Raw genomic sequence first — 57671 nt, forward strand, 5'->3', positions numbered from 1 at the left:
ACACTTTCCTGCTTTGTAATGAAAAATGTTTGATACACCATTCGGGAAATCAATCCTATATCGATTCTCACCTAGATTTTTAATGTCCAGCATTCTTTGCTGGTTATCACAATAAACCCTGTCGATCTTTAAAGGTTCTGTAAAATATAGGCGTACCAGGTTATTATTTATTTCAGGTTCATCCAAAATGGTGCTTTTATCACCATTTTGCAGGATATATTTATTCACCTTTAATTTTAGAAGTTTTGAATCTTTTATATTATCGTTTATAGACCTTTTTAATTCGGAATAGACAAGTAAATCATCCTTATACCTATAACTTTCAGAAGCTTTAATCTTAAATTTTTTTATAATAGAAACTTCGACATTGCTGGTGACCTGGTAATCTGTAAAAGGTGAAGATTCAGATTTATAAATTTTCAGAACACCTATGTTCTTATCTTTTTTCAGAATATTAAATTTTAACTCGCTCGATTGAGCTGAAGTTACCTGGATCAAAGCAAGACTTAAGATGAATATCGTCAGCCATATTTTTGATATATTTAAAACCATGATTTTCCTATTTATGATGAAGGTGGGGAGGACATCTCACATCGATTATTAACCCAAATTTATAATGAGATGCACAGGGTCATATCCCGATTTTTAGAGATTTGTAAGATTCTGGACGTCCAGAAAAAAATCCGGACACTAACAGACGTCCCTGTATTCTGAAGGGGTCTGGGAAGTGAACCTTTTGAAAGCAGAGTAAAATGTGGATCTGGAATTGAATCCGCACTCGAGACCTATGGCGACGATGGTATACTTACAGAATTCCTTATCCTTAAGCAATTTTTTAGCCTGTTCTATCCTCAGGGAATTGATATAGTCTGAAAAGTTGTATTCGCTGTGATTATTAATGATCTTGGACAGATGAGTGCTGCTCATTTCAATTTCTTCAGCGAGATCCTCCAGGCCCAGGTTGGGGTCAAGGAAACGTTGTTTTTCGATTAAATACCGATCTACCTTTTCAAAATCTGCCTGGTGTTTTAAGGAAAGTTCATTTTTAGATTCTATGTTTGTTATAGATCTGCTTTTGTCAATTTGTATGGCTTTATTCGCTGAAATAGACTTTCTAATGGAGATGCGGTCATTAGCCTTATGATACCTGAAAAAGCCCTGATAACCAATCCAATAAATAACGCCGGAAAGTCCGAGCCTGAGAACCTGATAACCGGTGACATTTCCTGTAAAATTGAATAGACTTATGGCAATGATCCAGAGAAGGAACATACATATCCCCACCTTCCACATTCTCCGCAACCAGCTTATATCATCGAATTTCTGGATATAGGTATAAGAATGTTGTTTTGTAAATAAGAGCTGGTAACACTTAATAAAGATGAACAAACTAAAACCAGCGATAAATATCTCCTCCAGATTGGTATAGTGAAGGAGTATTTCATTAGCATCTCCAGGCCAGAACTGTTTAGATATTGCAATATTTATCATTCTTGAGGCCAGGAGGAAAAGGAATAGAAAAATGCTTAACCTTACGTAGATCCTGATTCTGTCTTCAATTCTAAGGTAATAGACAAGAAAGGCGTGAAAAAAAGGTAAAATGAGTAAATCCCAGGAAAAAAGAATATTCCTGAGGATGAAATTATCGGGTTGATGATCGCTAAAGAACCAGGCTTGTAAAATATTAAGAGATAGAGCCAGGACGGTAAGGTTCAAGTAAATGACGGCGGTGGTCACCTTTCTCCGGGAAATATGGATAGTAAAGATATTAAAAGCAATGCCCTGCAAGGCAGCTATAATTAAAATATAATTCAAGATCGAGGTAAGATCCATTTTGGCCGGTTGTACTACCTAATTTAGTGAAAATAAATATCAGGTAGATTCTCTATATTCAGTAGGAGTAGTGGAGGTAAATTTTTTAAATGCAGAATAAAAGGTAGATCTGGAATTAAACCCGCATTCTAAACCTATCGAAACAACTGTATACATGCAAAAATCATCATCCCTCAAAAGTTTTTTGGCCTGTTCAATCCTAAGTGAATTAATATAATCTGGAAAACCATGTCCGCTAAAGGAATTTACAATCCGGGAAAGATTACTCGGACTCAGATCCATTTCTTCTGCCAGTTTATCCAGGCTTAGCGAAGGATCCAGATAGCTTTGATTGTCGATTAGATATTTGTCAATTTTCAGGAATTCCTCATTCATTTTAGAATTCACTTCAGTTGATAATTCCTCTAAAGCCCTGCTTTTCTCATCATTTAATTTTAAAGCTGAATTTTCCTCAAGCGATCTTCGTATGGAGATACGGTCTTTCACTTTGTGATAACGGTAAAAACCCTGGTAACCAATCCAGTAAATAAGGATGGAAGTTCCCAGTCTAAGCGGATAATTGAGTATTTGATTTCCTGTAATATTATGTCCTATGATGGCTACGATCCAGAGTATGAAAACGAATCCGCCCAGCCTTAGGAAAATTCGGAGCCAGGAAATTTTATCGAATTTCAGTATGTAGGAGTAGAGTTCCTGGCCCTTAAAAACTATCTGTACACATTTAAAAAAAATATAAAGGCTGAACAAGGCGTTGAAAATTTCTTCAAATATGGTATAATTTGTAATCAGGCTAATATCCTGGTAGGGACCCCGGAAATAAACATAAGCTATGCATATAGATCTTATAAGGATCTCGGCAGTGAATATATTAAAAGCCAACCGCATAAAACTTTTTACGCGATCCTTAATTCTTAGATAGTTGATAAGGAAAGCGTGAAAGGTAGGGAGAATAAACAAATACCATGGAACCAATAAATGTTCGAAATAGAAGTTATTAGAGGAGAAACTAATTTCAATTAACCAGGCCTGTAGATTGTTAAGGGAAAGTGCCAGCACTGTAAGGTTAAGGTAAATTACTGCCCAGCCAGGCTTTTTACGACTAATATAAATCGTATAAATATTGAACACGAAGCCCTGAACCACCCCGGCGATTAGAATAAGGTTTATGATACGTATTATATCCATATCTTATGCGGTAATCAAGAATGGGGTGATGAAACGCCTAATAAAATCAGTTGGGGAGAATTCCTGTAAGAAGGTTATTTAAAATTAATAAAAAAGACAGCTTGTTAGGCTGTCTGTTATAAAATGATTTTCATAAATGAGCAATTAAACTTCTTTCACGACAAAAAAACCATCATTTCCCTGAGTTTGATATAATGAAATTTAAATTTTTTATTCACTCAACCCACGAATCTGATAAACTACTTTGATAAAGAATTCTTTCTACAGGTTAGATGAAGAGAAGATAATGGTTTTAAAAATTGCTTTATTTTCCTTTGAGCTTTATATCAATTGCAAAATCATTAAAATTCCAGACCGGTAAATTAAAGTTTCAAATTCCTTTAAACCATTCAGTCTGTTTTTGTAAACCTTCATAGAACGTGGTTTTAGGATCGTAGCCTAAAAGCTTTCTAGCCTTTTCTATGTTGGCACTAGTGCGTAGCTGATCTCCTGGACGTTTGGGTAGATGTTCAAATTTGATCTTCTTCCCGGTGATCTTTTCTATATTTTCAATTCCCTCCTGGGTAGTATGTTCATTTTCAGAACCAATATTAAAGATCTGGCCATTGCAAATATTTTCTTTCCCTATTACGCTAAGGATACCATCTACGATGTCTCCTACAAAGGTAAAACTTCTTATATGCGCGGTACTGCCCTCAAAAAGCGGGAATTTTTTATCGTTGATCGCACAATCAATAAGCTTGGTAAATAATTTATCGGGTCTTTCCCTGGGGCCGTAAACCGAGAATAACCTTAAAGAACATGCTTTTAAGAGATTTGAACGGGATTTGGATAATACCAGTTGTTCTGCGGCCAACTTGGTCACTCCGTAATCTGAAACCGGTTTGGTTTCATCGTCTTCAGCCAGGGTGGCGTATTTACCATATACAGAAGAAGTGCTTAAATTTACAAATAACTTTAAATCCTTCTGTTCTAAAGCAAAATTCAGAAGGTTATTTGTGGCGATGAAGTTATTTTGAAAATAAGATTCAAAAGTCGATTTTGAAGAGATACCCGGTTGCCCGGCAAAATGAAATATATAATGGATCTCATCCTGAATGATATTACCTAAACCTTCATCACACAGGTCGAACCTGATAACCTTTATACCTTTGGACTTTAAATCGCGGGCATTTTTCTCTTTCAGATCCTTGCTATAATAGTCTGAAAAATTATCAAGACCAATGACTTTAAAACCATGTTCAGAGATCTTTTCGGCAAAATGAGAACCAATAAAACCTGCTGCCCCGGTTACCAATACGTTCATAAATTCGATTATAGTTTAAAAGACAGGTAAAATAACCGAATAGTTCGCAGAAAACATAGTATTCCATAAAATTTCAATTGTTTATGGGTTTCAGGTTTGTATTAGCATCATTGCCAGTTTACTTTAAACTTCTATTTTTGGCTAAATTTCAGAAGAATGGATAATAGCCTGACCATCATAGTTCCAGTTTATAACGAGGAAGAGAATTTGCTTAGAGTAGAGGAGAAGCTGAATGAATATATCTTAAGTTGTCGCATTAATTGTAAAATATTAATGGTGAACGATGGTTCAAGCGATAATTCTGAAAAACTAATGGAAGATATCTGTAAAAGAAATTCTAATTTTAGTTTTATAAGCTTTGAGAAAAATTGTGGTTTGAGTGCAGCAATCAAAGCTGGCTTTGATCATTCCACTACTAATTTAACCGGCTATATAGATTCAGATCTGCAAACAGATCCTTTTGATTTTGACCTTTTGCTGGAAGAGATCGATACCTGCGACCTTGTAAATGGTTACCGGCATGAACGTAAAGATTCGGGAATAAAGAATTTATCTTCGTTGATTGCCAATACGGTAAGAAACTGGTTTACCCATGATGGTATGGATGATACAGGTTGCCCATTAAAGATTATCCGAACAGATTATGCAAAAAGGATCCCGATGTTTAAAGGATTACATCGTTTTCTTCCTGCAATGATATTATTGCAGGGAGGGCGGATAAAACAAGTACCTATAAGACATTATCCAAGGCTAGCCGGTACTGCAAAATTTGGTTTGAGGAACAGGTTGGTAAAACCACTAATGGATTGTTTTGGTTATTTATGGATGAAGAAGAACTATATCAACTATAGGGTCTATAAAAAGTCTTAAACACATTTCTAAATTCTGAACTATCGTTTTCTCATACAACCAATTAGGTTGGATAAGAATTAATAGCCTTTTATTGTTGAGGATTTTCTAATCACCCAGAAAGTATTAAAACAAAAAAGCCTTTCATAAAGAAAGGCTTTTCGTGATGGCACCAGGATTCGAACCTGGGACCGCCTGCTTAGAAGGCAGGTGCTCTATCCAGCTGAGCTATGCCACCGTTTTGCGGTTGCAAATATAAGCCACTTTATAGATTATGCAATGTTTTTTTATTGAAAAAATTCAAGGTTTTTAAAAAAAGAAAGACTTCCTAAGGGAAGTCTTTGATTCTTAATATACTAAGTTTTTTGTTGCTTAACTCTGTCTCACTAAATCTGTTTCCAGGCTTCTTGCCGTGATAAATAATTGATTAATTATACTAGCAGATGTTTCCTTGTTTTCAAAAACCTCGGTATATAAATTATTGAACCTGCGAATTAACTCAAGGGTTCTTAAAGGCAACTGAAAGAAATTACCGGAATCATGAATATTTTCGATCCAGTCTTTTACACTACAGATCTGCTTAAATTCATCTTCGGTATCAAGATTATAATCCTGGATTGTTAGCATAACTTCAATTTTATAGTTAGCTAAGCAGGGAAATAAAATAGATTGGGCAGATCAAATATAGAATGAATTTTGAGTTGCATGGAACTTCGGATCTTTTTTTCTTTGATATGCTATTTTTAATCGATGAAAGACCTAAATCGGGTTAAGTAAATAGTATTATTTTAGCCAAAACTTGCTGATGGAATATGATTTTATTGAATCTATTTGCGAGCATCTAATACATAATTCAAATATCAATACTCTTTAAGTATAATGAATAACTGGTTGGTTTATTCTTTGGGATTCATAGCCCAGTTACTTTTTTCAGGTCGAATGATCCTGCAGTGGTTTCTTTCAGAAAAAAGTAGGAGGATCATTACCCCCATCATGTTTTGGCATGTAAGTTTATTGGCTTCTTTCCTACTTTTCGTATATGGTTATTTAAGAGATGATTTTGCAATTATGATGGGGCAGACCCTCACTTATTTCATATATATCCGTAACCTTCAGCTACAGGGAGAATGGCAGAAATTTCCCAAATCCCTAAGAATATTTTTATGGATATTTCCGTTGCTAATAGTGGTTTATGGTTTTAATAACAATCAATATGATGCAGCGAGATTATTCAGAAATGAAGAAATCCCATTCTGGCTGCTGGTTTTGGGATCTATTGGACAGATAATTTTTACTTTAAGATTTTTATACCAATGGTTATATTCCGAAAGAAGGAAAACCTCTAGTCTGCCAATTGGTTTCTGGTTATTAAGCTTATTAGGGTCTGGGGTAATTATTGCCTATGCGATAATCAGGGAAGACCCGGTATTACTTGCGGGGCATGGCTTTGGAATGATCATGTATATTAGAAATATTTATATCCATAAAAATGAAATTAAAGGATAATTACCTTCTTTTGTTATTTCTGGTTTGTATTGCCATTTTTTTTGTAAACCTGGACGCATTGCCGGTGAATATTATGGAAGCCAGAAATTTCGCTACCGCGCGGGAAATGATCAATCTTGATCATTGGATATTTACCACACTTAATAATGAGCCCAGGTATGAGAAACCACCTTTGCCTACATGGCTAACGGCGTTTAGCATGTTTTTATTCGGGTTAAAAAGTTTATTTGCCTTACGCCTTCCCGCAGCCATTATGGGGACTCTAACAGTTATCTTTATTTATAAACTTGGTTTGAGAATCAGTTCACACCGGAAATTTGCATTTATAGCAGGATTAATTGGAGCAACTTCCTTTTATATACTTTTTTCTGGCAGGGACGGGCAGTGGGACATTCATACGCATGCCTGGATGATCATGGCTATTTACTGCATTTATAATATCCTGAACCAGACGGGTTCCTTGTATAAAAATGCCATACTTGCGGGTGTTTGTATAGGATGCTCCTTTCTTAGTAAAGGTCCTGTTTCCATGTATGCATTACTGCTTCCTTTTCTTATCGCGTATGGAGTGGTTTACAATTACAGCAATTTTTATAAATACTGGAAAGCTTTATTGATTGCACTTTTAATTGCAATAGTGCTTTCAGCTTCATGGAGCCTTTATGTATATTATTTTGATACCCAGGCTGTCGCTAAAATTACCGATAGGGAAACTGGAAGGTGGCTCGATTATAATGTTAGACCGTTCTACTATTACTGGAGTTTTGTAATACAAAGTGGTATCTGGACGATTCCTGCTTTTGTGGGATTATTGTACCCATATTTAAAAAACAGGGTTTTCAATAAATCCGGATATAAATTCACTTTATTCTGGACACTGGGAGCTCTTATCCTTTTATCTGTTATTCCGGAAAAAAAATCCAGATACCTGTTGCCGGTACTTATTCCTTTAGCTCTAAATACCGCTTTTTATATTGAATATCTTTTCAGGCGTTTTGATATGATCCCAATTAAAGAAAGATGGGTGGTAAATTTCAATTTCGGACTGATCGCCTTTATTGGTCTTTTTGTTCCGGTTGCCGGTTTATTTTATTTAAACGAGCAATTTGCATTAATATGGCCATGGTATATAATGGCCTCTTTTTGCCTGGCCGGTATTGCAGTCTTAATGCTTTATTATTTAAAACTGAAAAGAATTAAACCTGTTTTCTATCTGAGTGTTTGGTTTATAATCAGCATAATTTTCTTTGGTTTGCCGGTATTGAAAAAAATGGAATTGAATCCATCTTATAAAAGTATACTGGTAGTAGATTATTTTAGAGAAGATATAGATAAACCGGTATACGAATTCAGATCTTTTAGTCCGGAGATGGTTTGGGAATATGGCCAGCCCATCAAGGTGCTCTGGGATGGAAAAAAATACCTGAAGCCTGAAACAGATGAATTTCTATTACTAAATTTACCGGCAGATTTCGATACTATGCAAAAAGTGTTTTCAGATTATAGAATCGAAAAAATTGAGGAGATTAATATGAATCCCATAGGTACCACTCATCGTGACCGTCTTTATAGAGATTTATATTTATTAAATAAGAAATAATAACTTTTAAAAGATGATCATATATCCCATCAAATTCAAACCAATTTTACAGGAAAAAATCTGGGGAGGAAATAAACTCAGGGAAATACTTTCTAAAGAAACCGATAAAACAAATATTGGCGAGAGCTGGGAAATTTCTGGTGTTCAGGGAAATATTTCGGTCGTAGAAAATGGTGCAGAAAATGGTAAAACGCTGGTCGACCTTATTAAAGAGTATAAGGGACTATTGATGGGGAATAAAATTTATAGTGATTTCGGAAATGATTTTCCACTATTGATAAAATTCATAGATGCTAAAACAGATCTTTCTGTCCAGTTACATCCAGATGATGAACTTGCCGAAAAGCGCCATAATTCTTTTGGAAAGACCGAAATGTGGTACGTTATGCAGGCCGATAAAGGCTCTAAGTTAAATATTGGTTTCAAAAGGAATGTAAGCCAGGAAGAATATCTTGAATATCTGGAGAAGGGTAAGATCGTTGAATTACTGAATTTCGAAGAAGTACAAAAAGGGGATTCCGTTTTTATTAATACCGGTAAGGTTCACGCTATTGGAGGAGGTGTTTTGTTAGCTGAAATTCAGCAAACCTCAGATATTACCTATAGGATCTATGATTGGGACAGAGTGAATGAAAATGGACAGGGCAGGGAGCTACATACATCTCTTGCTCTGGATGCCATTGATTTTGAAAAGAAAGATGATTATCAACTCAATTATGAGAATAATACCAATTCTTCTGCAGAGATCGCTTCGTGTGAATACTTTACTACAAACTTTTTACCAGTCCAGGGAAGTCTGACCAAAGACTATTCCAGCCTGGATTCTTTCGTGATCTATATGTGTGTTGATGGCGGTGCTAAAATTTCTATTGGAAATTATTCTGAAACGATCGAAAAAGGCCAGACGCTTTTAATCCCGGCTGCGGCAGAATATGTTCAAATAGAGGCTATAAAAGCGGAATTACTCGAGGTTTATATAAAATAGGCTTTAATAGTTTAAAATAGAATCGATTTTATTCAATTCTTCTGTAGAGAATTCAATAATCTTTAAAGCATCAAGGTTGTCTTTAAGTTGAGAAACTTTGCTTACACCTACGAGAACCGAGGTAACCCGGGAATCCTTTAAAAGCCAGGCTACGGCCATTTGTGCCAGACTCTGGTCCCTGGAAATTGCTATTTCATTCAATTCCTTTATCTGTTGCACTACCTCATTTGTAATCTGGGTTCTGTCCAGATAACTTCCCTGCCTGGACGCCCTGGAACCTTCTGGAATTCCATGAAGGTATTTTGAAGTAAGTATACCTTGTTCCAAAGGAGAAAAAGCTATGCTTCCCACACCTGTTTCCTCAATTGTATCCAGTAAACCATTCTCTACCCAGCGGTCCATTAAATTATATCTTGGCTGATGAATAAGCAGAGGCGTTCCCAGTTCTTTGAGTATTTTGGCGGCTTTTGCCGTATCTTCTGCATTATATTGTGATATTCCTACATAAAGTGCCTTTCCCTGCCGCACAATATGATCTAAAGCTCCCATTGTCTCTTCTAAAGGTGTGTTTGGATCGGGACGATGATGATAAAATATATCCACATAATCTAATCCCATTCTTTTCAGGGATTGGTCAAGACTGGCAATGAGATATTTTCTTGATCCAAAATTACCGTAAGGCCCGGGCCACATATCCCAACCGGCTTTCGTAGAAATTATCAACTCATCCCGGTAATTTTTAAAATCCTGCTGAAAAATTTTGCCAAAATTTGTTTCAGCTGAACCATAGGGCGGTCCATAATTATTCGCTAGGTCAAAATGGGTGATCCCGTTATTGAATGCAGTTTGAAGAATTTCTCTGGCATTGTCAAAATCGTCATGATCTCCAAAATTGTGCCATAGACCTAAAGAAAGAAGTGGCAATAAAATGCCGCTTTTTCCACATCGGCGATACTGCATTAGATCATAACGATCTTCTTTTGCATGATATAATCCCATTGAATTCTAATTGAATCACGAATTTAAGGAAAACGCGACAGAGAAAATTATAAAAGAAGTGAGTTAATTCTTAATCAAAACGAGATTGGCCGTTGTACCGGTGGTATTGGCACCAAGGTTCAACCGAATTTCATCCCTGGTGGCAGAAATTACATCATAATTGTTGGTAAGCTCACCAAGTTTTCCTGCCGAACTGAAAAATATTTGAAAATCCACATCATTATAAGAGTCGAATTCATCTCCGGAATCATTATTAATTCTCCAGGTTCCGGCAACTTCCTCTGCTGCAGAAATGGCAAGTAGACTATTTTCATCCTCAAAATGAAAAACATAATCCACATAATTAGCAGTAATATCGGCACTGTTTAAGGTGTAATTGCTAATTTTCCACTCTCCTTGTTGTACAATTAAATTAAGTTCCCGGGCTTCAGCTTCAGAAAGTTCAATATCATCCCTGTCTGTATCGCAGGAAATGGATATGCAAAGCGATAAAAGAACAATTATAGTTTTCAATCTTCTCATAGGGTTGGAGATATGATTATTTCCTTAGGGGAACGTAAAGCTAAAAAACCTATTGTATTTAATTAAGGAAATTTTAAGAATTAACAGTATTGGGATGGCTGGAAAATAAATATTAAAAAAACGATTAAGGCTAGAATTTATAATGTACTAAAACAATATATCCCAAAAACCTTAACTCTATTTTAAAGGTATTGAGTTTTCTATTGACCTACCTTTGAACCAGGTACTAATAAATTTTATTTAAGGTCGCAGTTTTTAGGCTATGCTAAATTATCTTCTTATTACGAAAAATTAAACCTATTGTTATTCCTTCAAAATGCAACTAGTTACTATTTCTAAATCTGGCGAAAACTATCATATCAAGGCATTGCATCCTATAAAATTATTTGGTTCAGTCATATTTTCGAGGACCAGAAGTTATTATTTTTCCGAGGATGAAAATGATTGGTTCGTTTTATCTACCGATAAACGGGTTTCTTCGAAAAAGAAGAAGAAACTAAATAGATGGCTAAAAGATCATCAAAAATTCATTGAAAAGTTTTAAGCTTTTTTTTAGAAAAAATGTATATTTAGCATATAAATAGTTGAGTGTCAGTCTACACGAAACTATGATTCCCTACATTTTACTCCAGATCAAAATATTGAATTATTAAAAATTGATATTTATGGATTCTCAGACAAAAAGGGAAGATCAGGTGAAATTTGTGATTTTTGTCATTAGCATTCTTCTTATAATTTTCATAACGATACTGGATTAAAAATCTGGTTTTATTGGATTACATACCATCATTATCCGTTCAGATATTTCTCTATTCTATGGATAAAAAATTATATTTTCCAATTTAATCAATATTGCCCTCCGTGTGTATTGGCTAATATATTTGTTCCTACTCACAATAAAACTCCGTTCCAGCTTTTTAGCGCAAAGAGTTACCCAAAGCATATGTCATTTAGTTTAATTCCTTAAACCACTTATCACGAGGGCTGCAAAAGAATTGACATAATCTCCGTATTTAGCTAAAGTTACTATAAAGTTTTTCTAAAAATTTAGTCAGAAAATCAATTTCCTATAACTTTAATCTGATTAATTAACCAAAAAATCTTCAAATGAGTAATAAAAAGGAAAATTTTGCACGATTTGGTATGGCCGCTAAGGGAGCAGTTTATTGTTTGATTGGTGTTCTAACAGCTTTGGCAGCTTTCGGTCAGGGTGGGGAGCAAACAGGTGGTAAGGGCGCAATGCAATACCTCGCCCAGCAATCTTATGGCCAGATCTTATTAGCCATATTAGGTATAGGACTTTTAGGTTACGTCTTCTGGAGAATGTACCAGGTATTTGCTAATCCAAAGGGATTGGATGACGATGCCAAGGGTTACGGTAAAAGAATTGCATATTTTATTAGTGGTATAATCTATGGTGGATTTGCTTTTTATGCTTTCAAATTAGCCTTTGGCAGTAATTCTGGTAGCTCGGGATCCATGATGGGATCGTTAATGTCTGGTTCAAATGGCGATACTATTGCAATAATCATTGGGATTGGTATGGCCATCAAAGCTATTTATGATTTGTACAGGGCTTATTCCAATAAATTCCGTGAAGAAGTAGAGGAGGCAGGGATGGATGAAAAAGAGCAGAAACTATTGATAAATGCCGGTAAATTCGGGCATACCTCAAGGGGAGCAGTAATAGGACTTATGGCTTACTTAACCCTTCAATCTGGTTTAGCCAGTGGAAGTAAAGTTAGTACTCAAACCGATGCTTTCAGTTACATTCAAAATGAATTTGGATCTATTGTACTGGGAATTGTAGCAATTGGTTTTGTAGGATACGGGGTGTATATGTTTATCAAAGCTAAACACCCGGCTATTAGTGTCGCCAGCCTAAGGTAATTTTGAATTAATAAATTAATAAGCCCCTGAAATTTTCTTCAGGGGCTTTATTTATGGTCAGAATTATCACTGGGTATTAAAACGTCAAAATCGGTTTCGTTTAAGCCATCAATAATTCTTTTGAACTCTTCTTCAGTTTTATTGATTTTGATTTGTAGATCTGCCTGGTCACAATCCTTATTCTCAAGTAATTCCTGGCACTCCCGTAAAAGTTCAACTATTTTATTTGACTGAATATAATATACAGACATCGTGCTTTTATGTATGAGATCTGCAATTCCATCCGGTTTTTTTTGATCTGTGGCAATTCTGAAATCATTCAGATAATCTTTAAAGGATTCTGCTGTATTCAGCACAAATTTTCTCAAAAATTCCGGTTTGTTCAGGGTCATTTTCACAAAACGGGATAGGTCGAAAGATTTTTCACTAGAGGCTGTGTTATTGCAGGCTAGATCAGCTGAATCCTGCAATTCCTCTTCAGACCGAATCGTGATCGGCATGTTTGGGCGAGTCTTTATATAATGAGAAAGAACCTTATACAGATCGTCGGGACCAAACGGTTTGCTTATAAAATCATTAATGCCAACCCGGTCAAGTTGCGACTGTACATTTTCCCTGCTTGTAGCAGATAAGGCCAGGATGGCCGGTTGATCTTTTAGTTTAAGATTCCTGATTTCAAGCGCCGCATCGAAACCATTGAGAATAGGCATATTGAGATCCATAAGGATCACGTTATATTTTGTTGATTTAACTGCCTCTATAGCTTTCTTTCCATTCCTCGCTGTATCAAATTTTATTTGCCATTCCTTAAGGTATTCAGAAATGATAAAAATGTTTACAGGATTATCTTCTACCACCAGCACTCTAACTGAATCCAGGTCATCGCTATCTAAATGTTCAAATATTTGTCTGGCTTTAGCATTGGCAGAATCATAGACCTTATATTGAATTTGAAAACTAAATTCTGAACCTATCCCGGTTTGACTTTTAACACTAATCTTACTATCATGGAGCTCCAGAAGTTTCTGGCTTATACTTAAACCTAAACCGGTTCCTCCAATTTCCAGATTTGTATCATAGCTGGCCTGGGAAAATTCCTGAAAAATAGTGTCTAATTTATCTTTAGGAATTCCAATGCCTGTGTCGATGACCCGAAATTCAAGATCGATATAATTACTATCAATTTCCATTAAATGGACAACAAGTCTGATATAACCTTCACTGGTAAACTTAATGGCATTGCCAATGAGATTGGTAAGTACCTGATTCAATTTTATTGGATCACCGGTAACATAGTCTGGGATATCGCTGTCCAGTTCTGCAGAAAGCTCAACCCCTTTTTCCTTACATTTTAATTCAAAAGTATGAATCAGACTATCAATAAGAGTTTGTATGGAAAAGGACTTTTTCTCCAACTTCATTTGTTGCGCCTCGAGCTTACTAAGGTCTAACAGGTTATTAACAAGGCTTAAGAGATTCCCTGATGAAATTTTTAAGATTTCTGTGTATTCACGCTGCCTGGCATTAAGGGAAGTATTACTTAATAAATTTCCTATTCCTAATATGGCATTTAATGGAGTCCTGATCTCATGACTTATAGTAGCCAGAAAATCTGCCTTAGCCCTGGTAGCTTTTTCTGCTCTTTGTTTAGATTTTAGTAACTCCTGTTCATATTTCTTCCTGTCTGCAATATCAAATATGGTGGCCAGATATATATTGTTTTCTATCGTACTACCTTTAATTTCTTTAACATTGATGAGGGCTGGAAATGTAGTCCTGTCTTTCTTTCTGATCTCAAAATTGATCTCATTAGCGAAACCCTGAATTCTAATTAATGGGAAAAAGTGTGTTTCAAAAAAGATTTTTCCGCCAATTGTAAAAAGATCCTGAACTTTTACCACATCTATGATTTCTTCGCGTTTGTAACCAAGCCAGTTTAAAAGAGTAGCATTTAAGTTGTATATAATTCCCGTATTCGTGAATGATATATAACCGCAGGGAGCTTCATGGTACAACTCCTCTGCAGATTCATGTACTTTTAAATTGCTATTTTTTTCTATATTCTCCATTAATCAGCCTCCTCTAAATAAGTCTTGATCGCCTCTATGGTAGCCTCTGGAGCGCTCAGATTGGGACAATGCCCGGTGGCATTTATTATTCTAAAACTACTGTTCTCAGTATTATTGTAAACGTATTCACCTACTTCCAGGGGTGCGATAACATCTTGCTGGCACTGAATGATGAGCGTAGGAGTTTTCAATTTTTTTAAATCATCCCGGTTATCACCATAAAACGTTACCCTCGCAAAATGTTTTGCGATTTCAGGATTAGTGCGGCAAAAGCTGTTGGTTAGTTCCTCACCTAACTCTGGTTTCTCTTCATTTCCCATAATTACCGGTGCCATTTGCGATGCCCAGCCAAGGTAATTACTTTCAAGAGCTTCTATTAGTTGCTCAATATCTTCCTGCTCAAAACCGCCTTTATAGCCATTATTATTTATATAACATGGAGAGGGCCCAACCATAATGATATTGGAAAATATAGCGGGATTAGAGTTGGCCGCAAGTACCGCGATCATAGCACTAACCGAATGGCCTACTAGGATTACATCCTTTAAATCCAGGGCATGGCATATTTCAAGAATATCATCTGCATAGCCCTGTAAACTATCATATTTTTCTTTATTGTAATAAGACTCTTCAGAGTTACCTGCACCCACATGATCAAATAGAATCACCTTATAATCATCCAGAAACGCTGGAAAAACATATCTCCACATATTCTGATCGCAACCATATCCATGGGCGAAAATTATTGGTCGATTACCTTTACCTTTTACAGATACATTATTACGCTTAAGAACCTCCTGGTTGTTTGGTGTAGACATAGCAGATAGTTTAGTGTTCAAATTTACGGCTTTTCCTCCAGCTTCGATCTAACTGCTGTATTTACAAAGAGGATATAAGTCGGAAATATATATAAAAAGATTGGTTTGAAAATGATTTGGAAACCGTACTAGTCAAAAAGACTACTATTATATTTAATTGGGTTAATAATGAAGTTAATGAGGTAAAAAATCCTATTAATTAGAAGCGTTATGAACTTACACTTAAGAAGAATAAATCAATAATCTGAAGCGGGGAGAAATTACGAAGAACAGAGGATGACTATAGCTACTGTCGTTTATGATTTTCAGTATAGGACATTAAAAAAGCCTAACATGAAAAAATGTAAGGCTTTTGTAGGGTTGGCATGATTACCTCCTTTTGATCGGTGGTCCTGAGATAAGGATTGTTCCTCATTAAAATCCAATCGGCCGTTACCATCTGTCTATTTTGTTTGTGTCCCATCAGAATAAAACATCGATTTTCTCCAAAAAAAAATCCAACCACGTTGTCTGATTGGATTTTTATGGTCGGGGTGGCAGTCCCGAAGCATCGGGAGAACCTGCACATTTTTTTTAGAAATAAAAAACCTCAAATGAAATAATGCAAGGCTTTTGTAGGGTTGGCGTGATTACCTCCTTTTGGTCGGTGATCCTGAGTTTGGGGTTGTTTCTCAATAAAATCCAATCGGGCGTTGCCATCTGTCTATTTTGTTTGTGTCCCATCAGAATAAAACATCGATTTTCTCCAAAAAAAAATCCAACCACGTTGTGTGATTGGATTTATATGGTCGGGGTGGCAGGATTCGAACCTGCGGCCTCCTGCTCCCAAAGCAGGCGCGATAACCGGGCTACGCTACACCCCGAAAAAATTATTTTTAGCCATGTCCGATCCAAATTGCTTTTAAAAAGCAGCCGGGAAGCGGAGGGGATTTATCCTGATCTTTCTGGCTGAAAGAGAGAATAAAACCCACAGACTAAAAACTTTGCGGAGAGACCGGGATTCGAACCCGGGCATCCAAGAAGGATGACAGCTTAGCAGGCTGCTGCATTACCACTCTGCCACCTCTCCGTTTTTTAAGAACATCGCAAGTATTTTTGCGGTTGCAAATGTAACTTTTACTTACAAACCATCCAAGCCTTTTGGACCTTTTTTGCTATTCTTTTCGCAATAAAAACTGAATCTGTTTTCAATGAACTTAACCTCAGTAAAATAGATTACGCCTAATTTTAATCAAAAAATCGTTTTTAGCTAAGCCAAGATGGGATTAAATGATTTATTTACCAATCTATCCTGTTTTGTAATAATTAGTTTATTTTAACCTCGTGAATTATTTTGTAAAGATTTTTGACCGCCCTGGCATGGTTGCGAACAAATGGATTCTTCCTGTTCCAGACATACCCGGCGAGTACGGCACAGATCTGCTCACGCACCATAGGGTTTGGTTCTGGATGAAAAAATATATCCTGTAATTTACCAGAGTACCATTCTTTCACATAAGTAGAAAAAACATCAACACCCCGCTGTATATATTTCGCATAATTATTCTCCCAATCAATAGTTTCACCATTAATTTCCCTCCAGGCAAGCTTTGCTGCCAGTAAACCAGATTCTGTGGCAAAAGCCACCCCGCTTGAAAAGACCGGATCTAAAAATTCAGCAGAATTCCCGGTTAAGGCAAACCCTTTACCATACTTATACTTAACATTTTTAGATATATTTTTAATTTTTCCGGGAACAAATTTATGTGGATAGTCATCAAACCTGCCCTGGTAAAATTCGGTTTGCTTCAGCATTTCCAGGAAAGCCTGAGAATTATCAGTACTAAATTGATCAAACCATGAATCTGGGCCTACAAAGCCTAAGCTTGATATACCATTTGAAAAAGGAATATACCAAAACCAGGTTTCACGATTTATAATCTCGAAACTGATTTGTTCCCCCTCAAAACCTTTTGGCCTGGAAGTTTCTTTTATATGTGTGAAAATAGAAGAGTGATCATATATTTTTGGTGGAGCTTCAAGATCCAGATGTTTTGCCAGGACTCGCCCGTTTCCGCTTGAATCTATTATGAATTTACAGGATACTTCATTCTTTTTACCTTCAATATCTACTGTTTCTATTTTCCAAATTCCATCAATGTAAATTACCGACTCAACTTTAGTTTCGAAGCGAATTTCCACACCCCTGGCAGCCAGGTCATCTGTAAGAGATTTATCAAATTCAGCACGGGGTACCTGCCAGGTCCAATTCCATCCCTCACCGTATTTCTTGCTAAAATCAAAAGAAGCAATTTCATTCTGCTTTATAAATCTGGCGCCATACTTTTTCTGATAACCCTGAGATTTAAGAGTATTCAAAAAACCGGCTTCCTCAAAATTATCCATGCATCTTGGAATGAGGCTCTCGCCAATCGAAAACCTGGGAAACTTTTTGTTTTCGAGAATCAAAACAGAAGCATCTTGCTGCTGCAGATATCCTGCGGCAACACTACCGGAAGGACCGGCACCTATAATTACAATATCCCGATAATCCTTTTTCATTTGATGCATTTGAGGTTATCACAAACTTAAATAGAATGCCTGGATTGAACGGTAAACTGATTTAAAAAATTAAGTTTCATTATGTTTGGGCAGAACTATTCGCTAAGGATTGATTGAATAAAATAATTCAAATGTCATTTCTTATAATATTTCCAGTGGGAGCAAATTTGAGTTGGCTAATTGTATTGCTTAGTACCGGAATCAAAATGATATTTTCAAAACGGGCTGGAGGCATAGTTTTCTATTAATTATGCTACATTTGTCTATGCTTGCAAAGCATTTTCAAACCTATATTTACTAGCAGAAACGGTATATGCTGAATTTAGACAGTGCCCTTAATTTTGAAGATTTCTACCAAGTACTATTTAATAATGAGAAAGTGGTGCTGGGTGAAAAGTCTAAAAACCGACTTGAAAAAAGTTTCGAATTTCTAAAAGAATTCTCCCTCAATAAAATCATTTACGGTGTAAATACCGGTTTTGGCCCCATGGCCCAGTATAAGATAAATGATGAAGACAAGATTGAACTTCAATTAAACCTTATTAGAAGTCACGCTGCCGGTGCCGGAGAATTGATGAATTCAATCGATGTAAAAGCATTAATGCTGGCGCGATTAAATACTTTATGCCTGGGAAAATCTGGTATTCACAGATCTGTCGCAGATGTTTTAAGTTATATGATTAACAATGAAATAACTCCGGTTATTTATGAACACGGCGGTGTAGGTGCTTCCGGAGACCTTGTTCAGCTGGCTCATCTGGCATTGGTACTTATCGGCGAGGGTGAAGTATTATATAATGGGAAGAGAAGATCAACTCATTCTGTTTTCAAAGAAATAAATATAAAGCCTGCAGAGATAAAGATAAGAGAAGGTCTGGCGGTGATGAATGGTACATCGGCTATGACAGGTATTGGTATCGTAAATCTCATTTATTCAAAGAGATTATTAAACTGGTCGGTATTCTGTAGTTCTGTTATCAATGAAATAGTACAGGCTTATGATGATCATCTTTCTGAGGAATTGAACTCTTCCAAAATGCATCGTGGTCAACAGAAAATTGCCAGACAAATGCGTGCTCATCTATCAGATTCAGGACTTACCAGGGACAGGAATGATCATCTTTACAGCGACGGAGCAGATAAGAATACATTTTTTAAAGAAAAAGTACAGGAATATTATAGCTTAAGGTGTGTTCCACAGATACTGGGACCTGTTTCAGATACTGTAGATAATGCTTTAAAAATTTTGATCGAAGAGGTAAATTCTGCCAACGACAATCCTATTATAGATGTAGATACAGAACATGTGTATCATGGCGGAAATTTCCATGGTGATTATATTTCACTGGAAATGGATAAACTTCGTTTAGCTATCACCAAAACCTCTATGTTGGCTGAAAGGCAACTAAACTATTTATTGAATGCTAAACTGAATGAAATTCTTCCACCCTTTGTAAATCTTGGGAAACCCGGTTTGAACTTTGGAATGCAGGGCGCACAATTCACCGCTGTTTCAACTACTGCGGAAAATCAAATGCTCTCCAATTCCATGTATGTTCATAGTATTCCAAATAACAATGATAACCAGGATATTGTAAGCATGGGAGCTAATTCTGCCCATATGACGCGCAAAGTGATAAACAATACTTTTGAAATTCTGGCTACAGAATTAGCTACCATTATTCAAGCCTTGTATTGTTTTGATTTTGATGAAAAACTTTCGTCTGCCACTAAGGCCAGGCTAGACGATCTAAGGAAAATAATGCCGGCTATCGGGAAGGATCGTACTTTATATAAAGAGTTAAAGGAGCTCAAAGAATTCATAAGAAATAGAGAAGCTTACTAAGAATGAAATATGCTTTAATTACAGGAGGTTCACGAGGAATAGGGAAGGCAGTTTGCCTGAAACTTGCTGCAGACCTGAACTATAATATTTTACTTAACTATCATTCCAATACAGAAGCGGCAGAATTAACAAAGCAAGAGATAGAGAAATATGGCGTTCAGTGTGATTTGTTGAAATTTAATGTTTCAGATGATGCAGCTGTTCAATCGGCAATTGCCACATGGAAAGCCAGTCATCCAGAAGACAAAATTGAAATATTGGTGAATAATGCCGGTATTACTAAAGACGGACTTTTTATCTGGACGAATACGGAGGCCTGGGACACAGTCATGGATACTAGCGTTCGAGGTTTTTATAATGTTACCCAGGCAGTTTTAAAAGACATGCTGAGGAGCAGGTATGGCAGGATCATCAATATGGTCTCCCTTTCCGGATTAAAAGGAAATCCCGGTCAGGTGAACTACTCTGCAGCCAAGGGAGCAATGATCTCTGCTACCAAGGCCCTCGCACAGGAAATTGGTAAAAGAAAGGTTACCGTGAATGCTGTCGCACCGGGATTTATCAAGTCTGATATGACCATTGATTTTGACGAGGATGGACTTAAAAAGCACATCCCGGTTAACCGTTTTGGTGATGTCGATGAGGTTGCAGATCTCGTAAGTTTTTTAGCATCTGATAAGTCTTCCTATATCACCGGTGAGGTGATTAATATTAACGGTGGCTTATACTCTTAAAAGCATGGCGACCTGGAAAGGCAAATCACGGGGCACTCTGTTAGGTTTTAAAATCTATGTACAGATCATCAAAAAAACCGGGCTCTATACGGCTTATTTTGTTCTTCTTTTCGTTGCCCTTTATTTTATATTTTTTTCTTTTACTTCTACTAAAAGCACTTATTATCTTTTTAGAAAAAGACTGGGCTATTCCCGAATAAGCGCTGCTTTAAATGTCTACCGTAGTTATTTCACCTTCGGTAGGATACAGCTCGACAGGATCGCTATTACCAATGGATTGAAGCATAAATTCACCTTTGAATTCGACGGAGTTGAGCATATTGAAAATTTACTTCAGCAAAATAAAGGCGGGATATTATTGACCGCTCATATCGGGAATTTTAACCTGGCTAAACATTTTTTTGAAGAGCGACATTCTAAAGCTGTAGTAAACCTTGTAATCACCGATTTTGAGCACCGGCAGATCAAAAATTACCTGCAGTCTGTAGAAGGAAAATCAGAGGTAAAGATCATTGTATTAAAAGAAGATCTTAGCCATGTGTTTGAAATGAAGGAGGCATTATCTAAAAATGAAATGCTTGTTTTTGCGGCAGACAGATTTCTCGAACACTCCAAAACTTACCGGGCAGAATTTCTTGGGGAGGAAGTAAAATTTCCACAGGGACCATTCAAACTCGCGGCCAGAAATAAGATCCCGGTCTTGTTTGTACATTTGATGAGAGAGAAAAATTTTCATTATCATTTCTACGCAAGGCCATATAAACCGGTAGAATTTACTGCTCAGGAAGTATTAAAATATTATCTTGAGGACCTTGAAAATATGGTGAAAAAATATCCTCACCAATGGTATAATTATTACGATTACTGGAACGACTTTAGTTAATATGGCAGAAAACCTTCTCTATCACCCAATTACTTCTACAGAAAAGATAAGAAAGCTAATTCCTCAGAAAGAGCCTTTTGTTTTCGTGGATACCCTGTATGAATACACCGCATTGACAGGTGTAACGGGGTTTACGGTACCTCAAACTAATGTGCTTTTAGAGGATAACAAACTTGCGGAAAGTGGCATCATCGAGCATATGGCTCAAAGTATGTCGCTCCACCGGGGATATCAGGGTTCATTGAGTGGAAATAAACCGAAGACAGGTTATATAGGAATAATTAAAACCGTGGAGATTTTTGGATTGCCAAAAATTGGAGAAAAGCTTAAAACCTACGTGGAGATTCTCCATGAGATCATGAATGTTACCTCTGTATCTGCAAGAACCGAAAATGAAAGGGGAGAGATCATCGCAACTTCAGAAATGAAAACCGTTACGGTAGAATGAATTCCTTAAAACTATCTGTTTCTACCCCGCTTCGGGTTCGTTTCCATGAGTGCGATCCTTTGCAGATTGTATGGCATGGAAATTATTATAAGTATTTCGAGGAAGGAAGAGAGCACTTTTGTTCGCAACATGGTATTTCCTATTTAGAAGCAAAGAAGAACGGGTATGCAACTCCCATTGTAAAATCTAAATGCGAGCATAAACTACCTTTAAAGTATGGAGATGAAATCGTGGTCGAAACACGATATATTAATTCAGAAGCTGCCAAGCTTATTTTTTCATACAGGATATTTTGTTCTGATAAACTGATCTGTACTGGAGAAACAACCCAGGTGTTTATAGATGGAAATGCTGAATTAGTACTTTACAATCCGCCATTTTTCTTAGATTGGAAAAAGAAAATGGGATTGATCTGATGAACAGAAATTACCTACTAAATGACGCAATTATTTCACCTTTGGGTTTTACTACCTCAGAGAATCTTACATCCATACGAAACTCTGAAACAGCCCTGAAATTGCACCGTAATTCCAGGTATTTTAAAGAAGGGTATTATGCGGGGCTCATCGACCTTGATTGGATAAATTCCAAATTCAGCAGGATTGGTAATCCTGGAAAATATACAAAACTTGAAAAATTAATAATTCTGGCCATCAAACAGGTTATTGACCCTAGCCAGAATTTTTCTACCAGATCTTCGGGTTTGGTTTTATCTACAACCAAAGGAAATATTGATCTGCTCAATAATAATGACTTTAGTGCCGATAGGATATATCTCTGGAAAATGGCTCAGGTCATTGCCGATTTTTTTGAATTAAAGCAAAAGCCGGTTGTGGTTTCGAATGCCTGTATTTCAGGAGCATTAGCGATAAAGACCGCAAATGATTTTATCGAATCTGGAAGATTTAAAAATGCGGTAGTGGCTGGGGGCGACCTGGTTTCAGATTTTGTATTGTCAGGATTTCAATCTTTCCAGGCCATAAGTTCAAAACCTTGCCGTCCTTTTTCTAACGATAGAGAAGGAGTTAGCCTGGGAGAGGCAGCAGCGGCAATTTTTATAGACCAGGAACAATCTGCTGTTGGGGAAAGCGTGCATTATATTGATGCTGTAACTGCAAACGATGCCAATCATATTTCCGGGCCTAGCAGAACAGGAGAAGGATTGTATCAAAGTATTTCAAGGCTATTTAATAACTCCGGTGTTGATCCGTCCAAGGTCGATTATATCTCTGCCCACGGAACAGCTACAAACTTTAATGATGAAATGGAATCCATTTCCTTCAACCGGGCAGAATTAAATTATGTGCCTGTGAATAGTTTTAAAGGATATTACGGTCATACGCTGGGAGCTTCAGCATTGCTGGAAACAATCCTAACCAAAAAATGCTTACTTAATAATGAACTTTTAGCTTCTCATAATTTCACCGAATCTGGCGTATCTGTTAATTTAAACATCATAAGGGAACACAAAAGAAAAGAATTGCGTACGGCTCTAAAAACAGCATCCGGCTTTGGTGGTTGCAACCTCGCCATGCTATTACAAAAACAAAGTTTATGAGCGAGGTTCTGTATATTAAAAATTCAGTATTAATAAGAGACGCGAAGGTCTATCAAAATGGTCGGCTTTATTATGAGGATACCAAGTCACCCGATATTTCAATATTTCTGAAAAACCTTTATAAAAGCGAAAAAATAAGATATTCCAAATATTTTAAAATGGATGATCTCTCTAAACTTGGATTTATAGGTACAGAGATTTTATTTGGGGGTAACATTGAAAATAAAGAAACGGCACTTGTTTTTGGCAACGCCGCTTCCTGCCTGGAAACAGATCGATATTACTCTGAAACTATGGAAGAATTCCCGTCACCTTCACTTTTTGTCTACACCCTTCCAAATATCATGTTGGGAGAAATAAGCATCAGACATCAGTTAAGGTCTGAGAATATTTTCTTTATTTCAGAAAAATTTGATTCCTCCTTATTTTTAGAGTATTCTAAAAGCCTATTCAATCAGGGCAAGACAGATAATGTCCTTTGTGGTTGGGTAGACTTGCAGAATAATGATTATGATGTATTTTTGTGGGAAATTGCCCGTAGTGGCAAAACCTATCTTAACGAAGAGGAGCTTAAAAATATATACCTGCCTACACATGAGTGATCTGCACACCGAACTAAAACGTAGTATAATCGAACAACTCAACCTCGAGGATATGGAGGTAAACGAAATTGAGAATGACGAACAGCTTTTTGGAGATGGTCTTGGGCTTGATAGCATTGATGCTCTTGAACTAATCGTGCTACTGGAAAAGGATTATGGGATAAAGCTCACAGATCCTAACCAGGGCAAGCAGATTTTTAATTCTATTAATACTATGGCCGATTATATCGAAAAAAACCGTACCAGGTAAATTATGAAGGGTGTAGCCGTTACCGGAATGGGTATAATTTCTTCAATAGGCAGAAATCTGGACGACACCCTGTTTTCACTTCAGAATGCGAAAGATGGCATTTCGAAGCCTGAAATTCTTATAACCAGGCATAAGAATACTCCGGTTGGTGAAATTAAAATGACGAATTCAGATCTTTCTGAAATCTTAAACCTGCCTCCGGACAATAATTATACAAGGGCAGCACTTTTAGCAGTTTTCGCCATAAATGAATTATTAAGGAAATCGAATTTCATCCATTTTCCTGAAGATACGGCTTTGATCTCCGGCACCAGTATAGGCGGGATGGATAAAACCGAAGAACATTACTTCGACTTTCAGGAGAAAAAAGAAGTGCGAAAATATATTCAGGCGCAGCATCCGGGCTTTACTACTGAAAATGTAGCAGCTTATTTTGGCCTGGGCGGGAAAGTAACTACCCTTAGTACTGCATGTTCATCTTCTGCCAATGCTATAATGATGGGGGCCAGGTTGATTGCCTCGGGGAAATTGAAGAGAGTGATTGTTGGAGGTAGTGACTGCCTTACCAGATTCACTTTGAATGGTTTTCATTCCTTAAAAATCCTGTCCCAAACTAAAAACAGGCCTTTTGATGATGATCGTGACGGCTTGAATCTAGGGGAAGCTGCCGGATATCTACTTCTTGAAGCCGATGACTGTCTGAACGGAAAAAAAATTATGGGGAGGATATGCGGTTATGGGAATGCCAACGATGCATATCACCAGACTGCGTCCTCAGAAAATGGTGAAGGTGCTTACAGGGTTATTATGGCAGCCTTGAAGAAGGCAGATCTATCTCCTTCTGATATTAGTTATGTTAATGCGCATGGTACCGGGACAAATAATAATGACCTTTCAGAAAGCGTTGCCCTTACCAGAATTTTTGGTGATAATGTTCCGCCTTTCAGTTCTACCAAAGGTTTTACGGGTCATACCCTTGGAGCAGCAGGGGCTATAGAAGCAATTTTCAGTTTATTGAGCCTGCAGAATGATGAGATCTATCCTAACCTTAATTTCCAAAATCACATGCTGGAGACCGGTTTAAAGCCTGTACAGGTTTTGCGAAAACAAAAAGTAGATACTGTTCTATCTAATTCGTTTGGTTTCGGCGGAAACTGTACCTCCTTAATCTTCAGAAAAAATGACTAGGTTATTTGTGAACGGAATGGCCAGTATATCTCCACAACCGGAGAACATTTTCAATACCGGTCTGCCTGAAACTTTTAACGAGAATATATTACCGGCATTAGATCAGGATTATAAATCTATAATCAAACCAATGACGCTTAGAAGAATGTCACAGGGCGTAAAAATGGCCCTGTTTTGTTCAAAGCGGGCATTACTTGAAGCTGAAAGCGATAAACCTGATGCAATTCTGGTAGGGACAGGACAGGGGTGCATGCAGGATACCGAGAAATTCATGGAAAACATGCTGGTTTCTGAAGAAGGACTCTTGAGTCCAACTTCATTTATCCAGTCTACACATAATACGGTCGCAGGCCAGATCGCCCTGGATCTTAATTGTAATGGCCCCAATATGACCTTTACTCAGAATTCGGTTTCTTTTGAAAGCGCCTTGCTGGATGCTATGCTTCAAATCACTGATGAGGATTTCAATAATATTTTAGTTGGGGGAGTTGATGAGACTTCAAAAGAAATAACGGGTTTTCAGAAACTTGACGGGCAGATAAAAGAAGAGAAAATCAATAATCTTCATCTTTTTAGATCAAAAACCACCGGTACGATCATTTCAGAAGCTGCGGCATTTTTTATTTTGGGTAAACATAAAACTCCCAAATCTTACGCTGAAATGCTGGATGTAGAGATCTTTAATGCCATAGATATTTCAGACTTAAACTCCAGTGTACTTAGCTTTTTAAATAGAAATGGATTGACTGTTTCAGAAATTGATGCCGTCATACTGGGTAAAAATGGAGATTTGCGCTTTGATCTTTACTATGATAAAATCCAGAAAGGTTTATTTTCAGATATATGCCAGATAGGCTTTAAACATCTTGTTGGTGAGAATAATGCTGTGTCCTCTTATGCCTTCTGGCTGGCTTCAAAAATCCTGAAAGAGCAAACTGTTCCTGAAATTTTTAAACTGAATACTATAAATTGCACAAAACCCGGTTTTATATTGATCTATAATCAATATCTGGGTAGAAATCACGGATTAACTCTTTTACGAAGCATTTGAGTCATAGAACGATCAAAATTTTATTTTTTCTTGCGATCATAGTTGCGGGAATTCTATTCTATCTGGAGATTTGGCCAATCTGGCCTGTTCCGGTGATAGGAATGATGTACCTGTTGCTAATGCTGGTTCTTTCCTCGAACGTGGGCTTAAATTTCTTTGTGCAGGCCTATAATCAAAACCCTGATTTTCCAGTAAATGCAGTGGCCCTTAGTTTCGACGACGGCCCTGTGGAAAACACCATTAAAATTCTGGATATTCTGGATAAACATAATGCGAAAGCGGCTTTCTTCTGTATAGGTTCGAATATTGAAAAATATCCGGAAATATTTCAGGAGATCATAAATAGGGGTCATATTGTGGGTAACCATACATATTCTCATACAAGAAGAATGGGTTTTTTAAGCACGAAAAGAATTGTTGAAGAAATTGAAAAGTGCAATAAGATCGCTGAAAAAACTGCCGGCATTAAATTGAATCTCTTCAGACCGCCCTTTGGAATCATTAACCCGAAAACTGCAAAAGCTTTGAAAACTACCGGGCATAGGGTAGTAGGATGGAATGTAAGGCCATACGACGCGATTACAAAATCCCCTGAAAAGATCATCCATAGAATCACCAGAAATCTTAAAAAAGGTGACCTGATTCTTCTTCATGATAATATGCCTAAAACTTCAGATATACTGGAACAGTTATTGGTAATCTTAGAGCAACAAAATTTCAGAACCGTAAGGCCCGATATATTATTTGATATTCATGCGTATAATTAATTTTTTAATACTGCTTTGTGGCTTCAGTTTCTATGCCCAGACCAGTGACTTGAGTTCTTCAGAAAAACAGGCGTTTAAGGCAAATGTTATTGAAAAGTCCAATGATATAAAAAGCTTTTCCGCCGATTTTTCTCAGAAAAGGCATATGAAAATGATGGAGGGAAACCCCGAAAGTCGCGGGAAAGTCTATTACCAGTCCCCAAATACTCTCAAGTGGGAATACTTAAGCCCTTATCAGTATCAATTGCTTTTTAAGGAGTCAAAACTTTTCATTGTAGAAGAAGGACATTTATCTGAGGTGGATCTTGCTTCCAACAAGTTGTTTGATAAGATGGGCGAGATGGTCGCCGGCTCTATGAACGGGCAGATCTTGAAAGCTGAGAAGGATTTTGAAATTAATTATCATTATGCAGAAAATGGGGTTAGAGCTATTATTATCCCTCGGGATCCTAATCTAAAAAATATGTTTAGCGAGATTTGGATCAATTTTAATACAGATCACCTTATTCGCTCTGTGAAACTTATAGATCCCTCTGGGGATTTTACAGAAATAAGCATGAAGAATATTAAAATTAATCAACCTATTCCTCCCTCAGTTTTTCAAAACTAAAGTATCTTGGTCTTTCTAAATTTAACACATGATTTTAGAAGACTTTTATGAAGTTACCCATACTTCAGTATCCGGAGATTCTGCAATAACTAAACTGCAGATCAATAAAGATCATGAAATTTATAAAGGTCATTTCCCCGGAAGACCGGTTACACCTGGTGTGGTACTTATGCAATTGTTCAAGGAAGAAGCTGAAAGGATCTTTGCTAAAAAACTTCAATTGGTTAGGGCAGATAATGTGAAATTTACCGCTGTTTTTGATCCTACCGTCAACAGGGAATTAATTCTGGAATCAGATATAACTGAGGTAGGTGAATTTATAAAGCTGAAAGGTTCTGCCCGAAATAGTGATGGTACAGTATTAAAACTTAATTGCCTTTACAAGGCAGGATGATTATCGAGTCCTGGAATGATTTTCTTATAAAAGATCAGAGAGTGATAAAAGAACCTGTTTTTCAACAAAGATTTAAAGATCTGAATTGCTGTGTGATCGTGCCTACATATAATAATGCACATTCACTGGAAAACTTTTTGGCAGATCTAAAGCTTTATACTAACCAGATCATTATCATCAATGACGGCTCCACCGATGCTACCGGCCAAATTCTTGAAAAGCATCCTGAAATTCAGCAAAAAAAACATTCGGAAAATAAGGGAAAGGGGATCGCCCTGAAAACCGGTTTTAAATTGGCAGAAGACCTGGGTTATGATTATGCCATTACAATAGATTCAGACGGGCAGCATTATCCCGATGATCTTGATGTATTTCTTACAGAATTAGAAAAAAGAAAAGAAAGCGACCCGGAATTACTTTTAGTAGGAGACCGGAATATGGGCCGGGATGGAATTCCTGGTAAAAGCAGTAAGGGAAATAGATTTTCAAATTTCTGGTTTCTGGTGGTAACTGGTATAGAATTGCATGATACCCAGAGTGGCTACAGGCTTTACCCTGTAAAAATTGTTAATTCCCTAAAGCTTTTAACCTGGAAATTTGAATTTGAGATAGAGGTTCTGGTAAAAGCAGCCTGGAAAAAGGTAGAAGTGAGAAATATACCGGTAAAGGTACTTTATCAGGAAGATGAACGAGTTACTCACTTTAGACCATTCCAAGATATTGTTAGAATTGTATTGCTTTATATGTGGTTTGTTCTGGTAAGCTTTTTTTACATACATCCAAAGAATAAATATCAGGATTTCAAGAAAAAAGGCTTTAAGAAATTCTGGGAGGAGGATATAATTAAGAGCAATGAACCTCCCCATAAAAAAGCAGCAGCAATAGCCCTGGGAGTTTTTGTTGGAATTTCTCCATTTTGGGGAATTCATACCCTCCTGGTATTTACCCTGGCGGCGGTTTTAAATTTAAATAAGGTTATAGCCTTTTTATTTAGTAATATAAGCATACCACCTTTTATTCCCTTTATCATATACGCCAGTTATCAATTTGGTTCATTTCTTACTGGTAAAGGTTTTGACTGGAAGTTGAAACTTCAAAAGTTTGAATCTGGAGCCGACCTCTTTACAAGTTTAGGACAGTATGTCCTGGGCAGTTTTGCCCTAGCTATTGTCATGGCAGGATGTCTGTGGATTGTTTTTTATTTTTTATTTTCGGTCTTTAACCCAAAGCAGGTCGTGAAACCTTAATGCAGAATTTTTTCCATAATATTCATACTTACCTGAAAAACCATAAAATCGCAGGTCTTTTTTTGGTTTTGGCCTACACCATAATTGTTTCTTTTCTGGCCTGGAATATAGAATTGGAAGAAGATATAACCAAGCTTATTCCTGCTGGTGAGAAGCAACAGCTAATAAAACGGATTCTCGAAGAAACCGATTTCTCAGATAAAATTATAGTTAGTATTTCGGCGGGGCAGGAAATGCAATCCCCTGATCTTCTGGTTGCATATGCCAATGAATTTACTCAAATATTAGATCAGGATTTTTCAGATGTAATCCTGGAAGTAAAAGGTAAGGTGCCTGAGAAAGATATAAGGCAGGTTTATAATTTTGTATACAATAATCTGCCATTATTCCTGGAACAGGAAAATTATGATCTAATTACAAACAGACTCAAAGAGGATAGTATAAGTAGCCGGCTTGGTTCGGCCTACAGACAACTTATGTCACCCACAGGTTTCGTTACCAAGGATTATATTTTAAAGGATCCTTTGGGATTTGCCAATCTTGGTCTGGCCAGGCTTCAGGAATTACAGGTTGGTGATAACTTCAGTATTTATAAAAATTATCTCATTACCAGGGACCAGAAGAATATTATTTTATTCCTAGATCCGGCTTACCCGGCTTCTGAAACCGCTAAAAATGAGGTTTTTATTAATAACCTCGACAATACAATTGCCGCTCTGAATAAGAAATTTAGCGAAGTAGAAGGTAGTTATTTTGGTGGTGTGCTCTATTCCCTGGCGAATGCAAACAGGATCAAAAAGGATATTCGTTTGACCATGGGTATTGCACTAAGTCTGTTACTATTGCTGTTGATATTCTTTTACAGAAAAATATATGTTCCGCTGCTCTTATTTCTGCCAAGTCTGCTTTCCGGAATTACTGCCCTGGCAATTTTAAGCGTTATTAGGGGTAGCGTTTCAGCGATATCTTTAGGTATAGGTGCAATTTTACTTGGAGTAACCTTGGATTACGCTTTACATATCCTGACTCATTACAGGAATAACCGGAATGTGGAAGATTTGTTTCGGGATATTACAAAACCGGTGTTGATGAGTAGCGTTACCACTGCGATGGCTTTTCTATGTTTGATATTTGTGGGTAGTGAAGCACTTAATGAATTAGGAATATTTTCCGCATTGAGCGTTCTATTGTCCTCGGTCTTTGCACTTGTTATCATTCCATTAAGTTACAACCCACCCGAAAAAGGTGCTGAAAAGGAAACTTTTTTAGACAGAATAGCGGCTATAGATTATTCGAAAATTAAACCATTGCTATTTTTGATCCTGGCAGTTTTTATAATTTCTCTGTTTTATTTTGATAAGGTACAATTTAATAGTGACCTGGATAAAATAAATTATCAGCCTTTAGAAGTTAAGGAGCTGGAAAACAGGATAGAAGAACTGGCCGGCAGGGATGGCAAAAGCATTTATATGGTGGCCTATGGAAATTCTGTAGACGAAGCTTTGCAACAAAATAATAAATTATACCGGGATCTTCTTGATTATAAAGAGGAAGGAATCATAAATAATTTTAGCAGCATTGGTGGTGTGATCTCCTCAACATCTACACAAACCAATAAGATCGAAAACTGGGATTCTTTCTGGACAGCCCCCAAAAAGGACAGTTTACAGGCATCTTTGATCGATATTTCGTCCAAATATGGTTTTAGACCTGAAACTTTTAGCGAATTTTATAACCTCCTGGACAAAGATTTTGAAACGATTGGCCTTAATGACTATAAGAAGGCAGGTTCTTTTTATTTGAATGATTTCATTTCTGAAGGTGAAGGCTTTGCCACAGTTACCAGCACGGTAAATTTACCAGAAAGCAAGGCTGAAGAGTTTACCGGGAAGTTCGTAAATATACCGGGGGTATTCGCTTTAGACCGGAAAGCTTTGAATCAAAGCTTTTTAGGCAATCTTAAAGATGATTTCAATAAGTTGATCCTGACATCTATTCTCGCAGTATTTCTTGTATTGATAATTTCTTATCGTAGCCTGGAAATAAGTCTGTTTACCTTATTGCCAATCGCAGTTACCTGGATCTGTGCTCTGGGCATCATGGCCATGTTGAATATCGAGTTCAATATTCTCAATATCATTATATCCACTTTTATTTTTGGTCTCGGCCTCGATTATAGCATATTTATTACTAATGCCAGCCTTTATGAATATGAAACAGGGGAATTTAAATTAAAGACTTATCAAAGTTCTATTCTTATTTCTGTGCTTACAACCTTGCTGGGAATGGGAGCCTTAATATTTGCAGGGCATCCCGCTTTAAGGTCAATCTCAATAGTATCGATCATTGGCGTGATTACAGCAGTCGCAGTTAGTTTTGTGATCCAAAGAGCTATTTTTAGGCGGCTGATTATAAATAGAGTAAAAGAGGGAAATGTTCCTTTTCATTTCAAGGAATTATTAGATTTTAAAGGTAGAATAACAAATACTGAAAGTGAAAAATTATATAGAACCAGGGCGGTTCTGAATAATTACCGGTATAAGTCGGTTTATTCTGAAGTGAAGAAAAGTTTCAGGCATAATCGTGAAAAGAACGTGAGAATAAGCCGGTATATTGAAGAGGGTGAAAGTGTGGCCGTGATCAACGCAGGTTATGGACTATTAGCATTATATCTTTCGTATAAAATCAAAGATGTAGAGATCAGTGCTTATACCACAGATAATATGGACTATGAATTAGCGCGAGGCACCTCAAGGACTAAAAACTCCAAACTTACTTTCTATAACGAATTGAATAAGCTCCCGGTTGCAAAGACCTATATTATAAATCACAACCCTGAGGACTTAAATATGGTGAAGGAGTTGGTTAAAAAACATGGAGAGAAAGTAATTTTAGTAGATTCCAGTGTATCTTACAGGTGGTTACTAGATCTTAATTTTGAAATTATCTACAGGCAAAATAAGATGATGGTACTAAAAAAACTGGATTAATGAGAAAACAAGCTCTTATCATCCTGCTTTTAATCCTGTTTTTTTCCTCATGCGGGATAAAAACTTCTTTACAACAAAGGCCTGATATAACTGGAATTGAGCATATAGATACTACCAGGATTAAACACAGCGATACCTATTACAGCCTGGGGAAAAATCAACTTTTTCAAAATGAACAGGGTATCTGGGAACTCTACCTGGAAGGAAACGCGCTGGAAAGAGGGGTTGCGAATGGAAGTTTAACCCGTGAATTGATACACCACCAGGAAGTAGCATTTATGAATAAGCTTCAGGAAATGGTTCCTTCAAAAAGCTATCGTGGATTCCTTAAATCTGTTGTTTCATGGTTTAACAGGAAAATGTATTTATATGTTCCTGAAGAGTATAAACAGGAAATTTTTGGAGTTTCAAGATATGGGTTAAAAAAGTATGATGATTTCGCTCCGGGGTATGTACGCATGCTGTATTTTCATGGCGCTCATGATATTGGGCACGCCTTGCAGGATTTGATGCTGGTTGGATGTACCTCTTTTGCGGCCTGGAATTCCAGGACCAGCGACGGTGAATTGTTACTGGGTAGAAATTTTGATTTTTATGCCGGTGATGAATTCGGGGAACAGAAAATCGTTGCCTTTATTAACCCTGAAAAGGGACATAAATTCATGATGTATACCTGGGGTGGAATGATTGGTACAGTTAGCGGAATGAATGTTCAGGGCATTACCGTTACGATCAATGCTGGAAAATCAAAAATGCCTTTGATGGCAAAAACGCCGGTTAGCCTTTTAGCACGCGAAATTCTGCAGTACGCTTCAAGTACTACAGAAGCTATAGAAATTGCCCGTAAAAGGGAGGTTTTTGTTTCTGAATCTATTATGGTAGGTAGTGGAAATGAAAAAAAAGCAATTCTAATCGAGGTGTCTCCAGATAATTTTGGAGTCTATGAAGTACCAAATTCAGATGAGCTAATATGCAGTAATCATTTTCAAAGCAAGCCATATCTGGAAGACCGCCGAAATTTAAAGACAATAAAGGAAAGCCATTCCAAATACCGCTACGATCGTATGCAGCAATTACTGCATAAAAATTCAAAGCTTGATCCTGAAAAAGCAGTTGATATTTTGAGAAATATGCAGGGTATGGATGGTGCTAAGATTGGTTATGGAAATGAAAAAGCGATCAACCAATTATTGGCACATCATGGGATAATCTTCAAACCTGAAGAATTAAAGGTTTGGGTTTCTTCAAATCCTTACCAGCTGGGAGAATTTGTGGCCTACGATTTAGATAAAGCATTCAAAAAATTCACCACGGCACCAGTGGATCACTCAGTTTCGGTTTCCGAAGAGAATATCCCAGCCAGTAATTTTATATCAACCAGTACTTTCCGGGATTATGAAGAATACAGAAAGCTGGAAGAAGTGATCAAAAGGAAATTTGCCGAAAACAATGTGGTTGATATTGCCCAGGCTAAAAAGCTGGTAGAATTGAACCCGGATTTTTGGGAAGCCTGGTTTTTAGCCGGTAAGGTCTTTTACCAGAAAAAAGATTATAAAAATGCCGTTATCCATTTTAAACAAGCCAGAAGGAGAGAGATCACCACAATTCCTGATGAATTAATGCTGGATAAGATGATTAGAAAGAGTTATCGAAAATTATAAAATGAAGAATTATTCTTTTGAAAATATCAATAAGATAAGGGAGATCCAGTGGCAGTTATTCAGGACCCAATTGGAGTACATAGCAGAAAGATCACCGTTTTATAAAAAGCTTTTTGAACAAAAGTCTATTAAGGTTAGTGATGTCAATTCATTTCATGACCTAAAAAAACTCCCAATAACCTCAAAAGAAGAACTGCAGCGCTTTAATTCAGAATTTATTGCGGTGCCGGAAGAAGATATTATCGATTATGTGACAACTTCGGGAACTTTGGGTAGTCCTGTAAGTTTTGCATTAAATGATGCTGACCTGGACCGGCTCGCAGAAAATGAATATAGATCTTTTAAGTTGATAGGGATTAAAAAGAGTGATAAGGTACAAATCACTACTACTCTGGACCGCAGGTTTATGGCCGGGGTTGCCTACTTTCTGGGTTTAAGAAAACTGGGTGCAGGGATAATAAGGACCGGGAGTGGTTTACCCCAATTGCAGTGGGAAAGTATTTCAAGGTTTAAGCCAGATTACCTGGTCGCGGTACCTTCATTTTTACTGAAAATGATCCAGTATGCCCTGGAGAACCAAATTGATTATAGAAATAGCTCCATCAAAGCTGCGATCTGTATAGGGGAACCTTTAAGGGATGAAAATTTCAATTTAAATGCATTAGGGCAGAAAATCACCAAACTGTGGGATATTGAATTGTTTTCAACCTACGCCTCTACAGAAATGTCTACGGCTTTTACTGAATGTCCTGAGCATGCTGGCAACCATGTTCCAACCGACCTCATCTATACTGAAGTTCTCAATGAAAGCGGAGACCAGGTGAAAACTGGTGAGATTGGTGAATTAGTAGTTACACCACTGGGCACCAGAACGATGCCATTATTAAGATTTGCTACGGGCGATATGTTGACCTATTTCAATGAATCCTGCCTCTGCCAAAGAAATACACCCAGGTTAGGACCGGTGATTGGGAGGAAACAACAAAAGATCAAATTGAAAGGAACCAGTCTTTATCCACAACATTTAATCGAAGTGCTCAATGCATATAGTGGAGTGGAAAATTACGTTATTGAAGCCAGCCTGGATAATTTGGGTCGCGATGTAGTGAAAATTTTTGTTCCCGAAACTTTCAATGAAATTGATGAACTAAAAGATGTTTTTCGTTCCAGAATTAATGTTACCCCACAAATTGAGACAAAAGACCTTCGGGAAATCAACAGGATGAAATTACCCCGCGGCAGCCGTAAACCGCAAATTTTTCAAGATCTAAGGTGATGATATTTTTTCACATATAAGGACTATCTTTTCTTCATTGCTGTTCGTAGTAAAGAATATATAAGTTTCTCCGCCATCTTTAATTTTGAACCGTTTGCGAAGATTCTCTACAGATTCCGGAAAATTCCTGGTAGCTATATTCGCCTTTATCGACTTAAAGTATCGCTTTAGGTCAGATGGCTTATAATCCTTAATATCAATTATTCTGAAAGTTCTTCCGGGGAACTTTTTTAAATTTTCTGAAGTAAAAAGATGAGAATGTTGATGTAGCTTAACGGTCTGAGTTTCGATGCCCAGCTGCTCAAATAAACCACTTTTCATAATGGCTGCATTAGGCTCATATAAATATTCCAGCGGTTGTTGATATTTTATGTTCAGGCTTCTTAAGCCAGGATCCTGAATGAACTCCTGTTCATGATCCTTTTCAAAATTGAAGGTTTTGATAACTGGATTAGCTGAATATCCTTTTTCGAGAATCCATAGCAGTTCTTTTACCTCGTTCCTTACTGCAACGATGTGTATTTCCTTAACATATTTAAGTTCTCTAATTCCCATACTTATATCCAGAACGGGAGAACTTTTTATCATAATATTATTTGTGCATTGAAGGATCAGATCCAGATTTTCCGGAATATTTGGCTCGCAATCTTCCAGTTTAAAAACTTTCTGGCCTTTTTCATCCCGGCGTGCAGGATCCACGAAAACCCAGTCGAATTTATATTCAGTATTTTCTAATATCTGCAATCCGTCACCTGTCTTTACTGTAATATTATCTGCCTTTAGAGCACTAAAATTATGTGCCGCGACATCGGCAAGGTCTTTATTTAGCTCACAATAAATAAATTCATTAAAATTTCTGGATAGGTAATAAGAATCTATCCCAAGCCCACCGGTAAGGTCTATTCCTGTATTGCCCTTTAAGAGAGATGCCTTGTACTTTGCACTTACCTGGGAAGAAGATTGTTCAAGATTTAATTTCGCCGGGTAAATAATGCCTGGATTCCGGAAAAATTCAGGGAATTTCTTTTCGGCTACCTTTAACCCCTTGATTTGAATGGCAATTTCCTGGATACTCAGGTTATCGAACGGGCTTCCCTTTAGAATAAGAGCCGGCAGATCCTTTTTCAGATTTTCTTTTATAAACCTGGTAACTTCAGGCTCAAGAATAGCCTTGTTCAACATAATCTATAAGTCTCTGGTTAGCCTCTTAACGATCTTATATTCGCTTAAGGATTCTTTAGCGATTACTTTGATAGCGGTATAGAAAGGCACCGCTACCACCATCCCGGAGATTCCAAATAATAATCCCGCGATGAGAATGATAAGGAATATTTCCAGAGGATGTGATTTTACACTGGCCCCGAAGATCATTGGCTGGCTGATAAAGTTGTCAATTAACTGACAAATGGAATAACCCAGCATCACATAGATTAACCTTGGTAAAATTATACTGCTGAAGTCTGCACCAAGAAAACTTGAAATTACAAATAATCCCATGAGTATGCCGGCCAGTAACGGTCCCAGATATGGAACCAGGTTCAGGAAAGCACAAATAAAAGCAATAGCGATGGGGTTATTAATTTCAAATACAGAAAGTAAAATGGCGTACAAAATAAATAGCACAGATACCTGCAGGGTCAAACCAACGAAATATCTGGAAAGCAGCACCTTGATCTTATTAAAAACCCTTTGGAATTTTTGTTCCTCTCCGTGATTGGCGAAGACCAGAATACTGTTCAGCATTAATTTACTGTCCTTAAGGAAGAAGAAAGAAATAAAGAGAATTGAAAAGACGGCTACGAGGGTAGCACCAAGAATCCCGAATACATTGTTCAAGAATTGTGGGATGAGGCTAAGGTCGAAATTGCTAAAAAATTCACTTCGCTTTAGACCTTCTATGATGTTAATCTCTTCAACACCTAGGTAATTGTTAATTTGCTCATTAAGATCGTTTAAATCGCTTTTAAAAGCTTCAATATCGATCTGGCCGAGATATTTACTTTGTTCAATGACAATTGGAACAAAAACGAAAATAATTCCCACGAATATAGCCAGAACCATTATAAGCACCGTGATCACCGCCAGCTGATTGGGAAGTCTCAATTTATTCCTGAGAAAAATCACGATGGGTCTGCCAATCAGAGCGATGACCCCGGCAACGGCTACATAAACAATAACCGATTGAATTTCCCATAATAAATAGAGTAGGAGTAAGATACCAACCATGATACCTGTAGCTCTTAATATTCCGTTTGCAAAATCATGTGCTTTCACAGCGTAAATATATTATTTCTTATGAAACTTGTTGAAGCCTGTGGTAATTTCATACAACGCAATTCCTACAGACTGGGCTACGTTCATACTACTGTTTTCGCCGAACATCTGGATATGGTAAAATTCTTCACATAACTTGAGCACCTCTTCTGAAATACCGTGCCGTTCGTTCCCGGCAATTAGCAAGATCTGATCGAGCTGATTAAGCTCAAAAGTGTGCAAATTTTTACTGTTTGAAGTGATCTCAAGCGCCAGGGCTCTATACCCCTCTGTTTTTAATATATTTATACTGCTCACCGCATCTTCCTGAAATTCGAAATTCACCGTATTGTAAGTATTTCTTGCCGTACGTTTTAGTCGGTTGCTTTTCAGATTTGGTCGGGTTCCACAAAAAATGACTTTATGTACTCCAAAGGCATCCGCGAGTCTGAATATACTCCCAAGGTTGGCTTCACTGGTGATATTATCTAAAAGAAGAATTATGGGAAACTCAGTTTTTTGAAATGAAGTTTTCTCGTGTGTAAGCTGATCAATCAATTTTCGAAGGCATATTTAATGATATTAGCACCCATTTTTAAAGCTTTCTGGCGAACTTCCTCAGGATCATTATGTACTTCCGGGCTTTCCCAGCCATCGCCAAGATCACTTTCAAAAGTAAAAAGCAGCATTAGACGTTCATTTTCAAATATTCCAAAAGCCTGTGGTGCTAATGCATCATGTTCATGGATCTTGGGCAACCCATTTGGGAAATTGTAAGCAGTAGAAAAAATCGGGTGATTACCCGGGATCTCGATCAGTTCTTTTTCGGGAAAAAGTTTTTCTATTTCTTTTCGCACATATTTGCTCATCCCATAATTATCATCGATATGGAGAAATCCGCCGCTTAATAGATAATTTCTAAGGTTTTCAATTTCTGCATCATTAAAGATAACATTACCATGGCCTGTCATGTGAACCAGCGGAAATTGGAATATGTCGGTACTTCCGGGTTCCACTGTTGCAGGCTTTGAATTAATATTGGTATTGATATTGGCATTACAGAATTTTATGAGATTTGGTAAAGCGGTAGGATTGGCATACCAGTCTCCACCACCGTTATATTTTAGAACGGCGATCTCCTGTGCATGCCCATTAAAATTAAAGCACATCAGTAAAAAAGTCAGAACTTTGAGTTTAGTTTTCATTTATAATCCCTGGTTTTTTAAAGCGATAGTATGACAGGCAACTATGGCCGCGGTCTCAGTTCTCAACCTGCTATCTCCCAAACTTGTTTGTTCCCAGCCTTTGCTCATTGCTTTCTTTATTTCCTCCTTACTAAAATCACCTTCTGGGCCAATTAGGATATTGATGGATTTCCCTGGCTCCACCTGTTTTTGAAGATATGGTTTATTGTTCAGATCTTCGCAATGAGCAATATATTTTGATCCTTCAAGGTCTTTTTGGATAAAATTCTTAAAACTAACGGGCTCATTTAGCTTAGGAAAATTTAGGTGTAAGGATTGTTTCATCGCGCTTAAAAGTACGCGCTGGAACCGCTCAAGCTTTACGACCTTTCTTTCGCTATGCTCACAAATTACAGGGGTGATCTCATGTATTCCTATTTCCATTGCTTTCTCCAGGAACCACTCGTAACGATCATTCATCTTGGTTGGAGCGACGATCATATGCAAATAATAGGGTGGTGGCGGCTGTATTTCTGAAGAGAGGATTTTTGCGATACACTGCTTAATATCTGCCTGAATTATCTCAGCTTTAAACAGTAGTCCTTTACCATTGGTAATATTCAGGATATCCCCTTCATTCTTACGTAATACCTTAACGATATGTTTGCTTTCATCTTTTTGAAACTGAACCTGCCTGTCTTTTTCTGTGATATCAGGATTGAAAAATAACTGCATCTTAAAATTTATATCTTGATTGAGCGGTTATGTCAAAATCTGCAAAATCCTGTTTCAGGTATTTATGATAACCGGCTATACCAATCATGGCGGCATTATCTGTAGTGTATTCAAATTTTGGGATATAGCATTTCCAACCCCATTTTCCTTCAGCATCCCTCAAAGCCTGTCTTATGCCGCTGTTGGCAGAGACGCCGCCACCTATGGCTACCTGGGTGATACCCGTCTCTTTTACTGCTTTTTTTAGCTTATCCATTAAAATACCAATGATAGTATATTGAATGGAAGCACATATATCCTTTAGATTCTTTTCAATGAATTCAGGATCTTTTTTCGTTTCTCTCTGCATAAAATAAAGTACCGCCGTTTTAAATCCGCTAAAACTAAAATTTAAACCATCAACCTTAGGTTTGGGGAATTTAAAAGCTTTGGGATCACCTTCCCTGGCATATTTATCGATCAAGGGACCACCGGGATAGGCTATGCCCAGAATTTTCGCGCTTTTATCAAAAGCTTCCCCAACGGCGTCATCTAGGGTTTCCCCTATCACCTCCATTTTAAAATAATCTGTAACCTTAACGATCTGGGTATGGCCACCACTAATGGTCATTGCCAAAAAAGGAAACTCCGGCTTATCAAAGCCTTCCTCTTCAATAAAATGCGCAAGGATGTGAGCCTGCATGTGATTTACCTCGATTAGAGGGATATTTAGACCCATGGCCAGGGACTTAGCAAAAGAAGTGCCTACAAGCAGGGATCCCATAAGTCCCGGACCCCTTGTAAATGCGATTGCAGATAGATCTTTTTTATCGATATTTGCCTTCGCCAGGGCCTGGTGGATCACTGGAACAATATTTTGCTGATGAGCCCTGGAAGCTAATTCAGGAACTACTCCGCCGTATTGTTGATGCACTTCCTGGGTAGCAACAATATTAGAAAGGATTTTTCCGTTGCAAAGTACAGCCGCAGCTGTATCATCACAGGAAGACTCGATTGAGAGTATGTTAATTTTTTGGTCTGCCATCAGAAGTTATTGGACATAGAAGTTGTAAATTAGACGCAAAGTTAAAACATAAAAACGTATCAAAAAATTCTTGAAAATACTAACTAAAACGCTGGTTGCCCTCGTTTTGTTATTCATTATTTTATTGATAGTTTTTTCTATTCCCGCTGTTCAAACATCTGTAGCTAAAAGGCTTACCGACTCCTTACGCGAAAATAACGATGTAAACATTAGTATTGAGAGGGTATCACTCAGCTACTTTGGGAAGATAAAACTCAATGAAATATATGTTGAGGATCATCATGAAAATACCTTATTAACGGCTAAAGAGATACGTTCTTCCATTCTTAGTCTTACCAATCTTATCAATAATTCGCCAAATTTGGGTGATACCCGTATCGAGGGGCTAAATATGCAGATGCGTCGTTATAAAAATGAAGATCGCGACAACCTGGGTATTTTAATTGAAAAACTTCGAAAGGAACCTACCGGTGACTCCACCCATTTTCAGTTAAATGCCGAAAATGTCCAGATCCTGGAAAGTAAGTACAGTTATATCGACGAGAACCTGGATAAACAGGATGTTATCGTTGTAGACAGCCTGAATATTTATGCCAACGAGTTGAATATTGATGGCGCAAATATAGATATCGACATAGGGATGCTTCGCGGCTATGAGCAAAGAGGAATCGAAATAGATAATCTTTCAACACAGTTTCATTACGATCCAAATAAAATGAGCCTGGTGGCTATGAAACTTCAGACGCCGTCTTCTGTGATAGATGCAGATCTCTATTTTAATTATGAGCTTTCAGACTTTTCAGATTTTGAAAACCTTGTACAGGTCAAAGCAGATTTTAGGCAGAGTGTCTTATCAAGCAACGATCTCCAGGCATTTTATGATGGTTTTGGTAATGATCAAATCCTGAACTTTAAAACTAATCTTAACGGTACGCTAAACGATTTCACCCTTAAAAATTTTGCACTTACCGGCCTTGACAGAACAGAAATCTATGGGGATTTTCAAATAAAGGGTTCTTTTTCTAAAGATCCGGATACCTTTAGTATGGATGGTAGTTTTTCAGATTTCAACACGAATTACTACGATATGGTTAATTTTTTACCTGGTGCCTTGCTAGGGAAATTACCCGAAAACCTTACAGATTTTGGTAATGTGAATCTTAAGGGAAATACCTATGTAACCAACTCCACACTGGATGCAGATGTATATCTTACCAGCCAGTTAGGTTCTGCAGATGCAGATTTTGTACTCAAAAATTATAATAATTCCTCTGCTTCCAGATATAAAGGAAAATTGATATTTAAGGATATTAATCTGGGTAGGCTTATTAAAAACAAGAATTTAGGAAAGACCAGTTTCAACCTGGATTTTGACGGCGGTGGTTTTAATGCTGAAGATCTGAATACGCAGCTTAAGGGAAAAATTTCCAGGATAACTTTTAATAACTATACCTATAAAGATATCCGTATTATCGGGAACCTGAGGAATCCTCTTTTTAACGGTTATTTCGTTTCAGACGATCCCAACCTGCAAATGGAATTTAATGGTCTTATAGATGTTTCAGACGATATTAATGTTTATGATTTTGAAGCTTCTGTGGATTATGCCGACCTTAATACGCTGAACTTTGTAAGCCGAGATAGCATTTCTGTTTTTAAGGGTGATGTCATTATGAATATGAAGGGGACCAATATTGATAATGCATTTGGAGATATTTTACTGCTGAATACTTCCTATAAAAACCAGAATGACCTTTATTATTTTGATGACCTGAATATCACTTCCAGCTTTGAAGGGGAAGTTCGTACTATTACTATTAATTCTCCCGACGTTATTAATGGTGAGGTGACCGGGATCTTTAAAATTAATGAGGTTGGCTCACTCCTGGAAAATTCAATTGGTAGTATTTATACCAATTATAAGCCAAAGACCATCACCACCAACCAATACATGGAATTCGATTTTGATATTTACAATCAGATCGTGGAGGTTTTCTTTCCCGAAATCGAACTGGCGCCTAACACTTTTATCCGGGGCAGGGTGGAGTCTGATGAATCTGAATTCAGGTTGACCTTTAAATCTCCGAGGATCGATATTTTCGACAATATGATCGAAGATATTAACCTGCAGGTGGATAATACCAACCCGATTTACAACACCTTCTTTGAAGCCGACAGTGTTTCAACTAATCTTTATAAATTTTCAGAATTCAGTTTTATTAATGTGACCCAAAGGGATACTTTGTTCATTAGATCTGAATTCACTGGAGGTAAGAATAACAATGATGTTTTCAATCTCAACCTATTTCATACCATCAACGAGGACAATAAATCTGTGGTAGGAATTCAGAGGTCAGATTTTAAATTTAAGGATAATGTCTGGTATTTAAATGAAGAAAGCAATCGCAGTAATAAGATCATTTTTGATAATAACTTCCGTGATCTGCAAATAGATTCCCTGGTAATGAGTCACCAGAACGAAGAGATAAGATTAAGCGGGTCTCTGCGTGATTCTACTTATAAGAATTTCAAGATGAAATTTGATAATGTAGATATAGGTAAGATCACCCCAGATATTGATAGTCTCGATCTCGCCGGGACTCTGAATGGTAACCTAAATCTATTGCAGGAAAGTGGATCTTATTTTCCAACCAGCGACCTTAAAATTGACTCTCTGGAAGTGAACGACACTTTTATGGGTAACCTGGTTCTTAATGTAGATGGGAACAAAGACCTTACTAAATATTCTGTATTCGCCTTGCTCAAAAAACAGGGACTGGAATCGCTTTCGGCAATTGGGGATATCAATGTTGCCGGTGAAGAACCTGTAATAGACCTGGAGGTTAATCTAAACAGGCTCGATCTTTCTATTTTTACACCTTTGGGAGCCGACGTATTAACCAATATTCGTGGTTTTGCCTCTGGCAGGGCATTTGTAACCGGAAATTACAAGAATCCTGATTTTTCAGGAAGTTTAAGGTTAAATAAAGCAGGTCTTAAGATCCCTTACTTGAATGTTGATCTTGATTTTCAGGATGAAGCACGGGTAAATCTCACCAAGCAAAGGTTTGTTTTTAATGATATTGATATTTTCGATACTAAATATAAAACCAGAGGTACACTAGATGGTACTATTTCTCACCGTAATTTTTCGGAATGGTTTCTTGATCTTGCCCTGAATTCAGACCGGCTTTTGGTTTTGGATACCCAGGCAGATGAAGACGCCCTGTATTACGGAACGGCTTTTATTGACGGTCAGGCAACGATCATAGGTCCTACAGATGAACTGGTTATAGACGTAACCGCAGCTACTGAAAGAGGAACAGTATTTAAAATTCCTTTAAGTGATTCTGAATCTGTAGGTGATAATTCCTTTATCAGGTTTTTAAGTCCGGAAGAGAAAGCTGCTAAATTGGCCGGTGAGGAGATCGAAATTCCCGAAGTTAAAGGCCTGGAGCTTATTTTTGATCTGGATATCACTAACGAAGCTGAAGTGGAAGTGGTAGTAGATAAAACCAGTGGTAGTACCCTTAGAGGCCGCGGTTCCGGAAACCTGCTGCTGGAGATCAATACCAATGGCAAATTCAATATGTGGGGAGATTTTATCGTCTACGAAGGCGTTTACAATTTTAAGTATGCAGGACTTGTTCAGAAAGTCTTCACGGTAGAATCTGGTGGGAGTATTAACTGGGACGGGGATCCAACAGATGCACAACTGGATGTAAGCGCGGTTTATTCTTTAAATGCTAATCCGGCAGTACTACTGGAAAATCCATCTGTGAACCGAAAAATCCCGGTAGAAGTAGTCATCAATTTGCAGGGCGAAATTGAACAACCGGAAATAGGTTTTGAGATCGATTTTCCCAGCGCCAGTTCAACGGTAAAGTCTGAACTTCAATACAGGATCGATGACCGGGCGACCACAGAATTGCAGGCGTTATTCCTGGTAACTCAGGGCACTTTTTATAGTGAGTTTGGCCTTAGAGGAGCCGCTATCTACGGAACTCTGGCGGAAAGAGCTTCCAGTATCGTAAATGATATTTTCGCAGATGAAGATGGAAAATTTCAGGTTGGGGTAAATTATGTGCAGGGAGACCGTACTCCAGATCAGCAATCTGTAGACCGGTTTGGGCTAACATTATCCACCCAGATCTCAGATAGGGTAATTATTAATGGCCAGGTAGGAGTTCCAATTGGAGGTGTTACAGAATCTGTGATCATTGGTGATCTTGAGATTGAATTTCTGTTGAACGAAGATGGAACTTTGAGAGCGAAGGTGTTTAACCGGGAAAATAATATTCAGTTCATAGGAGAGGAAATAGGTTTTACACAGGGGGTTGGTCTCTCATATAATGTTGACTTTGATACCTTCAAGGAATTAATAAGAAAAATCGCGAATACAGAACTGGTAGATCCCGATACTCCGGTAAAGGTGGAGGAGGAAGCCAATCAGGCTTTCGCCCCGGAATTTATCAATTTTTCCACCCCGGTTAAAAACTAATAAAAATTTAGTATTTCCTTAATCAGGGATCTGTATCATCCAATTAAATTTGGGTAGATATTAAGCTTCATGCTTTATCTTAAAATTTAGTTTGTAGATTTAAGTTCCAATATCCAGTATTTATGAGCAAAAAAGTAAGAAGAATAGGAGTGATGACATCCGGAGGAGATTCTCCCGGGATGAATGCAGCGATAAGAGCCGTAGTGAGAACATGTGCATATTACCATAGCGAATGTGTGGGATACTATCGCGGCTTCCAGGGGATGATCCAGGGAGAATCTGTAAATATGAATGCGCGTAGCGTTAGAAACATAGTGAACCAAGGCGGGACTATTCTGCAATCTGCCCGCTCCAAGGAATTTATGACCAAAGAAGGGAGGGCAAAAGCCGCTCAGAATTTAAGGGACGCAGAGGTTGATGGGATGATCCTTATTGGTGGTGACGGTACCTTTCGCGGTGGCCAGGTATTTAGCCAGGAGCACGGAATTCCGGTCATTGGGGTTCCCGGAACTATAGACAATGATATTTTTGGCACCCATTATACTATAGGTTATGATACCGCTCTGAATACCGTGGTGGAAGCCATTGATAAAATTCGTGATACGGCCAGCTCGCACAATAGATTATTCTTTGTGGAAGTAATGGGACGTGACGCAGGATTCATTGCCCTTAATACCGGGATTGGGGCAGGTGCCGAAGAAATACTCATTCCAGAGGAAGATCTGGGGCTGGAAAGACTACTGGACTCGTTGGAGCGGAGTAGAAGAGCGGGGAAAACTTCCAGTATCGTGGTAGTTTCTGAAGGGGATAAAACCGGGAAAAATGTTTTTGAACTGGCCGAATACGTGAAGCAGAATCTTCCTTACTATGATGCCCGGGTGACAGTTCTAGGGCATATTCAAAGAGGAGGGCGTCCTTCATGTTTTGACCGGGTTCTGGCCAGCAGACTTTCAGTTAAAGCAGTAGAGTTGTTGCTGGATGGCAAAAAAGACCTGATGGTGGGCATGAAGAACAACGAAATAAAATCTTGTAGTCTCGACCAGGCACTAAAAGGCAAACACAACATCAATAAAGACCTCCTTCGAATTTCTGAAATCCTGTCTACCTGATATGAAAACCTTAGCTATTATTGCCCATGACGGAAAGAAACCTGAAATGGTTCAATTCCTGAATGAGTTCAGGGATATTTTACATTCCCAACAAATTAAGTTGATTGCAACCGGAACCACGGGTTCTAAAACAGAAGCAGCAGGTTATAAAGTTGAAAAACTACTTTCCGGGCCCCTGGGAGGAGATGCCCAGATCGCTGCAAGAATTGCCGAGAAAACGGTAGATATGGTGATCTTTTTCAGGGATCCTATGGATAAGCATCCTCATGAACCCGATATTTTTATGCTAATGAGGTTATGCGACGTGCATAACGTCCCATTGGCTACGAATCCCGCAACTGCAAGACTTTTGATTAAAGGTCTGGTGTAGTTAAAACTTTACGGCAATAGCACTAATCTCAACATTTACGAACTTAGGAAGGTTGGCTACTTCTACCGTTTCACGAGCAGGTGCGTTATCTGAATTGAAATAATGGGAGTAGACCTCGTTGATCTTTCCAAAGTTTTTCATATCACTAATAAAAATAGAGGTTTTCACAACATTCTCCAGGCTTAAGCCAGCCTCGGTAAGTACTGCTTTCAGGTTTTCAAGCACTAATGTAGTTTCAGCTTCGAGATCATCTATTCTTAATTCCCCCGTTTTGGGATCTAAAGCGATTTGTCCTGAGATATATAATGTGTTTCCTGCAAAAATTGCCTGGTTATATGGCCCTATTGGCGCAGGAGCGTTTTCAGTTTTAATTACCTTTTTCATAATTCACATTTTATTAATTGAAAGATACAATTATAATCTTCTGTCTGGAACTCTCCTGCGATCATACTTGATATCACTAAGCACATTGGCCTTGATCCTGATTAGAAAATTCCATGATTTTCTATTTCCAAAAGGAACCCAGCTAAAACTCATCATCCAGCTATTTAGGTCTCGCTGAAACCTTAACTGAGTAGGAGTAACCCCGTTATTTACCAGGTCATATCCAGAGCTTACGCCAATCTGCCACCTGGGAGCCAGTTCTACGTTACCATTGAACATGATGGAATGTGCAGAAATGTCATTCTGCCTGGCGCTGTTTGTATAATTCATAGAATACGCTAGCCTTACATCCCAGGGGATCTTGTAGTTGTACCACGAACTTTCATTTTCGGTTTCTCTACCTTCGAAGGGATCCTCATCAAAAAGTTCCCCGTCTGGTCCCATACCTTTTCCAAAGAGATCATCTGGTCTGCCACCGTTCCTATAAGTTTCATTGTCTAGTTCGTCTGTCTCTTCAGATTCTTCCCCGGCCTCAAAGTCCTTGCTCGAGAAGGAATATCCAAAGTTTACCGTTCCGTTGGTCAGTCTGAACAGGCTACCTCCATTTTCTATATTCAGCTTATCTATACGTCGGTTGTTGTTATTAAGGGCATAAATATCCAGATTACCACCAAAGTTGATATCCAGCTTATTCTTTACGATAGGAATAGAACCACGTAATGCAATGGGAGAAAGTCTCAGAGAATCCCCGGCGAGATTATAGCTGGTGCTTATACTGAAGTTGTTCAGCAGGGTTATTCGTTTTGGCTCTATCGCGGTACTGTCCTTGTCTCTTACCTTCGCTTCAAAAGTATTACTCAGGCTAAGCCCTATTGAACTCGAAAAATTCCGGCCCGGCGCTCCATATAAGGTTCCGTCAAATCTTGAATAGTCAACCAGTTCGATCTGTTCAGGTGTATTGGGATCATCTCTTTCATAAGTATCATAAAACCTGTCGAAACCTGGATTGATGTTATAGCTAACCGAGGGTCTCATCACATGCCGGATAGCCTGAATCTTTTTGTCTTTTCCGAAATTTTTAAGACCATAAATTGTTGTCCCTATGCTGGTATTAAAATTATAGGTTCGGTAAGAATCAAAACCGCTTATTGTGTCTATGACCACATCATCAATAATAGGATCATAGGATCTTTCAAAAGTTTTGGACACCCAGGTTTCTTCATAACTGGTACCTGTGCTAACACTAAGAAACTTGAAAAGTTTAAAGTTCGTATTAAGCGGAACAGAATGTTGAGCTCCAAGCCTGGCATCCCGGAACATTTCAGATTTAAAGAATAAGGAATCAACCGTATTCATCTGGTTTTCTGCTCTTAGATTGTATTGTAGGTTTATATTCTGAAAAAAACCTTTTTTGGCACCTCCGGCGGGAGCAAAGGGATAGATCCTGGACATGCTTAATTGCACCGTAGGAAGACTCAAATTAATTTGCTGGGTTCTCGTATTCTGGGAATGCCTTGCGGCCAGACTCAGGTTTACCTGTGGTTCTCCGGGAAAGGTTTTACTATAGGATACTGAAGAGCTTAAAGTATTATTTAGATAGTTCCCCTGGTTAGCCTGATTAATGGATTCTGCATAATATTCGCTGCTTCCCAGGTTGACGGAAGCCGAAAACCTTGAACTGGGATTTGCCTTCGCATCCTGGCTATGACTCCATTGCAGGTTATAAGAAGATCTTTCGCTAAAATCTGGAAATCCACGTTCGCTGTTGAATAACTTCTCATATCTCACCCTGGCATTTCCACGATATTTATATCTGTTCGCATAATTAGAAGAGAATTCCAGGGTGTAAGAGCCGTTGGTATAATAACTTCCCAGGGTAAGAAGATCTACATAATCACTTATCGCAAAATAATATCCGCCATTCTGAAGGTTATAGCCAAACTGGCTGTCTCCGAAAGACGGTATAATAAAGCCTGAGGTCTCTTCTTCAGTAAGTGGAAAATACCCAAAAGGTAAACCCAGTGGAGTAGGGACATCAGCGATATACATATTTACCAGGCCGGAAACGATCTTTTTTTCCGGTACGAATTTTATTCTGCGGGCATAAAAGAAATATTCGGGATCGTCGATATCATCTGAAGTGGTAAACCTTACGTTTTTCATGAAATAGACCGAATCATTCTCTCTCTTGGTGACCATCCCTTTCACATTGAATTCGGCTTCCTGTGTTCTGGAATTATAAACAAGGGCTCTTTGTGAATCAAAATTGAACCTAATGGAATCTGGTTCAACCTTTCTTTGTGCCTGGGTAAAAATAGGTTTTTGGGTATAATCTCCAACCGAATCTTCGATCCCGTAAGCATATACCTCGTTCCTTTCATTGTCTATAATTATAAGACCTGCCTCTATGGTCATATCACCATACACGATCCTTGCTTCATTATAAAGGTACATTCTGTTATTACCCGGACTCAGCCGCATATAATCTTTTGCCGTATAATCTACCACAGAAGTTAAGAACCTTGGTTTCCTTACGCTGTCGCGTTGGACCGTGTCCTGTGCATTTGTTTGAATGTTTACCTGCGCAGAATCTATCGCAGGTAGAATGGAATCCCTTTCTGGTCTTACCGGGATCGAATTATTTTCAATCTCCTGGGAATGAAGAACTACTGAAAAGAACAGCGTGAAAACGAAGCAAAAAAGAGTGTTGGGGATATTTGTTTGCAATGCTTTAAGTGCTATTTTTGTACGGATTGGCTTGCTTTTTGCAAATTCAAAATTACATATATTTTTTCAGCTGAGTTTTGCGTGCGCAGGAAAAATAGTAATTAAAATATTCAACCTACTTAAGCGTTAGCTTTTTATGAGAACGAACTTACTTAAACTTTTCGTATTCACCCTTTTTTCAGTTATTCTTTCAAATTCGGCATTTTCAGCAGAAATTCCACCAGGAAAGGATGAGTTTGTGGTCGTCCTTGATGCAGGTCATGGTGGAAAAGACCCCGGAAATATGGGGAATGGGTTTAAGGAAAAGGATATTGCCTTAAGCATCATTCTTAAAATAGGAAAGGCTCTTGAAAAATATGAAGGAGTTAAGGTGGTCTACACCAGGAAAACGGATGTTTTTGTGGAGTTATTCGAAAGAGGAAGAATCGCTAATGAAGCAAATGCAGACTTATTCGTATCAGTTCACTGTAACGCACATAGCTCGCAGGCCTCTGGTACAGAAACATTTGTTCTGGGTCTCAACAGAAACGAAACAAATTTTGAAGTGGCTAAAAAGGAAAACTCGGTGATCTATCTCGAGGAAAACTATGAAGTTACTTATGAAGGATATGATCCCAACTCTCCGGAATCTTTTATTGGCCTCACCATTATGCAGGAAGAATATCTTGATCAAAGTATCCTGCTGGCCGATATGGTTCAGAAGCAATTTGCCAATGATCTTAAAAGAAAGAACCGTGGAGTAAAACAAATGGGTTTGATCGTTTTACATCAAACCTATATGCCAAGCGTCCTGGTTGAAACTGGATTTTTGACCAACAATCAGGAAGGTCCTTATTTAAATAGTAAACGCGGGCAGGATGATATGGCCAGGGCGATTACTAATGCTATTGTGGAGTATAGCAATACCATAAACCTTAATCTTCTGGAATCTATCGCCAGGGATCACCCGGAAACTGAAGTAGTGACCAAAGATGCTCCGGTCCCTCAAATATATAGGGATGTTACATTTAAGGTGCAGATCGCTGCGGGTTCTAAAAAATTAGACACGAAACCTTATAATTTTAAAGGTTTGAGAAATATTGAAAGGATCAAGGAGGGTAGACTTTTTAAATATTACTATGGTGAAACTTCAGATTATCTAAAAATTCAGCAATTACATCAGGAAGTGATAAAGAAAGGATATCCAGACAGTTATATCGTTGCCTTTAAGAATGACCGTAAGATAACGGTTAACGACGCGTTAAAATCTAAGCTTAAATAAAGCCGCTTTTATATTTTTATTTCTAAATTTGTGCGTATCCAATAAAATACATGAATTTGAAATATTCCAGAGAGGTTAAAACTGCCCTGCTAGCTATTATCGCAATAGTGATTTTAATTTTCGGTTATAGTTTTCTAAAAGGGGAAAATCTACTGGACAATAGTCGGACTTTTTATGCCGTTTATGAGGATGTCGAGGGTCTCTCCCCATCTTCAGAAGTAACCATCAACGGGCTGAAAGTAGGCCAGATCACTGGTATCGATTTTCTTAATAAAACCGGGGACCTTTTAGTGACCTTTACCGTTAAAAACGATTTTCAGTTTTCTAAAAATAGCCAGGCCAAGATTTATGGAGGTAGTATAATTGGTGGGAAGTCCTTAGCTATAGTACCGGAATACGATCCTGAAATGGGTATAGCTGTATCTGGAGATACGCTTCCGGGGGATAAGGAAGAAGGTATCATGGAGCTTGTTAATGACAGGCTGACTCCGCTTCAAAACAAACTTGAAGGTACCATTGTGAGTGCAGATTCCATGCTTACAGCGATCACCGAAATACTTGACGATACTACCAGGAATAATATAAGAAGTACTTTCAAGAATCTTAATGCTACGGTTTCATCATTCCAGGTTACTGCTAATGAACTACAGGGAATCGTCCAGGGAAATTCAGAAAAACTTGACCGTACTTTCACCAATCTTGATGAAATGTCTGGAAATTTTAATAAGTTTTCTGATACGCTCTCAACTATGAATATTGGCAAGATCACTACAGATCTCGAAAAAGTAATCGCCGATTTTGAAGGAATTTCAAATAAACTGAACAGCGGTGAGGGAACTGCGGCGAAACTTATCAATGATGACGCGGTATACAATAATTTAGACAGGGCCACCAGGCAACTGGAACAATTGCTACAGGATATAAAACTTAATCCTAAACGCTATGTACATTTCTCTGTATTTGGCAAGAAGCCCGGTCCTTACGATGCACCAAAAGATTCTTTAAAATAACCAACCATGCAGATCGTTGCACAAATCTTATTTGTCATTGCCCTTGTGGCAGGAATTGGCTTTTTCGCCAGAAATATTAAAAGAGTAATTCGTAATATCAAACTCGGTAAAGAAGTAGACCGATCTGATAATAAGGGTGAAAGATTTGCAAAAATGGTCAGGGTGGCCATGGGGCAGAGCAAAATGGTAAAAAGACCTTTTGCAGGTTTCCTTCATATCGTTGTTTATGTAGGCTTTATCATCATTAATATTGAGGTACTGGAAATCGTGATTGATGGTATCTTTGGTACCCATAGAATTTTCTCTTTTATGGGAGGTTTCTACGATGTCCTTATCTTTAGTTTTGAAATTCTGGCCTTTTTGGTTCTATTGGGAGTGATCATTTTCTGGACAAGAAGAAATATTTCTCATATCAGAAGATTTTTAAGCCGGGAGCTTAAAGGTTGGCCTAAGAATGATGCCAATTATATTCTTTATTTCGAAATGGTGTTGATGTTGCTTTTTCTTACCATGAATGCAGCAGATTATCAATTACAGATGAACGGAGCAGATCATTACGCCTCTGAAGCCGGGATTATGGGCAGTTTCCCTATAAGCCAGTATTTACTTCCTCTATTAGATGGCTTTAGTAATGCTACCTTAATAATTATTGAGCGAGTAGCATGGTGGTTACATATTCTTGGAATCCTTTTCTTCCTTAACTATCTGTATTACTCTAAGCATTTACATATAATTCTGGCGTTCCCGAATGTTTACCTGTCTAAATTAACCAAGATGGGAAAAATGGATAATCTGGAAGCGGTAAGAAAAGAAGTGGAGTTGATGATGGATCCTAACGCAGATCCTTTCGCTGCCCCGGCAGAAGGTGATGAGGATGCTGAACCTGAAAAATTTGGAGCTTCAGATATTTTTGACCTTAATCAGGTGCAATTATTAAATGCATACACGTGTACTGAATGTGGACGTTGTACCTCTGAATGTCCGGCCAACCAGACCGGTAAAAAACTTTCCCCAAGGAAGATCATGATGGATACGCGGGATCGTGTTGAGGAAGTTGGCGAGATCATTAACAAGAATGGGAAATTCGAGGATGATGGTAAGCAATTACTTGATGATTATATTTTAAGAGAAGAGCTTTGGGCCTGTACTACCTGTAATGCCTGTGTAGAAGCGTGTCCTATTGGGATTGATCCTCTTTCTATCATTCTGGACATGAGAAGATATTTAGTGATGGAGCAGAGTGCCGCTCCAAATGAACTTGCGATCGCAATGACGAATATTGAAAATAACGGTGCTCCCTGGCCATACAACCAGATGGATCGTTTGAACTGGGCACAGGAAAAATAATAAAGAATTAAAGAATAAGATAAAGACAGTAATATGGCAGAAGCACTAAAGGTTCCTACAATGGCCGAATATATGGCCGAAGGTAAAAAACCGGAAGTTTTATTTTGGGTGGGATGCGCCGGAAGTTTTGATGACCGCGCAAAAAAGATCACGAAAGCCTTTGTTAAACTCCTGCACGAATCGGGTGTGGATTTTGCCGTGCTTGGAACTGAGGAAAGCTGTACCGGGGATCCTGCAAAAAGAGCCGGTAACGAATTTCTTTTTCAGATGCAGGCAGCAACGAATATCGAAGTTCTTAACGGTTACGAAATTAAAAAAGTAGTGACTGCTTGTCCGCATTGTTTTAATACTCTTAAAAATGAATATCCTGCCCTGGGAGGAGATTATGAGGTGATGCATCATACTCAATTCCTGAAAGCTTTACTTAACGAAGGAAGGCTTAAGGTTGAAGGAGGGAAATTCAAAGGAAAGAAGATCACTTTTCACGATCCATGTTACCTTGGCAGAGCTAATGGTGAATATGAAGCGCCCAGAGATCTTTTAAGAAAGCTGGAAGTGGAATTAGTGGAAATGCGTAAATGTAAAAAAGACGGTCTATGTTGTGGTGCCGGTGGAGGACAGATGTTCAAGGAACCGGAACCGGGGAATAAAGATGTGAATATAGAAAGGACTGAGCAGGCTCTGGAAGTTCAACCGGAGATTATTGCTGCGGGTTGTCCTTTTTGTAATACCATGATGACCGATGGGATTAAGAATAAGGAAAAGGAGGATAGTGTTGAAGTGATGGACGTGGCCGAACTTATCGCCAATGCAGACGATCTTTAGTAGATAAATATCAAAAGTTAAATCCACATACTATATTTGACCTGATGGCTAAATAAATTAGATTTGTAACAATTCAATTTTTAGCCCTTATGTTAGTACCCTTTGAAAGCCTTGCCGATAGTTCCCGAGTTTGGATTTACCAGGCAAACAGGTCTTTTACCCAGGAAGAAATTAAGCAGATCTCGCAAAAGTTAGATCTTTTTATAGAGAGATGGACCGCTCACGGCGCAGATCTTAAAGCCTCTTTCGAGATAAAATACAATAGGTTTATCACCATTGCTTTAGACCAGCAGCTTAACGCCGCATCCGGATGTTCCATAGATGCTTCTGTCCAGTTCATTCAGCAATTAGAAAAGGAATACAATGTAAACCTTTTGGATAAAATGAACGTTTCTTACAAGCAGGGTGAATTCATTGCTTATAAAAGTCTTGCCGATTTTCGAAAAATGGCAAAACAACGGGCAGTATCTTCAAATACTATAGTCTTTAATAACCTGGTAAATAATAAAGCCGAATATCTTTCAGATTGGGAAGTCCCGGCTTCTGAAAGTTGGCATAAACGTTTTATGAATTGATGATGTCGAAGCAGCCCCTTGCGTTTTTTTATTTTTTATTTTTCCTACTTATATCCTTCCAAAGCTCAGCACAGTCTGGAAATCCTCTCGCAGCAGATGATCCGGTAGCTCAGAAAGCATGGGTAGATAGTGTGTACACTTCTATGAACCTCAAACAGAAGGTTGGCCAGTTATTTATGGCCAGTATCTGGTCTAAAAACGAAAACGAGGCAGATTCTATTCGTAAACTAATTAAGGAAAACTACATAGGGGGACTAATTTTTTCCAAAGGAGGCCCCGTAAGACAGGCGAGACTAACCAACGAATTTCAGGAAATGTCAGAGGTGCCTTTACTGGTGGGCATGGATGCCGAGTGGGGTCTGGCAATGCGACTGGATAGCACATTTGCCTTACCATGGAATATGACCCTGGGCGCTATTCAGAACAACAAGCTTGTTGAAGAGGCAGGTGCTGCGATCTCAAGGCATACGCGCAGGCTGGGAGTACATTTTAATTTTGCACCGGTGGTGGATATAAATACCAACCCTGATAATCCTATTATAGGAAACAGGTCTTTTGGTGAGGACAAAATAAATGTTACTGATAAAGCACTGGCTTTTATGAACGGGATGCATGCAGAAGGTGTTTTAAGCAGCGCCAAACATTTCCCCGGGCATGGTGACACCGATTCAGATTCACATAAAACCCTTCCTACTATTAGTTTCCCCGCTGAAAGGATTAATGAAGTAGAACTATATCCCTACAAAAACCTTATCAACAAAGGGCTTAGCAGTGTTATGGTTGCCCATTTAAATGTGCCGGCTCTGGAAACAAAGCAGGAATTACCGGCATCACTTTCTAAAAATATCGTGACCAATATCCTTAAACGTAATATGGGGTTTAATGGCCTGATATTTACCGATGCACTTGATATGAAAGGTGTTTCCCGCGATAAAGAGCCCGGAGAGGTAGACCTCGATGCTTTTATGGCCGGGAATGATGTACTTTTAATGAGCGAGGATGTGAGTAAAGCTTCAGAGAATATTATGGAAGCGGTAAACTCCGGAAAGATCACTGAGCAGAGACTGGAGCTTTCAGTAAAGAAAATTTTAAATGCAAAATATAAAGTTGGCTTGTACGATTTTAAGCCGATTGAGACCAGTAACCTTATAGCAGATCTTAGTACAACAAAAGACCAGGTTCTGCTGGAAAGTCTTTTCGAAAATGCCGTTACCCTGGTGAAAAATAATAAAGCCGTAATCCCTGTTAAAAAGCTGGATAAGCAAAAGATAGCTTATGTGAATTTTGGGAATGCAGATGGTAGTTCCTTCTTGGCACAGATGAGGAAATATGCGCAGGTAGACTGGGTAAAGGCAGAAAACCTATCCACGCTTATAGAAAAATTAGAAAAGTATAATTATGTGGTTGTGGGGTTTCATAAGTCAGATAAAAGTCCGTGGGCTTCTTATAAATTCACCGATAAAGAATTGGTCTGGTTGCATGAAATCGCCAGAAAAAATAAAATTGTTCTTTCCATCTTTACCAAGCCTTATGCTTTACTAGACGTAAAAAGTTTTGCTAACCTGGAAGGCATTGTTGTAGGATACCAAAATCATCCCGTAGCGCAGGAGAAAGTGGCACAGGTACTTTTTGGAGCTATTGATGCAAAGGGTAAGCTTCCGGTTAGTATCAAAAATGAATTTCCGGCAGGTACAGGTTTTAATACAAAAGATATAAAAAGACTTTCGTATGGTTTGCCAGAAAGCGTTGGTATGAATTCAGGCAGGCTTCAAAAAATCGACACTATTGTAAATAAAGCGATTGAAAAAAAAATGACTCCCGGTGCCCAGATCCTGATAGCGAGAAAAGGAAAAGTTGTCTATCAAAAGAATTTCGGGTATCAAACCTATGAGGAAGAACTTCCGGTTACAGATACTACTATTTATGATCTGGCTTCCCTGACCAAAATCCTGGCTACTTTACCCATGGTGATGCAGCTCGATGAAGAAGGCATTTTAAGCTTCGACACCAGGTTAGGTGAGTTGATGCCCGAATTTGAGAATTCCAATAAAAAAAATATCAGACTACAGGATATGCTTATGCATTATGCGCGTTTGCAGGCCTGGATCCCTTTTTATATCTCAACAATAGATCCTAAAACCAAAAAACTTTCGGAGCAATATTATAAAAATGTCCCTTCAGAAAAGTTTAATAAACAGGTTGCGAATGGAATTTATATAAGAAGGGATATAGAGGATAGCATCGTAGATATTATAAAAAAAAGTGATCTTGAACGAAGGTTGAAGTATAAATACAGTGATCTTCCATACTATCTCTTAAAGTATTACCTGGAATCACATTATGATAATTCTCTGGCAGATATTACTCAAGAGCGACTATATGAACCTTTAGGCGCTAATTACACGGGGTATTTACCAAGACGTAGATTTGACAGTCTTCAAATAGCTCCTACAGAAGATGATAAATTATGGAGAAACCAGGTGGTGCGGGGATATGTACATGACCAGGGTGCTGCCATGCAGGGCGGTGTTGGAGGTCACGCCGGTTTATTTAGTAATGCCAATGATGTGGCCAAGATCATGCAGACCTATATTAACGGCGGGACATATGGCGGAGAAGAATTTTTAAAGAAAGAAACTATAGATAAGTATAATACCTGTTATTACTGTAAAGACGATGTAAGGCGAGGGGTTGGATTCGATAAACCACAGCTTGGAGAATCCGGTCCTACGTGTAATTGCGTAAGCATGATAAGCTT

At 38.0% G+C, this 57671-nt stretch carries 49 protein-coding genes and 3 tRNA genes (2 of these 52 running past the window's edge); 31 read left to right on the top strand and 21 right to left on the bottom strand.

What is annotated here, in order from left to right:
* The 4 genes from FGM01_RS00495 to FGM01_RS00510 all read right to left on the bottom strand — a co-directional run.
* A protein-coding gene (locus tag FGM01_RS00495; protein ID WP_143409167.1) for a DUF6134 family protein crosses the window boundary here: on the bottom strand, positions 1-552 show its 5' portion. It extends 54 nt beyond the left edge of the window; the window shows 552 of its 606 coding nt (coding positions 1-552); the start codon lies at positions 550-552; its stop codon lies beyond the left edge, outside the window.
* Between the two features lie 138 nt (positions 553-690).
* Positions 691-1833, bottom strand: a complete 1143-nt coding sequence (locus FGM01_RS00500; RefSeq protein ID WP_143409168.1) for a helix-turn-helix transcriptional regulator — start codon at positions 1831-1833, stop codon at positions 691-693.
* Positions 1834-1872: 39 nt separating this feature from the next.
* Positions 1873-3018, bottom strand: a complete 1146-nt coding sequence (locus FGM01_RS00505) for a helix-turn-helix transcriptional regulator (protein ID WP_143409169.1) — start codon at positions 3016-3018, stop codon at positions 1873-1875.
* A 370-nt stretch (positions 3019-3388) separates the two neighbouring features.
* On the bottom strand, positions 3389-4324 hold the full coding sequence (locus FGM01_RS00510) for an NAD-dependent epimerase/dehydratase family protein (RefSeq protein ID WP_143409170.1): 936 nt from the start codon (positions 4322-4324) through the stop codon (positions 3389-3391).
* 156 nt (positions 4325-4480) lie between these two features.
* Here FGM01_RS00510 and FGM01_RS00515 point away from each other — a divergent pair, with 156 nt between their 5' ends.
* On the top strand, positions 4481-5194 hold the full coding sequence (locus FGM01_RS00515) for a glycosyltransferase (protein WP_143409171.1): 714 nt from the start codon (positions 4481-4483) through the stop codon (positions 5192-5194).
* Positions 5195-5337: 143 nt separating this feature from the next.
* On the opposite strand, the gene FGM01_RS00520 is transcribed toward FGM01_RS00515, so the two are convergent.
* Both FGM01_RS00520 and FGM01_RS00525 read right to left on the bottom strand, forming a co-directional pair.
* Positions 5338-5411: transfer RNA gene (locus FGM01_RS00520), tRNA-Arg, on the bottom strand.
* 134 nt (positions 5412-5545) lie between these two features.
* Positions 5546-5800 (bottom strand): hypothetical protein, encoded by a 255-nt coding sequence (locus tag FGM01_RS00525; protein ID WP_143409172.1) that lies wholly within the window; start codon positions 5798-5800, stop codon positions 5546-5548.
* A 252-nt stretch (positions 5801-6052) separates the two neighbouring features.
* Here FGM01_RS00525 and FGM01_RS00530 point away from each other — a divergent pair, with 252 nt between their 5' ends.
* From FGM01_RS00530 to FGM01_RS00540, 3 genes are read left to right on the top strand one after another with little or no spacing between them, the layout of a single operon-like run.
* A complete protein-coding gene (locus FGM01_RS00530) occupies positions 6053-6679 on the top strand; it encodes a lipid-A-disaccharide synthase N-terminal domain-containing protein (protein ID WP_143409173.1) in 627 nt (208 codons plus the stop codon).
* Positions 6663-8279: an ArnT family glycosyltransferase gene (locus FGM01_RS00535; protein WP_143409174.1), complete on the top strand. Its 1617-nt coding sequence runs from the start codon at positions 6663-6665 to the stop codon at positions 8277-8279. The genes FGM01_RS00530 and FGM01_RS00535 overlap by 17 nt, the downstream gene beginning before the upstream one ends.
* Positions 8280-8292: 13 nt before the next feature.
* Complete coding sequence (locus FGM01_RS00540) at positions 8293-9264, top strand: type I phosphomannose isomerase catalytic subunit (protein ID WP_208012698.1); 972 nt, start codon at positions 8293-8295, stop codon at positions 9262-9264.
* A 3-nt stretch (positions 9265-9267) separates the two neighbouring features.
* On the opposite strand, the gene mgrA is transcribed toward FGM01_RS00540, so the two are convergent.
* Complete coding sequence (mgrA, locus tag FGM01_RS00545; RefSeq protein WP_143409175.1) at positions 9268-10263, bottom strand: L-glyceraldehyde 3-phosphate reductase; 996 nt, start codon at positions 10261-10263, stop codon at positions 9268-9270.
* A gap of 63 nt (positions 10264-10326) precedes the next feature.
* Positions 10327-10785 carry a hypothetical protein gene (locus FGM01_RS00550; RefSeq protein WP_143409176.1) on the bottom strand — a complete coding sequence of 153 codons (459 nt, stop codon included), beginning with the start codon at positions 10783-10785 and terminating at the stop codon, positions 10327-10329.
* A gap of 1107 nt (positions 10786-11892) precedes the next feature.
* On the opposite strand from FGM01_RS00550, the gene FGM01_RS00555 reads away from it, so the two are divergent.
* Positions 11893-12675, top strand: coding sequence for a DUF1206 domain-containing protein (locus tag FGM01_RS00555; protein ID WP_143409177.1), 783 nt, complete (start codon positions 11893-11895; stop codon positions 12673-12675).
* A gap of 47 nt (positions 12676-12722) precedes the next feature.
* On the opposite strand, the gene FGM01_RS00560 is transcribed toward FGM01_RS00555, so the two are convergent.
* From FGM01_RS00560 to FGM01_RS00580, 5 genes are all read right to left on the bottom strand, one after another.
* Positions 12723-14744, bottom strand: a complete 2022-nt coding sequence (locus FGM01_RS00560) for a PAS domain-containing hybrid sensor histidine kinase/response regulator (protein ID WP_143409178.1) — start codon at positions 14742-14744, stop codon at positions 12723-12725.
* Complete coding sequence (locus FGM01_RS00565) at positions 14744-15562, bottom strand: alpha/beta fold hydrolase (RefSeq protein ID WP_143409179.1); 819 nt, start codon at positions 15560-15562, stop codon at positions 14744-14746. The genes FGM01_RS00560 and FGM01_RS00565 overlap by 1 nt, the downstream gene beginning before the upstream one ends.
* A 785-nt stretch (positions 15563-16347) precedes the next feature.
* Positions 16348-16425: transfer RNA gene (locus FGM01_RS00570), tRNA-Pro, on the bottom strand.
* A 123-nt stretch (positions 16426-16548) separates the two neighbouring features.
* Positions 16549-16631, bottom strand: a tRNA-Ser gene (locus FGM01_RS00575).
* Between the two features lie 236 nt (positions 16632-16867).
* Entirely contained in the window at positions 16868-18103 is a 1236-nt protein-coding gene (locus FGM01_RS00580; RefSeq protein ID WP_143409180.1) for an NAD(P)/FAD-dependent oxidoreductase, read from the bottom strand.
* Positions 18104-18416: 313 nt separating this feature from the next.
* Here FGM01_RS00580 and flxA point away from each other — a divergent pair, with 313 nt between their 5' ends.
* Genes flxA through flxY form a run of 17 tightly spaced genes read left to right on the top strand, consistent with a single transcriptional unit; the run spans position 18417 to position 35608 of the window.
* Positions 18417-19949 carry a flexirubin biosynthesis tyrosine ammonia-lyase FlxA gene (gene flxA / locus FGM01_RS00585; protein ID WP_143409181.1) on the top strand — a complete coding sequence of 511 codons (1533 nt, stop codon included), beginning with the start codon at positions 18417-18419 and terminating at the stop codon, positions 19947-19949.
* 2 nt (positions 19950-19951) lie between these two features.
* Positions 19952-20683, top strand: a complete 732-nt coding sequence (gene flxB, locus FGM01_RS00590; protein ID WP_143409182.1) for a flexirubin biosynthesis SDR family reductase FlxB — start codon at positions 19952-19954, stop codon at positions 20681-20683.
* A gap of 4 nt (positions 20684-20687) precedes the next feature.
* Positions 20688-21566 carry an LpxL/LpxP family acyltransferase gene (locus tag FGM01_RS00595; RefSeq protein WP_143409183.1) on the top strand — a complete coding sequence of 293 codons (879 nt, stop codon included), beginning with the start codon at positions 20688-20690 and terminating at the stop codon, positions 21564-21566.
* A gap of 1 nt (position 21567) precedes the next feature.
* The gene (locus FGM01_RS00600; protein WP_143409184.1) at positions 21568-22014 is read left to right on the top strand and encodes a hotdog family protein; all 447 of its coding nucleotides are present in this window, start codon (positions 21568-21570) and stop codon (positions 22012-22014) included.
* Positions 22011-22430 (top strand): acyl-CoA thioesterase, encoded by a 420-nt coding sequence (locus tag FGM01_RS00605; RefSeq protein ID WP_143409185.1) that lies wholly within the window; start codon positions 22011-22013, stop codon positions 22428-22430. Before FGM01_RS00600 ends, FGM01_RS00605 begins: the two co-directional genes overlap by 4 nt.
* Positions 22430-23572: a beta-ketoacyl synthase N-terminal-like domain-containing protein gene (locus FGM01_RS00610; RefSeq protein ID WP_143410317.1), complete on the top strand. Its 1143-nt coding sequence runs from the start codon at positions 22430-22432 to the stop codon at positions 23570-23572. Before FGM01_RS00605 ends, FGM01_RS00610 begins: the two co-directional genes overlap by 1 nt.
* Positions 23569-24174 carry a 3-oxoacyl-ACP synthase gene (locus tag FGM01_RS00615; RefSeq protein WP_143409186.1) on the top strand — a complete coding sequence of 202 codons (606 nt, stop codon included), beginning with the start codon at positions 23569-23571 and terminating at the stop codon, positions 24172-24174. The genes FGM01_RS00610 and FGM01_RS00615 overlap by 4 nt, the downstream gene beginning before the upstream one ends.
* The gene (locus FGM01_RS00620) at positions 24167-24424 is read left to right on the top strand and encodes a phosphopantetheine-binding protein (RefSeq protein WP_143409187.1); all 258 of its coding nucleotides are present in this window, start codon (positions 24167-24169) and stop codon (positions 24422-24424) included. The genes FGM01_RS00615 and FGM01_RS00620 overlap by 8 nt, the downstream gene beginning before the upstream one ends.
* Positions 24425-24427: 3 nt before the next feature.
* A complete protein-coding gene (locus tag FGM01_RS00625; RefSeq protein ID WP_143409188.1) occupies positions 24428-25612 on the top strand; it encodes a beta-ketoacyl-[acyl-carrier-protein] synthase family protein in 1185 nt (394 codons plus the stop codon).
* A complete protein-coding gene (locus FGM01_RS00630) occupies positions 25605-26663 on the top strand; it encodes a beta-ketoacyl synthase N-terminal-like domain-containing protein (protein WP_143409189.1) in 1059 nt (352 codons plus the stop codon). The genes FGM01_RS00625 and FGM01_RS00630 overlap by 8 nt, the downstream gene beginning before the upstream one ends.
* The gene (locus tag FGM01_RS00635) at positions 26660-27430 is read left to right on the top strand and encodes a polysaccharide deacetylase family protein (RefSeq protein WP_143409190.1); all 771 of its coding nucleotides are present in this window, start codon (positions 26660-26662) and stop codon (positions 27428-27430) included. The genes FGM01_RS00630 and FGM01_RS00635 overlap by 4 nt, the downstream gene beginning before the upstream one ends.
* A complete protein-coding gene (gene lolA2, locus FGM01_RS00640; RefSeq protein ID WP_143409191.1) occupies positions 27417-28040 on the top strand; it encodes a flexirubin biosynthesis/transport protein LolA2 in 624 nt (207 codons plus the stop codon). The genes FGM01_RS00635 and lolA2 overlap by 14 nt, the downstream gene beginning before the upstream one ends.
* A gap of 28 nt (positions 28041-28068) precedes the next feature.
* Entirely contained in the window at positions 28069-28434 is a 366-nt protein-coding gene (locus FGM01_RS00645) for an ApeI family dehydratase (RefSeq protein WP_143409192.1), read from the top strand.
* Entirely contained in the window at positions 28431-29681 is a 1251-nt protein-coding gene (locus FGM01_RS00650; RefSeq protein ID WP_423738341.1) for a DUF2062 domain-containing protein, read from the top strand. Before FGM01_RS00645 ends, FGM01_RS00650 begins: the two co-directional genes overlap by 4 nt.
* On the top strand, positions 29681-32671 hold the full coding sequence (locus tag FGM01_RS00655; RefSeq protein WP_143409193.1) for an MMPL family transporter: 2991 nt from the start codon (positions 29681-29683) through the stop codon (positions 32669-32671). Before FGM01_RS00650 ends, FGM01_RS00655 begins: the two co-directional genes overlap by 1 nt.
* Positions 32671-34332 (top strand): C45 family peptidase, encoded by a 1662-nt coding sequence (locus FGM01_RS00660; RefSeq protein WP_143409194.1) that lies wholly within the window; start codon positions 32671-32673, stop codon positions 34330-34332. The genes FGM01_RS00655 and FGM01_RS00660 overlap by 1 nt, the downstream gene beginning before the upstream one ends.
* Before the next feature lies 1 nt (position 34333).
* Entirely contained in the window at positions 34334-35608 is a 1275-nt protein-coding gene (flxY, locus tag FGM01_RS00665; RefSeq protein WP_143409195.1) for a flexirubin biosynthesis putative acyl-CoA ligase FlxY, read from the top strand.
* Here flxY and FGM01_RS00670 read toward each other — a convergent pair.
* The 6 genes from FGM01_RS00670 to tsaD are packed head-to-tail and all read right to left on the bottom strand — an operon-like array spanning position 35600 to position 40804.
* Positions 35600-36790, bottom strand: a complete 1191-nt coding sequence (locus FGM01_RS00670) for a class I SAM-dependent methyltransferase (protein WP_143409196.1) — start codon at positions 36788-36790, stop codon at positions 35600-35602. The two genes, flxY and FGM01_RS00670, sit on opposite strands and share 9 nt — an antisense overlap.
* A gap of 3 nt (positions 36791-36793) precedes the next feature.
* Positions 36794-37882, bottom strand: coding sequence for an AI-2E family transporter (locus FGM01_RS00675; protein ID WP_143409197.1), 1089 nt, complete (start codon positions 37880-37882; stop codon positions 36794-36796).
* Positions 37883-37894: 12 nt separating this feature from the next.
* Complete coding sequence (locus FGM01_RS00680; protein WP_143409198.1) at positions 37895-38419, bottom strand: TrmH family RNA methyltransferase; 525 nt, start codon at positions 38417-38419, stop codon at positions 37895-37897.
* On the bottom strand, positions 38416-39066 hold the full coding sequence (locus FGM01_RS00685) for a DUF4159 domain-containing protein (RefSeq protein ID WP_143409199.1): 651 nt from the start codon (positions 39064-39066) through the stop codon (positions 38416-38418). The genes FGM01_RS00680 and FGM01_RS00685 overlap by 4 nt, the downstream gene beginning before the upstream one ends.
* Positions 39067-39780: a 16S rRNA (uracil(1498)-N(3))-methyltransferase gene (locus tag FGM01_RS00690; protein WP_143409200.1), complete on the bottom strand. Its 714-nt coding sequence runs from the start codon at positions 39778-39780 to the stop codon at positions 39067-39069. It lies immediately after the preceding gene.
* 1 nt (position 39781) lies between these two features.
* Positions 39782-40804, bottom strand: coding sequence for a tRNA (adenosine(37)-N6)-threonylcarbamoyltransferase complex transferase subunit TsaD (gene tsaD / locus FGM01_RS00695; protein ID WP_143409201.1), 1023 nt, complete (start codon positions 40802-40804; stop codon positions 39782-39784).
* Between the two features lie 70 nt (positions 40805-40874).
* Between tsaD and FGM01_RS00700 the strand changes: the two genes are divergently transcribed.
* The 3 genes from FGM01_RS00700 (at position 40875) to FGM01_RS00710 (ending at position 46784) form a co-directional block, all read left to right on the top strand.
* Complete coding sequence (locus FGM01_RS00700) at positions 40875-45305, top strand: translocation/assembly module TamB domain-containing protein (RefSeq protein ID WP_243735740.1); 4431 nt, start codon at positions 40875-40877, stop codon at positions 45303-45305.
* Positions 45306-45427: 122 nt separating this feature from the next.
* On the top strand, positions 45428-46414 hold the full coding sequence (gene pfkA, locus FGM01_RS00705; protein WP_143409202.1) for a 6-phosphofructokinase: 987 nt from the start codon (positions 45428-45430) through the stop codon (positions 46412-46414).
* A 1-nt stretch (position 46415) separates the two neighbouring features.
* Positions 46416-46784: a methylglyoxal synthase gene (locus tag FGM01_RS00710; RefSeq protein ID WP_143409203.1), complete on the top strand. Its 369-nt coding sequence runs from the start codon at positions 46416-46418 to the stop codon at positions 46782-46784.
* On the opposite strand, the gene FGM01_RS00715 is transcribed toward FGM01_RS00710, so the two are convergent.
* Together FGM01_RS00715 and FGM01_RS00720 are read right to left on the bottom strand one after the other, a co-directional pair.
* Positions 46785-47168 carry a RidA family protein gene (locus tag FGM01_RS00715; RefSeq protein WP_143409204.1) on the bottom strand — a complete coding sequence of 128 codons (384 nt, stop codon included), beginning with the start codon at positions 47166-47168 and terminating at the stop codon, positions 46785-46787.
* Positions 47169-47198: 30 nt separating this feature from the next.
* Positions 47199-49895: a putative LPS assembly protein LptD gene (locus FGM01_RS00720; protein WP_143409205.1), complete on the bottom strand. Its 2697-nt coding sequence runs from the start codon at positions 49893-49895 to the stop codon at positions 47199-47201.
* Between the two features lie 136 nt (positions 49896-50031).
* On the opposite strand from FGM01_RS00720, the gene FGM01_RS00725 reads away from it, so the two are divergent.
* The 6 genes from FGM01_RS00725 to FGM01_RS00750 all read left to right on the top strand — a co-directional run.
* A complete protein-coding gene (locus FGM01_RS00725; RefSeq protein ID WP_143409206.1) occupies positions 50032-51156 on the top strand; it encodes an N-acetylmuramoyl-L-alanine amidase family protein in 1125 nt (374 codons plus the stop codon).
* 56 nt (positions 51157-51212) lie between these two features.
* Positions 51213-52166, top strand: coding sequence for an MlaD family protein (locus FGM01_RS00730; RefSeq protein WP_166435167.1), 954 nt, complete (start codon positions 51213-51215; stop codon positions 52164-52166).
* A 6-nt stretch (positions 52167-52172) separates the two neighbouring features.
* Entirely contained in the window at positions 52173-53513 is a 1341-nt protein-coding gene (locus FGM01_RS00735) for a 4Fe-4S dicluster domain-containing protein (protein ID WP_143409208.1), read from the top strand.
* A 33-nt stretch (positions 53514-53546) separates the two neighbouring features.
* Entirely contained in the window at positions 53547-54338 is a 792-nt protein-coding gene (locus tag FGM01_RS00740) for a (Fe-S)-binding protein (RefSeq protein WP_143409209.1), read from the top strand.
* 89 nt (positions 54339-54427) lie between these two features.
* Positions 54428-54913 carry an ABC transporter ATPase gene (locus FGM01_RS00745; RefSeq protein ID WP_143409210.1) on the top strand — a complete coding sequence of 162 codons (486 nt, stop codon included), beginning with the start codon at positions 54428-54430 and terminating at the stop codon, positions 54911-54913.
* 2 nt (positions 54914-54915) lie between these two features.
* Positions 54916-57671, top strand: partial view of a serine hydrolase domain-containing protein gene (locus tag FGM01_RS00750; protein WP_423738344.1) — the 5' portion only. Its footprint extends 169 nt past the window's final position; the window shows 2756 of its 2925 coding nt (coding positions 1-2756); its start codon is at positions 54916-54918; the stop codon falls past the right edge of the window.

The organism is Christiangramia sabulilitoris (assembly GCF_007050985.1).
GTDB lineage: Bacteria > Bacteroidota > Bacteroidia > Flavobacteriales > Flavobacteriaceae > Christiangramia > Christiangramia sabulilitoris.

What these genes read in the sequence shown, in the direction of transcription:
- FGM01_RS00500 (WP_143409168.1), bottom strand. Translation starts at nt 1,833, where the DNA reads ATGGATCTTACCTCGATCTTGAATTATATTTTAATTATAGCTGCCTTG.
- FGM01_RS00505 (WP_143409169.1), bottom strand. Translation starts at nt 3,018, where the DNA reads ATGGATATAATACGTATCATAAACCTTATTCTAATCGCCGGGGTGGTT.
- FGM01_RS00510 (WP_143409170.1), bottom strand. Translation starts at nt 4,324, where the DNA reads ATGAACGTATTGGTAACCGGGGCAGCAGGTTTTATTGGTTCTCATTTT.
- FGM01_RS00515 (WP_143409171.1), top strand. Translation starts at nt 4,481, where the DNA reads ATGGATAATAGCCTGACCATCATAGTTCCAGTTTATAACGAGGAAGAG.
- FGM01_RS00525 (WP_143409172.1), bottom strand. Translation starts at nt 5,800, where the DNA reads ATGCTAACAATCCAGGATTATAATCTTGATACCGAAGATGAATTTAAG.
- FGM01_RS00530 (WP_143409173.1), top strand. Translation starts at nt 6,053, where the DNA reads ATGAATAACTGGTTGGTTTATTCTTTGGGATTCATAGCCCAGTTACTT.
- FGM01_RS00535 (WP_143409174.1), top strand. Translation starts at nt 6,663, where the DNA reads ATGAAATTAAAGGATAATTACCTTCTTTTGTTATTTCTGGTTTGTATT.
- FGM01_RS00540 (WP_208012698.1), top strand. Translation starts at nt 8,293, where the DNA reads ATGATCATATATCCCATCAAATTCAAACCAATTTTACAGGAAAAAATC.
- mgrA (WP_143409175.1), bottom strand. Translation starts at nt 10,263, where the DNA reads ATGGGATTATATCATGCAAAAGAAGATCGTTATGATCTAATGCAGTAT.
- FGM01_RS00550 (WP_143409176.1), bottom strand. Translation starts at nt 10,785, where the DNA reads ATGAGAAGATTGAAAACTATAATTGTTCTTTTATCGCTTTGCATATCC.
- FGM01_RS00555 (WP_143409177.1), top strand. Translation starts at nt 11,893, where the DNA reads ATGAGTAATAAAAAGGAAAATTTTGCACGATTTGGTATGGCCGCTAAG.
- FGM01_RS00560 (WP_143409178.1), bottom strand. Translation starts at nt 14,744, where the DNA reads ATGGAGAATATAGAAAAAAATAGCAATTTAAAAGTACATGAATCTGCA.
- FGM01_RS00565 (WP_143409179.1), bottom strand. Translation starts at nt 15,562, where the DNA reads ATGTCTACACCAAACAACCAGGAGGTTCTTAAGCGTAATAATGTATCT.
- FGM01_RS00580 (WP_143409180.1), bottom strand. Translation starts at nt 18,103, where the DNA reads ATGAAAAAGGATTATCGGGATATTGTAATTATAGGTGCCGGTCCTTCC.
- flxA (WP_143409181.1), top strand. Translation starts at nt 18,417, where the DNA reads ATGCTGAATTTAGACAGTGCCCTTAATTTTGAAGATTTCTACCAAGTA.
- flxB (WP_143409182.1), top strand. Translation starts at nt 19,952, where the DNA reads ATGAAATATGCTTTAATTACAGGAGGTTCACGAGGAATAGGGAAGGCA.
- FGM01_RS00595 (WP_143409183.1), top strand. Translation starts at nt 20,688, where the DNA reads ATGGCGACCTGGAAAGGCAAATCACGGGGCACTCTGTTAGGTTTTAAA.
- FGM01_RS00600 (WP_143409184.1), top strand. Translation starts at nt 21,568, where the DNA reads ATGGCAGAAAACCTTCTCTATCACCCAATTACTTCTACAGAAAAGATA.
- FGM01_RS00605 (WP_143409185.1), top strand. Translation starts at nt 22,011, where the DNA reads ATGAATTCCTTAAAACTATCTGTTTCTACCCCGCTTCGGGTTCGTTTC.
- FGM01_RS00610 (WP_143410317.1), top strand. Translation starts at nt 22,430, where the DNA reads ATGAACAGAAATTACCTACTAAATGACGCAATTATTTCACCTTTGGGT.
- FGM01_RS00615 (WP_143409186.1), top strand. Translation starts at nt 23,569, where the DNA reads ATGAGCGAGGTTCTGTATATTAAAAATTCAGTATTAATAAGAGACGCG.
- FGM01_RS00620 (WP_143409187.1), top strand. Translation starts at nt 24,167, where the DNA reads ATGAGTGATCTGCACACCGAACTAAAACGTAGTATAATCGAACAACTC.
- FGM01_RS00625 (WP_143409188.1), top strand. Translation starts at nt 24,428, where the DNA reads ATGAAGGGTGTAGCCGTTACCGGAATGGGTATAATTTCTTCAATAGGC.
- FGM01_RS00630 (WP_143409189.1), top strand. Translation starts at nt 25,605, where the DNA reads ATGACTAGGTTATTTGTGAACGGAATGGCCAGTATATCTCCACAACCG.
- lolA2 (WP_143409191.1), top strand. Translation starts at nt 27,417, where the DNA reads ATGCGTATAATTAATTTTTTAATACTGCTTTGTGGCTTCAGTTTCTAT.
- FGM01_RS00645 (WP_143409192.1), top strand. Translation starts at nt 28,069, where the DNA reads ATGATTTTAGAAGACTTTTATGAAGTTACCCATACTTCAGTATCCGGA.
- FGM01_RS00650 (WP_423738341.1), top strand. Translation starts at nt 28,431, where the DNA reads ATGATTATCGAGTCCTGGAATGATTTTCTTATAAAAGATCAGAGAGTG.
- FGM01_RS00655 (WP_143409193.1), top strand. Translation starts at nt 29,681, where the DNA reads ATGCAGAATTTTTTCCATAATATTCATACTTACCTGAAAAACCATAAA.
- FGM01_RS00660 (WP_143409194.1), top strand. Translation starts at nt 32,671, where the DNA reads ATGAGAAAACAAGCTCTTATCATCCTGCTTTTAATCCTGTTTTTTTCC.
- flxY (WP_143409195.1), top strand. Translation starts at nt 34,334, where the DNA reads ATGAAGAATTATTCTTTTGAAAATATCAATAAGATAAGGGAGATCCAG.
- FGM01_RS00670 (WP_143409196.1), bottom strand. Translation starts at nt 36,790, where the DNA reads ATGTTGAACAAGGCTATTCTTGAGCCTGAAGTTACCAGGTTTATAAAA.
- FGM01_RS00685 (WP_143409199.1), bottom strand. Translation starts at nt 39,066, where the DNA reads ATGAAAACTAAACTCAAAGTTCTGACTTTTTTACTGATGTGCTTTAAT.
- FGM01_RS00690 (WP_143409200.1), bottom strand. Translation starts at nt 39,780, where the DNA reads ATGCAGTTATTTTTCAATCCTGATATCACAGAAAAAGACAGGCAGGTT.
- tsaD (WP_143409201.1), bottom strand. Translation starts at nt 40,804, where the DNA reads ATGGCAGACCAAAAAATTAACATACTCTCAATCGAGTCTTCCTGTGAT.
- pfkA (WP_143409202.1), top strand. Translation starts at nt 45,428, where the DNA reads ATGAGCAAAAAAGTAAGAAGAATAGGAGTGATGACATCCGGAGGAGAT.
- FGM01_RS00710 (WP_143409203.1), top strand. Translation starts at nt 46,416, where the DNA reads ATGAAAACCTTAGCTATTATTGCCCATGACGGAAAGAAACCTGAAATG.
- FGM01_RS00715 (WP_143409204.1), bottom strand. Translation starts at nt 47,168, where the DNA reads ATGAAAAAGGTAATTAAAACTGAAAACGCTCCTGCGCCAATAGGGCCA.
- FGM01_RS00725 (WP_143409206.1), top strand. Translation starts at nt 50,032, where the DNA reads ATGAGAACGAACTTACTTAAACTTTTCGTATTCACCCTTTTTTCAGTT.
- FGM01_RS00735 (WP_143409208.1), top strand. Translation starts at nt 52,173, where the DNA reads ATGCAGATCGTTGCACAAATCTTATTTGTCATTGCCCTTGTGGCAGGA.
- FGM01_RS00740 (WP_143409209.1), top strand. Translation starts at nt 53,547, where the DNA reads ATGGCAGAAGCACTAAAGGTTCCTACAATGGCCGAATATATGGCCGAA.
- FGM01_RS00745 (WP_143409210.1), top strand. Translation starts at nt 54,428, where the DNA reads ATGTTAGTACCCTTTGAAAGCCTTGCCGATAGTTCCCGAGTTTGGATT.